This is a genomic window from Mesorhizobium sp. Root102 (genome assembly GCF_001425625.1).
In the GTDB taxonomy this organism is placed as follows: Bacteria; Pseudomonadota; Alphaproteobacteria; order Rhizobiales; family Rhizobiaceae; genus Mesorhizobium.
Genome location: NZ_LMCP01000019.1, coordinates 1 through 57,671 on the forward strand (window position 1 = coordinate 1; position 57,671 = coordinate 57,671).

At 60.1% G+C, this 57,671-nt stretch carries 52 protein-coding genes and 2 pseudogenes (1 of these 54 running past the window's edge); 36 read left to right on the plus strand and 18 right to left on the minus strand.

The window, feature by feature from the left end; all coding sequences use genetic code 11:
• The first annotated feature begins 296 nt into the window (after positions 1 to 296).
• Positions 297 to 2,069 carry an AMP-binding protein gene (locus ASD12_RS17095; protein ID WP_056588439.1) on the plus strand — a complete coding sequence of 591 codons (1,773 nt, stop codon included), beginning with the start codon at positions 297 to 299 and terminating at the stop codon, positions 2,067 to 2,069.
• A gap of 136 nt (positions 2,070 to 2,205) precedes the next feature.
• Complete coding sequence (locus tag ASD12_RS17100) at positions 2,206 to 3,309, plus strand: calcium:proton antiporter (RefSeq protein ID WP_056588442.1); 1,104 nt, start codon at positions 2,206 to 2,208, stop codon at positions 3,307 to 3,309.
• Positions 3,310 to 3,355: 46 nt separating this feature from the next.
• On the opposite strand, the gene ASD12_RS17105 is transcribed toward ASD12_RS17100, so the two are convergent.
• Entirely contained in the window at positions 3,356 to 4,264 is a 909-nt protein-coding gene (locus ASD12_RS17105) for a LysR substrate-binding domain-containing protein (RefSeq protein WP_056588445.1), read from the minus strand.
• 100 nt (positions 4,265 to 4,364) lie between these two features.
• On the opposite strand from ASD12_RS17105, the gene ASD12_RS17110 reads away from it, so the two are divergent.
• Positions 4,365 to 4,943 (plus strand): hypothetical protein, encoded by a 579-nt coding sequence (locus tag ASD12_RS17110; protein WP_056588448.1) that lies wholly within the window; start codon positions 4,365 to 4,367, stop codon positions 4,941 to 4,943.
• A 46-nt stretch (positions 4,944 to 4,989) separates the two neighbouring features.
• On the opposite strand, the gene ASD12_RS17115 is transcribed toward ASD12_RS17110, so the two are convergent.
• The 5 genes from ASD12_RS17115 to ASD12_RS17135 all read right to left on the minus strand — a co-directional run bounded on the left by ASD12_RS17115 (position 4,990) and on the right by ASD12_RS17135 (position 10,021).
• Positions 4,990 to 5,784 (minus strand): ATP-binding cassette domain-containing protein, encoded by a 795-nt coding sequence (locus ASD12_RS17115; protein WP_056588452.1) that lies wholly within the window; start codon positions 5,782 to 5,784, stop codon positions 4,990 to 4,992.
• Positions 5,784 to 6,881, minus strand: coding sequence for an ABC transporter permease (locus tag ASD12_RS17120; protein WP_056588455.1), 1,098 nt, complete (start codon positions 6,879 to 6,881; stop codon positions 5,784 to 5,786). The genes ASD12_RS17115 and ASD12_RS17120 overlap by 1 nt, the downstream gene beginning before the upstream one ends.
• A 55-nt stretch (positions 6,882 to 6,936) precedes the next feature.
• Entirely contained in the window at positions 6,937 to 7,833 is an 897-nt protein-coding gene (locus tag ASD12_RS17125; protein WP_244482872.1) for a sugar ABC transporter substrate-binding protein, read from the minus strand.
• 173 nt (positions 7,834 to 8,006) lie between these two features.
• Positions 8,007 to 8,906, minus strand: a complete 900-nt coding sequence (iolE, locus tag ASD12_RS17130) for a myo-inosose-2 dehydratase (protein WP_056588462.1) — start codon at positions 8,904 to 8,906, stop codon at positions 8,007 to 8,009.
• Positions 8,903 to 10,021 (minus strand): Gfo/Idh/MocA family oxidoreductase, encoded by a 1,119-nt coding sequence (locus ASD12_RS17135; protein WP_056588465.1) that lies wholly within the window; start codon positions 10,019 to 10,021, stop codon positions 8,903 to 8,905. The genes iolE and ASD12_RS17135 overlap by 4 nt, the downstream gene beginning before the upstream one ends.
• 98 nt (positions 10,022 to 10,119) lie before the next feature.
• Between ASD12_RS17135 and ASD12_RS17140 the strand changes: the two genes are divergently transcribed.
• Positions 10,120 to 11,589 (plus strand): PLP-dependent aminotransferase family protein, encoded by a 1,470-nt coding sequence (locus ASD12_RS17140; RefSeq protein ID WP_056588469.1) that lies wholly within the window; start codon positions 10,120 to 10,122, stop codon positions 11,587 to 11,589.
• 118 nt (positions 11,590 to 11,707) lie between these two features.
• On the opposite strand, the gene ASD12_RS17145 is transcribed toward ASD12_RS17140, so the two are convergent.
• Positions 11,708 to 12,385 (minus strand): MIP family channel protein, encoded by a 678-nt coding sequence (locus ASD12_RS17145; RefSeq protein WP_056588472.1) that lies wholly within the window; start codon positions 12,383 to 12,385, stop codon positions 11,708 to 11,710.
• A 317-nt stretch (positions 12,386 to 12,702) separates the two neighbouring features.
• On the opposite strand from ASD12_RS17145, the gene ASD12_RS17150 reads away from it, so the two are divergent.
• The 8 genes and pseudogenes from ASD12_RS17150 (at position 12,703) to ASD12_RS17185 (ending at position 21,734) form a co-directional block, all read left to right on the plus strand.
• Positions 12,703 to 13,992 (plus strand): RsmB/NOP family class I SAM-dependent RNA methyltransferase, encoded by a 1,290-nt coding sequence (locus ASD12_RS17150; RefSeq protein WP_056588475.1) that lies wholly within the window; start codon positions 12,703 to 12,705, stop codon positions 13,990 to 13,992.
• 76 nt (positions 13,993 to 14,068) lie between these two features.
• Positions 14,069 to 14,521 (plus strand): TspO/MBR family protein, encoded by a 453-nt coding sequence (locus tag ASD12_RS17155; RefSeq protein WP_056588591.1) that lies wholly within the window; start codon positions 14,069 to 14,071, stop codon positions 14,519 to 14,521.
• A 98-nt stretch (positions 14,522 to 14,619) separates the two neighbouring features.
• On the plus strand, positions 14,620 to 15,078 hold the full coding sequence (locus ASD12_RS17160) for a PaaI family thioesterase (RefSeq protein ID WP_056588478.1): 459 nt from the start codon (positions 14,620 to 14,622) through the stop codon (positions 15,076 to 15,078).
• A gap of 4 nt (positions 15,079 to 15,082) precedes the next feature.
• Positions 15,083 to 15,748, plus strand: a complete 666-nt coding sequence (locus ASD12_RS17165; protein WP_056588481.1) for a 5'-methylthioadenosine/S-adenosylhomocysteine nucleosidase — start codon at positions 15,083 to 15,085, stop codon at positions 15,746 to 15,748.
• A 55-nt stretch (positions 15,749 to 15,803) separates the two neighbouring features.
• The gene (gene guaA, locus ASD12_RS17170) at positions 15,804 to 17,366 is read left to right on the plus strand and encodes a glutamine-hydrolyzing GMP synthase (RefSeq protein WP_056588484.1); all 1,563 of its coding nucleotides are present in this window, start codon (positions 15,804 to 15,806) and stop codon (positions 17,364 to 17,366) included.
• Positions 17,367 to 17,429: 63 nt separating this feature from the next.
• Positions 17,430 to 17,819, plus strand: a pseudogene (locus ASD12_RS17175) (isocitrate/isopropylmalate family dehydrogenase); the annotation flags it as partial.
• Positions 17,806 to 18,906, plus strand: coding sequence for a tartrate dehydrogenase (locus ASD12_RS17180; protein WP_056588489.1), 1,101 nt, complete (start codon positions 17,806 to 17,808; stop codon positions 18,904 to 18,906). The pseudogene ASD12_RS17175 and the gene ASD12_RS17180, both read left to right, overlap by 14 nt.
• 806 nt (positions 18,907 to 19,712) lie before the next feature.
• Complete coding sequence (locus ASD12_RS17185) at positions 19,713 to 21,734, plus strand: mechanosensitive ion channel family protein (RefSeq protein WP_244482873.1); 2,022 nt, start codon at positions 19,713 to 19,715, stop codon at positions 21,732 to 21,734.
• Positions 21,735 to 22,056: 322 nt separating this feature from the next.
• On the opposite strand, the gene ASD12_RS17190 is transcribed toward ASD12_RS17185, so the two are convergent.
• Entirely contained in the window at positions 22,057 to 22,518 is a 462-nt protein-coding gene (locus ASD12_RS17190; RefSeq protein WP_056588492.1) for a hypothetical protein, read from the minus strand.
• Between the two features lie 277 nt (positions 22,519 to 22,795).
• A complete protein-coding gene (locus ASD12_RS17195; RefSeq protein WP_056588494.1) occupies positions 22,796 to 24,508 on the minus strand; it encodes a hypothetical protein in 1,713 nt (570 codons plus the stop codon).
• Positions 24,509 to 24,723: 215 nt separating this feature from the next.
• On the opposite strand from ASD12_RS17195, the gene ASD12_RS17200 reads away from it, so the two are divergent.
• From ASD12_RS17200 to ASD12_RS17260, 13 genes are all read left to right on the plus strand, one after another.
• A complete protein-coding gene (locus ASD12_RS17200) occupies positions 24,724 to 24,939 on the plus strand; it encodes a hypothetical protein (RefSeq protein ID WP_348271723.1) in 216 nt (71 codons plus the stop codon).
• A 58-nt stretch (positions 24,940 to 24,997) separates the two neighbouring features.
• Positions 24,998 to 25,525 (plus strand): hypothetical protein, encoded by a 528-nt coding sequence (locus ASD12_RS17205; RefSeq protein ID WP_056588498.1) that lies wholly within the window; start codon positions 24,998 to 25,000, stop codon positions 25,523 to 25,525.
• A gap of 180 nt (positions 25,526 to 25,705) precedes the next feature.
• Positions 25,706 to 26,506 (plus strand): hypothetical protein, encoded by an 801-nt coding sequence (locus ASD12_RS17210; RefSeq protein ID WP_056588505.1) that lies wholly within the window; start codon positions 25,706 to 25,708, stop codon positions 26,504 to 26,506.
• Between the two features lie 534 nt (positions 26,507 to 27,040).
• Positions 27,041 to 27,427 (plus strand): hypothetical protein, encoded by a 387-nt coding sequence (locus tag ASD12_RS17215; protein WP_210173861.1) that lies wholly within the window; start codon positions 27,041 to 27,043, stop codon positions 27,425 to 27,427.
• Positions 27,428 to 27,860: 433 nt separating this feature from the next.
• Positions 27,861 to 28,736: a peptidylprolyl isomerase gene (locus tag ASD12_RS17225; protein WP_056588513.1), complete on the plus strand. Its 876-nt coding sequence runs from the start codon at positions 27,861 to 27,863 to the stop codon at positions 28,734 to 28,736.
• 68 nt (positions 28,737 to 28,804) lie between these two features.
• On the plus strand, positions 28,805 to 29,779 hold the full coding sequence (locus ASD12_RS17230) for a HupE/UreJ family protein (protein WP_244482875.1): 975 nt from the start codon (positions 28,805 to 28,807) through the stop codon (positions 29,777 to 29,779).
• 13 nt (positions 29,780 to 29,792) lie between these two features.
• Positions 29,793 to 31,757: a DUF3604 domain-containing protein gene (locus ASD12_RS17235; RefSeq protein WP_056588519.1), complete on the plus strand. Its 1,965-nt coding sequence runs from the start codon at positions 29,793 to 29,795 to the stop codon at positions 31,755 to 31,757.
• 11 nt (positions 31,758 to 31,768) lie between these two features.
• On the plus strand, positions 31,769 to 31,906 hold the full coding sequence (locus tag ASD12_RS34180; RefSeq protein WP_156398607.1) for a hypothetical protein: 138 nt from the start codon (positions 31,769 to 31,771) through the stop codon (positions 31,904 to 31,906).
• Positions 31,903 to 32,379: a hypothetical protein gene (locus ASD12_RS17240; protein WP_082525493.1), complete on the plus strand. Its 477-nt coding sequence runs from the start codon at positions 31,903 to 31,905 to the stop codon at positions 32,377 to 32,379. Before ASD12_RS34180 ends, ASD12_RS17240 begins: the two co-directional genes overlap by 4 nt.
• A 121-nt stretch (positions 32,380 to 32,500) precedes the next feature.
• Positions 32,501 to 33,010, plus strand: coding sequence for a hypothetical protein (locus ASD12_RS17245; protein ID WP_056588525.1), 510 nt, complete (start codon positions 32,501 to 32,503; stop codon positions 33,008 to 33,010).
• Positions 33,011 to 33,380: 370 nt separating this feature from the next.
• A complete protein-coding gene (locus tag ASD12_RS17250; RefSeq protein WP_348271724.1) occupies positions 33,381 to 34,316 on the plus strand; it encodes a glycine betaine ABC transporter substrate-binding protein in 936 nt (311 codons plus the stop codon).
• Positions 34,317 to 34,423: 107 nt separating this feature from the next.
• Positions 34,424 to 35,044 (plus strand): L,D-transpeptidase, encoded by a 621-nt coding sequence (locus ASD12_RS17255; protein WP_244482876.1) that lies wholly within the window; start codon positions 34,424 to 34,426, stop codon positions 35,042 to 35,044.
• Positions 35,045 to 35,069: 25 nt separating this feature from the next.
• Positions 35,070 to 35,396, plus strand: a complete 327-nt coding sequence (locus tag ASD12_RS17260) for a hypothetical protein (RefSeq protein WP_056588533.1) — start codon at positions 35,070 to 35,072, stop codon at positions 35,394 to 35,396.
• Between the two features lie 148 nt (positions 35,397 to 35,544).
• On the opposite strand, the gene ASD12_RS17265 is transcribed toward ASD12_RS17260, so the two are convergent.
• Complete coding sequence (locus ASD12_RS17265; RefSeq protein WP_056588535.1) at positions 35,545 to 36,192, minus strand: MarC family protein; 648 nt, start codon at positions 36,190 to 36,192, stop codon at positions 35,545 to 35,547.
• Positions 36,193 to 36,628: 436 nt separating this feature from the next.
• On the opposite strand from ASD12_RS17265, the gene ASD12_RS17270 reads away from it, so the two are divergent.
• The 10 genes from ASD12_RS17270 to ASD12_RS17315 all read left to right on the plus strand — a co-directional run bounded on the left by ASD12_RS17270 (position 36,629) and on the right by ASD12_RS17315 (position 48,939).
• The gene (locus ASD12_RS17270) at positions 36,629 to 37,753 is read left to right on the plus strand and encodes an HlyD family secretion protein (RefSeq protein WP_156398608.1); all 1,125 of its coding nucleotides are present in this window, start codon (positions 36,629 to 36,631) and stop codon (positions 37,751 to 37,753) included.
• The gene (locus ASD12_RS17275; RefSeq protein ID WP_056588538.1) at positions 37,743 to 38,777 is read left to right on the plus strand and encodes a DUF2955 domain-containing protein; all 1,035 of its coding nucleotides are present in this window, start codon (positions 37,743 to 37,745) and stop codon (positions 38,775 to 38,777) included. Before ASD12_RS17270 ends, ASD12_RS17275 begins: the two co-directional genes overlap by 11 nt.
• Positions 38,778 to 39,186: 409 nt before the next feature.
• A complete protein-coding gene (locus ASD12_RS17280) occupies positions 39,187 to 40,545 on the plus strand; it encodes a DUF3300 domain-containing protein (RefSeq protein WP_056588542.1) in 1,359 nt (452 codons plus the stop codon).
• Between the two features lie 76 nt (positions 40,546 to 40,621).
• On the plus strand, positions 40,622 to 41,527 hold the full coding sequence (locus ASD12_RS17285; RefSeq protein WP_244482877.1) for a DUF2950 domain-containing protein: 906 nt from the start codon (positions 40,622 to 40,624) through the stop codon (positions 41,525 to 41,527).
• A 60-nt stretch (positions 41,528 to 41,587) separates the two neighbouring features.
• A complete protein-coding gene (locus ASD12_RS17290; protein ID WP_056588548.1) occupies positions 41,588 to 42,931 on the plus strand; it encodes an FAD-binding oxidoreductase in 1,344 nt (447 codons plus the stop codon).
• Positions 42,932 to 43,006: 75 nt separating this feature from the next.
• Complete coding sequence (locus ASD12_RS17295; RefSeq protein WP_056588550.1) at positions 43,007 to 43,270, plus strand: hypothetical protein; 264 nt, start codon at positions 43,007 to 43,009, stop codon at positions 43,268 to 43,270.
• 260 nt (positions 43,271 to 43,530) lie between these two features.
• Entirely contained in the window at positions 43,531 to 44,787 is a 1,257-nt protein-coding gene (locus ASD12_RS17300) for an alpha/beta hydrolase (protein ID WP_156398610.1), read from the plus strand.
• 152 nt (positions 44,788 to 44,939) lie between these two features.
• Entirely contained in the window at positions 44,940 to 45,950 is a 1,011-nt protein-coding gene (locus ASD12_RS17305; RefSeq protein WP_056588555.1) for a DUF4105 domain-containing protein, read from the plus strand.
• A 144-nt stretch (positions 45,951 to 46,094) separates the two neighbouring features.
• Entirely contained in the window at positions 46,095 to 47,345 is a 1,251-nt protein-coding gene (gltS, locus tag ASD12_RS17310; protein ID WP_056588557.1) for a sodium/glutamate symporter, read from the plus strand.
• Between the two features lie 277 nt (positions 47,346 to 47,622).
• On the plus strand, positions 47,623 to 48,939 hold the full coding sequence (locus ASD12_RS17315) for a hypothetical protein (RefSeq protein WP_056588558.1): 1,317 nt from the start codon (positions 47,623 to 47,625) through the stop codon (positions 48,937 to 48,939).
• 396 nt (positions 48,940 to 49,335) lie between these two features.
• Here the strand turns inward: ASD12_RS17315 and ASD12_RS17320 are convergent, their stop codons facing one another.
• The gene (locus ASD12_RS17320; protein WP_056588597.1) at positions 49,336 to 49,626 is read right to left on the minus strand and encodes a hypothetical protein; all 291 of its coding nucleotides are present in this window, start codon (positions 49,624 to 49,626) and stop codon (positions 49,336 to 49,338) included.
• 621 nt (positions 49,627 to 50,247) lie between these two features.
• Between ASD12_RS17320 and ASD12_RS33230 the strand changes: the two are divergent.
• Positions 50,248 to 50,382: pseudogene (locus ASD12_RS33230) on the plus strand (ATP-binding cassette domain-containing protein); the annotation flags it as partial.
• Positions 50,383 to 50,718: 336 nt separating this feature from the next.
• Here the strand turns inward: ASD12_RS33230 and ASD12_RS17330 are convergent.
• The 7 genes from ASD12_RS17330 to ASD12_RS17360 form a co-directional block, all read right to left on the minus strand.
• On the minus strand, positions 50,719 to 51,627 hold the full coding sequence (locus ASD12_RS17330) for an SMP-30/gluconolactonase/LRE family protein (protein WP_056588599.1): 909 nt from the start codon (positions 51,625 to 51,627) through the stop codon (positions 50,719 to 50,721).
• A 194-nt stretch (positions 51,628 to 51,821) separates the two neighbouring features.
• Positions 51,822 to 52,817, minus strand: a complete 996-nt coding sequence (locus tag ASD12_RS17335) for an ABC transporter permease (RefSeq protein ID WP_056588560.1) — start codon at positions 52,815 to 52,817, stop codon at positions 51,822 to 51,824.
• The gene (locus ASD12_RS17340) at positions 52,817 to 53,779 is read right to left on the minus strand and encodes an ABC transporter permease (protein ID WP_056588561.1); all 963 of its coding nucleotides are present in this window, start codon (positions 53,777 to 53,779) and stop codon (positions 52,817 to 52,819) included. Before ASD12_RS17340 ends, ASD12_RS17335 begins: the two co-directional genes overlap by 1 nt.
• Positions 53,776 to 55,299, minus strand: coding sequence for a sugar ABC transporter ATP-binding protein (locus ASD12_RS17345; protein WP_056588564.1), 1,524 nt, complete (start codon positions 55,297 to 55,299; stop codon positions 53,776 to 53,778). Before ASD12_RS17345 ends, ASD12_RS17340 begins: the two co-directional genes overlap by 4 nt.
• Positions 55,300 to 55,359: 60 nt before the next feature.
• Positions 55,360 to 56,475 carry a sugar ABC transporter substrate-binding protein gene (locus ASD12_RS17350; RefSeq protein ID WP_082525494.1) on the minus strand — a complete coding sequence of 372 codons (1,116 nt, stop codon included), beginning with the start codon at positions 56,473 to 56,475 and terminating at the stop codon, positions 55,360 to 55,362.
• A 131-nt stretch (positions 56,476 to 56,606) separates the two neighbouring features.
• A complete protein-coding gene (locus ASD12_RS17355; RefSeq protein WP_082525495.1) occupies positions 56,607 to 57,554 on the minus strand; it encodes an ABC transporter permease in 948 nt (315 codons plus the stop codon).
• Positions 57,551 to 57,671, minus strand: partial view of a sugar ABC transporter ATP-binding protein gene (locus ASD12_RS17360; protein WP_162252256.1) — the 3' end only. The gene runs 1,418 nt beyond the window's last position; only the last 121 of its 1,539 coding nucleotides appear in the window; its start codon lies beyond the right edge, outside the window; its stop codon occupies positions 57,551 to 57,553. Before ASD12_RS17360 ends, ASD12_RS17355 begins: the two co-directional genes overlap by 4 nt.

The following is a 57,671-nucleotide window of genomic DNA, read 5'->3' on the forward strand; positions in this document are numbered from 1 at the left end:
CTGCGCCAAAATCTCCATGCCTTGCGACATCGATGGCGTGAGCCACCTCGAAAGCGCAAATTTCAGTCCATGCCGAAGCTATCTTAGCGCATATGCCCTTGAGGGAGGGTGGACAGCCGCCGAAGGCGGATCGACGGGAGGGTCGTTGCGGCCGTGCTCGACGTGAGACGACCCCACCCGCCTCGCTTCGCTCGGCACCCTCCCCTCAAGAGGGAGGGGATCGTCCAGTACCATCGACGGGATTTCCTCCACCCCGGGAGGCTGATAGGCTCGGCCAGTCCCGGGAGGAGAGAGCGATGCCAGTCAATCTCGACGAGCTGAAGAACGCCACCAATTTGCGCGGCCGCGGAGCGCGCAATGGCGGCACCTTCGTCGCACCCGTCGACGGCAAGGCGCATGTCTCAGGCGAGCTCACGATGCCGTTGCTCGACAAGACAATTCCCGCACTGTTTTCCGACACAGCCAGCAAATACGCCACGCAAGACGCCGCCGTCTTCGTCGACCAGGACAAGCGCTTCACCTGGAGCGAACTGTCGGACACGGTGGACGCGCTGGCCGCCGGCTTCCTGGCGTTGGGCCTCGCAAAAGGCGATCGCGTCGGCATCTGGTCGCCCAACCGCTGGGAATGGCTGGTGACGCAATTCGCCACCGCCCGCATCGGCCTGATCCTGGTCAACATCAACCCGGCTTATCGGCTGACCGAACTCGAATACGCCTTGAACAAGGTCGGCTGCAAGGCGTTGGTCACGGCGGCCAAATTCAAGACCTCAGATTATCTCGGCATGATCGAGACGCTGGCGCCGGAGATCGCCAAGGCCACGCCCGGTAAGCTCAAGGCGCAAGTACTGCCGGCGCTGAAGATCGTCATCCGCATGGGTGATGAGAACTCGCCCGGCATGTTCAATTTCGGTGATGTGCTGGCCATGGCCGGGCGCGACGAGCATGACAGCCTCGACCGCATCTCGGAGGGGCTGAAGCCCGGCGACGCCATCAACATCCAGTTCACGTCAGGCACCACGGGCGCGCCCAAGGGCGCGACGCTGACCCACAGCAACATCGTCAACAACGGCAATTTCGTCACCTCGGCCATCAAGCTGACCGTCGATGATCGGCTCTGCATCCCGGTGCCGCTCTATCATTGCTTCGGCATGTCGATGGGGACGATGGGCTGCGTGTCGAAAGGGGCGACCATGGTTTTCCCGGGCGAGGGGTTCGACCCCGGCGCCACGTTGAAGGCGGTGGCTCAGGAACGCTGCACCGGGCTCTATGGCGTGCCGACCATGTTTGTAGCACTCCTCGATCATCCGGATTTTTCATCCTTCGATCTCTCCAGCCTGCGCACCGGCATCATGGCCGGTTCGCCATGCCCGATCGAGGTGATGAAGAAGGTGGTGTCGCTGATGCATATGGAAGAGGTGACCATCGCCTACGGCATGACCGAAACCAGCCCGGTCTCGTTCCAGAGCGGCGTCGACGACCCGCTGGAAAAGCGCGTCTCGACCGTCGGGCGCATCCACCCGCATGTCGAGGTCAAGGCTGTCGATGCCGATGGAGCCACCGTCGCCGTCGGCGCGCCGGGCGAGCTCTGTACGCGCGGCTATTCGGTGATGAAGGGCTACTGGGACGACGAAGAGAAGACCCGCGAGGCGATCGACACCGACGGCTGGATGCACACCGGCGACCTCGCCACCATCGACGCCGAGGGCTATTGCAACATTGTCGGCAGGGTCAAGGACATGGTCATCCGCGGCGGCGAGAACGTCTATCCCAGAGAGGTCGAGGAATTCCTCTACCGCCATCCCAAGGTCAGGGAAGTGCAGGTGTTCGGCATTCCCGACACCAAGTATGGCGAGGAGCTGTGCGCCTGGATCGTGCTCAAGCCCGGCCAGATCGCCACCGAACAGGAGATCAAAAACTTCTGCGCCGGCCAGATCGCCCACTACAAGATTCCGCGCCACATCCGCTTCCGCACCGAATTGCCGATGACGGTGACCGGCAAGCCGCAGAAATTCCTGATGCGCAATGCGATGGTCGAGGAATTGGGGCTGGTGACGCAGAAGACTGCGTGAGGGGCAGGGTGCCTCGATGGTGTCGTTTGCCGGAGTCGAACGCCGGGCGATGGGCTTGCCGGCTTTGCGATGACATTGGCTGAGGCGCTCCCCACAGGCTTTCCGCAAGGTTCGCAGAAACACATGGGGGGCTTGAATGACTGGTTTCGGACGATCGGCGATTTCCTACGCGATGCCCATCACTGCGCTGGCGATGGCTGTCGCGGTCAGAGCCAGCGGGCTGTCGGTGGACCAGGGTTCGCTGAACGCCAGAATCCTTGTCGGTGCGCTGTCGAGTGCGATCATGTTCGTCACCATTTTCGTGGTGCTCGACCACGCCGAGGCGGTAGCTCGGCGGGTAGGGGAGCCGTACGGCACGCTGGTGCTGACGTTTGCCGTCACGGCAATCGAAGTGTCGATCATTGTTTCCATGATGCTGCATGGAGAGAACAACCCGACGCTGGCACGGGAGTCCGTCTTCTCGACGGTTTTGATCACATCCACCGGCGTTGTCGGCATGTGTCTCGCGCTTGGTGGCTGGCGTCATCGCAAGCAGGCCATCCTGCGGCAAGGGACCAGTGCCTATCTGGCGGTTCTGATCGCGCTGACCGTCATGACGCTTATTCTGCCGACCTACACCCAGACCACGGATCCCGGCACGTTTTCGGCAGCCCAACTTGGTTTCGTCAGCGTCCTTTCAGTGCTGCTCTATGCAAGCTTCGTGTTCGCGCAGACTGTTCGGCACCGGGAGGACTTTATCCAGGGACAACCACACGACGTTTCGGTGCGCGCTGCCCCTCACGAGAACATCTCTGCCAGCGCTCTGTTGCTGATGGCCGGCCTGATCGGAATTGTCATGCTCGCCGAGCAGGTCGCGGCAAGCGTCGAAGATACGCTCGTTACCTACCAGGTGACGCAGGCTGACAGCATTGTGGGGGCAATGATCGCGGGGCTGGTGTTGATGCCGGAGGCCATTTCGGCGGTGCGCGCTTCACTCAAGAACGAGCTGCAGCGCGGCTTGAATGTCGCGATGGGTTCGGCTTGCGCCACGATCGGCCTGACCATACCGGGAGTCGCAGCCGCCAGCCTGTTGACGGGGAGAGGACTGACCCTGGGGCTGCCGGCTGCTGATGCGGTCCTTTTGGTCTTGGCGCTTTTCATATGCAATGTAAGCTTCAGCACTGAAAGAACGACGTTCTTGACCGGAATGGTCCATCTTGTAGTATTTTTTACTTATGCATTTCTGATATTTATACCATGAGAGCTTTGGTGTAAGCGAAGCGCCGGGGGCGGCATCCTTCGTTACCTCAGACCGCGGATTTGAGGTGATCGATGAAGGCGCGCAGCTTCGGCAGGACTTGGCGCTTGCCGGGATGATAGAGGAAGACGCCCGGCGTGGTGGCGGCGACGCCGTCCAGCACCGATCTGAGTTTTCCCTGAGCGATCGGACCTTCGGCGACGGGTCGAGGCGTCTGTGCCAGCCCAATGCCCTGCATCGCGGCCCCCAGCAGCGTCGGGTAGTCGTGCGCGATCAGTGGGCCCGAGACCATCGCTTCGACCTCCCCGTTACCGTCGACGAAGGACCAGGGCGCGATGGCGCCGTTCGAACGGCGCAAGCGCAAGCAGGCGTGGTGGCGCAGATCCTCGACATGCTCGGGGCTGCCGTGGCGCTCGAGATAGTCCGGGCTGCCGACGACCACGAACGGGAACGACGGCGTCAGCCGCACCGCGACCATGTCGGGCGCGATGAACTGGCCAAGGCGGATGCCGGCATCGAACCCGCCGGCCGCGAGATCGACCATCTCGTCACTCGCGGCGATCTCCAGTTCGATCTCGGGATAGGCCTGGCAGAATGACGCGATCATCGGCTCCAGGATCAACGGCACGACGGCGCGGGGTACGGACAGGCGTAGCAGGCCGGTCGGCCGTTGGCCGACATCACGCGCGGCCTCGCCTGCCGCGACGAGTTCCTCGAAGGCAGGGCCCGCACGATCGAGGAACCGCTGACCAGCCTCGGTCAAACCGACGCTTCGTGTCGTGCGCACGAACAGCGCCGCACCCATGCGGGCCTCCAGCGTGCGCACCGCCTGGCTCACGGCGGACGGCGTCACGCCGAGATCGGCGGCGGCACGGCGGAAGTTGCGGCGCCTGGCGACTGCCAGGAACACCTCGACGCCCTCCAGCGCACCGTGTCGGACTGTGTAGTTCTGCTTCATAGGTTGTTGTGATTACACCGCCTAGTCGAACTATGGAAGCTGGCTTAGAGGTAACCGATTGAAGCTGGACGGCCTGAGCCAGTTGCTGACAGGAGGTCAAATGTCCACGGAAATGGTGTTCCAAACCCATCTCGTTCTAGGCTACATCGCGTGGCTTCTCTGCTTCGGCGCATACGGTCTGCGGTGGCTGAGTTCGATGGACCGGGTCGCGGCGCAACGTGCCATCGCGACTCTGCACAGCTTCCGCTTCTTCGGGCTCGTCTTCATCCTGCCGGGCGTCGTAAGCCCCGATCTCCCAGCCCATTTCGCCGTGTCTGCCGCTTACGGTGACTTCGCTACAGGTCTGCTGGCCATGCTGGCGCTGCTCACGGTGAGGCTGCCTCGGCTCTTCTGGCTGTTCGTCGTCGCCTTCAATCTCGTCGGGACAGTCGAGCTCGTCATCGACTATTGCCACGCCATCCAGGTCGGCCTTCCTGCACACGCGGAGCAGCTGGGCGCCGCCTACGCGATCCCGATCATCTACGTACCGCTGTTGATGATCACGCACATTGCCGCATTCTATTTTCTGCTACGTCCTCACCAGAACGCGACCCAAGCCATCGTGGACAAAGGGCTGCTTCCTGACCATCCCGACGCCCGGCCGGCGGACGCCGTCGAGCTTTTCAACTGTGATGTTTGAGGGATCGAGTCTGCCAGGCAAGTTGGCACACGACCGGCGGGACGCCTCAGGTCGGCGTGCTTTTGGCCGCTTTGGTCAGTTCCTGCTCCAGATCGACCAGTTCCTTGCCACCCGCCATCAGATTGAGCAACTGATCACGATCAATTTCGGTTTTTGCGTAAGTGCCAGTGCTTTTGCCGCGCTTCAACAACGTGAAGCGATCGCCAACCACATAGGCGTGGTGAACGTTGTGGGAAATGAAGATGACTCCGATGCCGCGCGCCTTGGACTGCACGATGAGCTTCAGAACCACGGATGCCTGATGGACTCCCAGCGCCGACGTCGGCTCGTCCAGGATAAGAACCTTGGCGCCGAAGTAGACGGCGCGGGCGATAGCCAGGCACTGACGCTCGCCGCCTGAAAGCGTGCCGACGGGTTGCTCGGGATCGCGCAGCTGGATTCCCATCGCAGCCAGCTCGTCATACGCGGTGCGGTTTGCGAACTCGGTGTCAAACTGTCGGATCGGTCCGAATTTCCGCATCGGCTCGCGCCCCAGAAAAAAGTTTCGCGCCACGCTCATCAGCGGCACGAGGGCGAGGTCCTGGTAGACGGTGGCAATGCCGCTGTTGCGCGTATCGGCCGGCGAGGCAAACCTTGCAGGCTTGCCCTGTACGCGGATTTCCCCTTCGTCGGGGGTGTAGACGCCGGATAGCGTCTTGATCAGCGTCGACTTGCCGGCACCATTGTCGCCGAGCAGGCAATGCACCTCGCCGGGACGTACATCGAAAGACACGTCCTTCAGCGCAACGACCGACCCAAAATACTTGCTGACCGATTTCAGTTCGACATAGGGCTCGGCCATCACCGGCTCCTCATGGCGCGGTTACGCACATAGCTGTTGAACAGCACCGCGATGACCATCATGGCACCCATGAATAGCTTGAACCAGTCTGTGTCGATGCCGGTGTAGAAGATGCCCATTTGCACCACGCCGAAGATCAGCGCCCCGAACATGGCGCCTATGGCCGATCCGTAGCCACCGGTAAGAAGCGTGCCGCCGATGACGACGGCAATGATGGCCTCGAATTCCTTCTGGGTGCCGCGTAGCGTGTCGGCCGAGCCCGTGACCAGAACCTGGATCGCCGCAAAGAGTGCGGCCGCCATGGCCGTCATGACGAACAGGGTGATCTTGGTGCGTGCAACCGGCACGCCGAGGTTGCGCGCGGCATTGGCCTCACCCCCCGCGGCGAAGATCCAGTTGCCGAAGCGGCTGCGCGTCAGCAACCAGGTACAGGCCAAAGTCAATACGATCCACCAGATGATGGACACCGGGATGCCGGAGATCGACGGCAGGCCGTCCGCACGCTTGCCAATCAGGCCGATGTCCGAAAGCCAGGCGATGGGGCCGGAAAATACCTGTCCCGAGAACAGGCTGTTGAGGGGATCGTTCAAGGCTAGTTCGTGCACGCCTGAAACTTGCGTTCGCCCGGATATGCCGCGCGTGAGACCGAGTGTCAGGCCGCGCAGCATGAACAAACTTCCGAGCGTCACAATGAAGGAGGGCAATCCGGTTCTGACCACGGCGAGCCCGTTCAGCGCCCCGATGCCGCCGCAAACCGCAAAGCAGAACAGCAAGGAAAGCCAGATCGGCCAGCCCCAGAACACGGACGGGATGGCGATCAGGATTCCGGCAAACCCGATCATCGAGCCAACCGACAGGTCGAACTCACCCGCGATCATCAAAAGGGCAACGGGCGCGGCGAGAATGCCAAGTTGGGCCGAGACTTCGAGGAAATTGATGATGCCCTTGGCGCTGAAAAGCCCGGTATTCCCCGCGGTGATGGCGAAGAACACGAAGACCAGAACGGTTCCGGCCGCCGCGCCAAGCTCCGGCCTGCTGAGAAGACGGCTCAGACGGGAGACGGAGCGGACCCGCTCGTCGCGAAGCTCTGCAGTCATGGATGCGTTACCTTCGTCAGTGAAGGCGGCCGGGCTGATGCCCGGCCGCGAACTGTCAACGCTTGCCCAGTTTTGCCAGCTCGATGACCGAGGCGGCGGTATCCTTGGAGACGAAGCCGGGCCCCGTCGGATAGTCGGCGATCGGCATGATCTTGTACTTCTTCCAAAGGTCGAACATGGCGACCGGTATATAGCCCATGGCATATTGCTGGGCGTCGATACCCCATTCCATCTTGCCGGCAACCACGGCCTGCAGGATCGTGGGAGACAGGTCGAATGTGCCGGTTTTCACCTTGCCCGCAAGGCCCATTTCATCGAGCGCGGCCAGCGTCGGTTCGGCACCGCTGGCGCCGACTGCGAGAACGAACTGCGTATCCCCATGGGCAGTCATGTAGGCGATCACGCGGTTTTTCATTTCAGTCGGGTCAATGACGCCGTTCATCACCGGAACATCGACACCAAGACCTTTGGCGAAGCCGGCACAGCGGTCATCAAGGCTCGAATTGCCCACTTCGTGATTGGCGCAGACTGCCTTGGTGAGGCCGAGCGCCTTGATGCGCTCGCCCGCCATGACGCCCGCCTGGAACTCGTCCTGGCCCATGAACAGCAGGCCGCCAAGGTCATGCGTCAGTTTGGAGCCACCGGAATCGATGACGATGACCGGGATGCCGGCGGCAATGGCATTCTTGACCGGCGCTGACAGAGCCGCCGCGTCGGGGATCGAAACAACCATTCCGTCAGGCTTCGAGGCTGCAATGGCGTCTATCATCTGCGCCATCTTGGCCATGTCGAAGGTTTCGGGCGCCAGATATTCAGCCTTGACGCCCAGGGTCTTGGCCGCGTCGTCCATGCCGTTCTTCACGACCGACCAATACGGATCGCCGCTCTGGCCGTGGGTCACAAATACCACGCGCGTATCGTCGGCGGCCGCGAGGCTCGTGGCCGCTGTCATCAGTATGACGCCGGCCAAAAGGCCGAGCGCAGGCTTTATTAATTTCGCGAGCGAAAACATAGAACCTCCTGTTTGTTTTCCGCCGCCGCAGTTACGGTCGGCAGTCCAGTTGCCCCTTCAGTCCAGTTTCATTCATCAGCACTGGTTCCTTGGAGGCCGCATCGCGGCCTCGATCATTCCATGACGGTAAATCCGGCTTGCCTGGCCATGCGCGAGAGATTTTGGAATCCCATTGTCGCATAGGTCAGCGGGTTGGCCTTGTTGGGATCCTGCTCGGCCTCGACGACCATCCAGCCACTATAACCGTTGTCGGCAAGCACCCGCAAAATGGCCGGGTAATCGATGAACCCGTCGCCGGGGACCGTGAAGATACCTTCCATGACCGCGCCCATGAAACTCATGTCGCCTGCGCGGGCACGATCAAGGACGGCTCTGCGCGCGTCCTTGCAATGCACATGCACGACGCGTTTGACATGCGCCTTGATCAAAGCCAGCGGGTCGCCGCCTGAAAACATCGAATGGCCGGTGTCGTAGAGAAGGCCGACCGCCTCGCCGGTTTGCCGCATCAGCGAGCCCACCTCGGCATCGGTCTCGACGATGGTCCCCATATGGTGATGAAAGGCCATGCGCACGCCGAAATCCGCCATTCTCTCGGCCAGTGCGGTCAGTTTTCTGCCGTAGGCCGGCCACTCTTCAGGGCCAAGAGCCGGGCGCTGCGAGATCGGCCCCCAAATGGCATTGTGGCGCCCCCGCGAGGTGTCGGCATAGACGACATGGGTCGATCCCATATCCTTCAGAAGCTGGAGATGTGGCGTGATCGCATCCATTTCCGCGCTGACGTCCTTCTCGTCGCAACGGCCATCATACCAGCCGGAGATCACGGCAAGTCCATACTGCTCCATGATCGGCTTCAGTTCAGCCGACCGGCGCGGAAACTTGCCGCCAAGCTCGGTCCCGGAATAGCCGGCCTGTCTGGTTTCGCTAAGACAGACCTCGAGTGGCGTATCGCCGCCGAGTTCCGGCACATCATCGTTGGTCCAGGTGATCGGATTGATGCCGATGCGAACCTTCACGGGCGAACTCCTGATTGCTTGAGTTGGGCAAGGTGATGCCGGGCGAGGCCGACCAGAAGCACCATGTCGCGACGAGCGTGTTCGGCCGTGTTGCGCACCGGCGTGCCTTCGACGATCGCCGACCAAAAGCCTTTCAACTCTTCGACAAACGCCTCTTCGTAGCCGCTTCGAATCTCCCGGCTGGAGAGGGTGTGGCCGTCACTTGTGCGCAGGGTCAGGCGCGTCGGCTGGTGATTGAGATAAGGCGAGGGGAATTCCAGTTCCAGCGAGGCGTCGTCGAAGTAGAGAGTGATGCGCTCGCGGTAGTCGGCTAGTCCCGGTACGGCCAGGTGCACCATGTTCCAAAGCGCCTGGCCGTCGAGCAGCCGTACGGCACCCTGGCCGCCTCCGCCCTTGGCAAAAAGCGAGGCACCAACAATTTCGCCGTCCGAGACTCCGAGCGCGTCGAGCAACCCGTGGATGGCGTTCACGTCGTGCACGATCGACGAACAGTAAGCGCCAACGAAGCCGCGAAAGGCGTCGGCGTCGTCTATTCCGGGCAAGGCGCGCTCCACTTGCTCGCGCTGCTTGGCGGCGGTCGAGGCAATCAACATCGCCGCGACGTCTTCCCCCCGGCATGTGGAGTGGTGACGTACGAAGGGCCACGCGTCGGCATCATTGGCCTCGACCGAAACGTAGCGAAGCGCTTGCGCCGTGCCCGGCAGCATTTTCAGTGCCGCTTCGTAGCTCGGATCGAAACGCTTCATGTAGCCGACCTGAAGCACCGTTCCGGCGCGGCCCCTGGCGGCGATCAATTCGTCAATGTCCTCGGCGCTGTAGCAAAGCGGCTTTTCGCAGAAGACGTGTAGGCCCCTGGCGAGGGCAGCGAGACTCTGTTCCAGGTGCAACGCATCCGGCGAAGCTATGACTACGGCGTCAAGCGGCATGGCAAGAAGCTCATCGAGCTCGGCAAATGTCCTGAGGCCGAACTCCTCTTCGACAAAGGCGCGGACTCTCTGCGACGGATCATAGACCCCGAGGACCTCGAACTGCCGGTGCAACTTGAGCAGATTTGGAATGTGTTCGACCTGGGCAACGCCACCGGCACCGATCACACCCACCCTTATGCATTGCATCGGTCAGCCCCATCTGAACCTGATCGCATTTTTCTTGAGCCTAGGACTGCTTTGGTTCCATTGTTAGAACCAGATCGCTTTGATTTTTTGGAACCACAATGAAGACCAGTTTTCCAATCGACGGCATTTCACTGGATCGCGACAGCCCCGCTAATTTGCATCGGCAGCTGTATGTCCAGTTGCGTGATCTGATCGAGCACCGCGTGCTGCCGAGCGGTCACGCGTTGCCCTCGACACGGGTTATGGCGCGGGATCTGCACGTTGGCCGCAACACCGTGATTGCTGCTTGCGACCAACTGGCGCTGGAAGGCTACCTGGCCATGCGGCCGCGCAGGCCCTCGGTGGTGATGGATCTACCAACCCGTTCGGCCGTGCAGGAACATGTCTCGGCAGCGGACGAGAACCCGATATCCTTGCGTGGGCAGATCATGCTCGCCCAACCTTATCATCATGGCCGGCCCGGTATGCTGGCATTTCACCCCGGCATGCCGGACCCGGACAACTTTCCTTTCAACACCTGGTCCAAGCTGCTCAGTCGCCGTGCAAAATTCGCGCACATCGACCTTTTCGGAACCTATCACGTCAAAGGCTATCCCCCTCTTTGCGAAGCCATAGCTCGCTATCTCACGGCTTCGCGGGGCGTGAAGTGCAGCCCCGAACAGATCGTCGTGACCAATGGTGCCCAGTCGGCGTTCGATCTTCTGGCCCGGCTGCTGATCGATGAAGGCGACACGGTATGGATGGAGGAACCAGGATACTACGGCGCGGGTTCGGCTTTCGTCTCGGCGGGAGCGAAACTGGCCCCGCTGCGGGTGAGTAATGCAGGGTGGGACCTTGACCCACCGCCTGTCATTCCGCGCATGATTTTTGTGACGCCTTCCTGCCATCACCCTCTCGGCATAACCATGCCGATGGAACAGCGGCTCAATCTCCTGCACATGGCCGAGACTTGGCGGTCATGGATCATCGAGGATGACTATGACGGCGAATACCGCTTTCAAGGACAGCCGATTCCTGCGCTGCAGGGCATCGGCGCGTCAAATCGCGTGGTTTATGTCGGCACCTTCGCGAAGATACTGTTTCCAGCCATGCGCCTCGGCTTTCTGGTGGCGCCCAAGGCCATAGACCCTACTATCGTCTCGGCGCTGAGCGTGACCGGCCAGTTTGCCCCACTGCTTACCCAGGCTGCGCTGGCCGACTTCATGAACGAGGGGCACTTTACTCGCCATCTTCGACGCATGCGGCGTCTCTACTCGGAAAGGCGGCAATTCTTCCTGGAAAGCTCGCAGAGATATCTCGGAGAATGGCTGGATTTCCACGCCACCGAATCCGGCATCCAGGTTGTCGGCATTTTCCGCGAGAGATGTAACGACACGTCAATTGCCGAGGCGGCGCTCCAGCACGGGATCAATGTATCGGCCTTGTCGATTCAGTACCGTCATGGCACGAAACAGAACGGTCTTGTCATGGGCTTTGCGGCTGCCGATGCGCAGACAACCGAAAAGACTATGCAGAAATTTCGGACCCTGCTGAAAACCTGTTTCTCAAAAACACCTGATCTCGGGTAAAATGCCGAGACTAATCATTGTTTTGAGGCCGAGCCTTTGGCGAGAATTAGATGGGTCTATCGCCAACAAAAAAGGCGCGGGCCTGACCCGCGCCTTTCGATGCCCGAGCGTTCGGAGCTCAGTCCTTCTCGAAGATGCGCGCCTTGGCGACGACGCCGGCAATAGCGCCGCCGATCAGCGGTGCGACGATGAAGAGCCAGAGCTGGCCGATCGCGGCACTTCCCGAAAACAGCGCGGGACCGATCGAACGGGCCGGGTTGAGCGACGTACCCGTCACCGGGATGATGGCGAAGTGCAACCCCGCCAGCGTCAGGCCGATGACCAGCCCGGCGAACGCCGTCGAGTGCTTTTCAGCCGTGACGCCCAGGATCACGGTGACGAACGTGAAGGTGCCGATCACTTCCCATAGGAATGCCGAGCTGACACCCCATTTCGTCACGTCCCAGCCGTTGGGGCCGAAGCCGGTGGTGTGTCCGCCAACCTGGCCGGAGACGATGATCCACAATGCCAGCGAAGCAAGGACGCCGCCGATGATCTGTGCGATCCAGTAAGGGACGACGTCCTTGGCCGGCAGCCGGCCGGCAAGAAAGACGCCGAGCGTCACCGCCGGATTGAGATGCGCGCCCGAAATGGGGCCGATCGCATAGGCCGCCGCAATGAGGCCGATGCCGAACGCCAGACCGATGCCTTCCTGGCCGAGCGGCAGCGCACCGCCGAAGCCGCCCGTCACCACAGAAGCAGTACCGATGAACACCAATAGAAATGTGCCTAGAACTTCCGCCAGATAAGTCTTCATTGCCCTCTCCTCGTGTCGATCCGCCGGTCCGCGTTTTCCGCGCCGCGAATCATGTCGGCAAGAGTATTACCTGGCGAAAAACTTGGAAAGCAGTGCAGCTATGCCAGATTGCGTGCTTGTATTCGGTCGTTGCGAACATTAGAGACCCGTCATCTATTGGTCGATCTGCTGTTACGGGTCGAGGACATTTACTGGTCGGTCGGTTTTTGGCCGGTTAGGGGCCTCATCATCGCTGGACGGAAGCGGGGTTCAATCCAGACCTAAAAGGCTCTAAGAGCAGGCTCAGAGATCACGTGCTCGATTTGATGGAATGACGAATGCGACTGGGCGGACGGCTGGCAGCGGCCATCGAAGTATTGGAAGACATCGGCCGGCGCCACCGGCCGGTGGCGGACGCGCTGAAGGATTGGGGCCTGTCGCATCGCTTCGCCGGCGGCGGCGACCGTGCGGCGATCGGCAACATCGTCTATGACGCCCTGCGCCACAAGCGTTCCGCCGGCTGGCTGCTGGGCGAGGACACGCCGCGCGCCATCGGCTTCGGCGCGCTGCTGCTCGAATGGGGCCAGACGGCCCAGTCGCTCAACGACGCGCTCGATGGCGACAAGTTCGCACCGCCGCTGCTGACCGCCGCTGAGCTTCAGGCAATCGCCGGGCGCCGGCTTGCCGATGCGCCGGACGCGGTGCGGGCGGATGTTCCTGACTGGTGCGCGCCGCTTTTCGAGCGAGCCTTTGGCGCCGGCTGGGTCGACGAGGGTGCGGCGCTGGCGACACGCCCGCCGCTCGATCTCAGGGTCAACACCTTGCAGGCCAATCGCGACAAGGTGCTGGCCGAACTGACGGGAACCGGGGCGAAACCCGCTGCAATAGCCCCGCACGGCATCCGCATCCCGCCGATCGACGGCGACGGCAGGCACCCGAACGTCCAGGCGGAGCCGGCCTTCCAGAAAGGCTGGTTCGAGGTCCAGGACGAAGGCTCGCAGATCGCGGCAGCCCTTGCCGGGGCCGAAGCCGGCATGCAGGTGCTGGATTTCTGCGCCGGCGCCGGCGGCAAGACGTTGGCATTGTCGGCTGCGATGGACAACCGCGGCCAGATCTTTGCCCACGATGCCGAAAAGGCGCGGCTGGCGCCGATCTTCGACCGCATTCGCCGCTCTGAAAACCGCAATGTCCAGATCGTCACCAAGCCAGCCGAACTCGCCCAGCTGGGCAACCACATGGACATTGTGCTGGTCGACGCGCCCTGCACCGGCAGTGGCACCTGGCGGCGCCGTCCCGATGCCAAATGGCGGCTAACGCAAAGACAGCTCGATGCCCGCAAGGGCGAGCAGTTGGCGATCCTCGATGCGGCCAAGGCCTATGTCAAACCCGGTGGCCTGCTGGTCTACATCACCTGTTCGGTCTTCGACGAGGAGAATGGCGAGCAGGTGGCGGCCTTCCGGGACCGCAACAGCGGTTTTGTCCCGGTCGATCATCGCGCGCTTTGGGACAGCCGTTTTCCCGGCCATGAGGCAGCCGCACGCATCGGTGCCAAAGGCGACATCTCCCTGTCGCCGGCGCTTAGCGGAACCGACGGGTTTTTCTTCTGTGCGTTGCGTCGGGCAAACTGACGCTGCCGTTGACAGGCGACGACAGCGCTCCAGTTGCAGATGCGCGGCGTCGGGCCGCCCATCAATGGGGGAATCCTTGCAAAGATATCTGTCGCTTCTGCTCTTTCTCATCGTGGTGTTGGGAGGAGGCCTGCTGATCGGCTACACGACGCTGCCGGGCGAATGGTATGCGTCGTTGGCCAAGCCGCCCTTCAACCCGCCGAACTGGGTATTCGGACCGGCCTGGACACTGCTCTATGTGCTGATCGCCGTGGCCGGCTGGCGGACATGGCAGCGGGAGTCCACGGGGGCCGCGATGAAGGTCTGGGGCACCCAACTTGTCCTGAATTTCTTGTGGTCGCCAACGTTCTTCGGCGCCAGGATGATTGGGCCGGCTCTGCTTGTCATCGTGCTTCTTCTCGCCACCATCGTCCTGTTCATCGCCAGGGTCTGGAACCGCGACCGGCCGTCCGGCTGGCTGTTTGTGCCATACGCGGCATGGGTGGCGTTCGCCACTTTGCTCAACGCTTCGCTTCTCTGGTTGAACTAGGGCGGCCTTTGGATCGTTTTGTTGCAGTGCAGCAAAAGCATTTGCCTGCCGCCCATGCCTCTGCAATAAGCTTATCCGCGTAAAGGAAGGCAGCGGCCATGGCAGCAAAGATCGTACCCGCCCCGGACTATGAAGATCGCGTCAGGACCTCCTTCGCGCGGCAGAAGGCGATGGCCACGATCGGTGCCGAGCTGACGCTGGTGACGCCCGGCATCATCGAGATCGAGATGCCCTATTCGGCAGAACTCACCCAGCAGCACGGCTTCCTCCATGCCGGCGTCATTTCGACGGCGCTTGACTCGGCCTGCGGCTATGCCGCTTTCTCGCTGATGCCGGAAAATTCCGGCGTGCTGACCATCGAGTTCAAGGTGAATCTGCTGGCGCCCGGCCGCGGTGAGCGCTTCCTGTTTCGCGGCTCGGTGACCAAGCCCGGCCGCACCATCATCGTCGCCGATGGCCAGGCCTACGCCTTCGCCGCGGATGGCGAGGCCAAGCTGATCGCGACGATGACCGGAACGATGATGACGGTGGTTGGCCGCGACGGCATAGAAGGTTGATCTGATGGGTAACGTTGTGCGAATTGGCGGCAAGGACGTCCTCTTCGTCATGGCGGCGCAGGCAGAATATGGCCCGCACCTCAAACAGCTGTTCACGCCATTGATGACAGGCGTCGGTCCGGTCGAAGCAGGCGTCAGGCTGGGTGTCGAACTCTCCTCGCTGAAATCGGAGAAGGCGCTGCCGGATCTCGTCGTTTCGCTTGGCTCAGCCGGCAGCCGGACGCTGGAGCAGACGGAAATCTACCAGGCCGTTTCGGTCAGCTACCGCGACATCGACGCCTCGCCGCTTGGTTTCGAGAAAGGGGCGACCCCGTTTCTCGATCTGCCGGTGACGGTGCCGCTGCCGTTTAGGATTCCTGAAATCAGGCAGGCGACGCTGTCGACCGGCGGCGCAATCATCACCGGTGCGGCCTATGATGCGATCGCCGCGGAAATGGTCGACATGGAGACCTTCGCCTGCCTGCGCGCCTGCCAACTGTTCGACATCCCGCTGGTCGGGCTGCGCGGCATCTCCGACGGCGCGGCCGATCTCAGGCACGTGGGCGACTGGACCGAATATCTGCATGTCATCGACGAGAAGCTGGCGGACGCCGTCATAAGGCTCGAACAGGCTATTGGCTCGGGCGCGCTTCGGACGGAACCGTCTCGTGACGATGCAAGACGAGTCTGAAAGTCAGGCCTCGCAACCCATTGCGCCGACTCATTTCTTTCTCTAAACGCTCGCCATGAAAACAGCCAATCATCCCGACACCGTCCTGATTGTCGATTTCGGCAGCCAGTTTACCCAGCTCATCGCCCGCCGCATCCGCGAGGCGGGCGTGTTTTCCGAGATCGTGCCGTTCCAGTCGGCCGAAGCGGCGTTCAAGCGCATCAATCCGAAAGCCGTCATCCTGTCCGGTGGCCCGGCTTCGACCAGCGATATTGGCAGCCCGCGCGCGCCGCAGATCGTCTTCGACGCCGGCGTGCCGGTGCTTGGCATTTGCTATGGCCAGATGGCCATGTGCGTGCAGATGGGCGGCGTCGCCGAAAGCTCCGACCATCGCGAGTTCGGCCGCGCCTTCGTCGAGATCGAAAAGGACAGCCCGCTGTTCGAGGGCCTGTGGGCACCCGGCCAGCGTCATCAGGTATGGATGAGCCATGGCGACCGCGTCATCTCCTTGCCCAAGGGGTTCGAAGTGTTCGGCAAGTCGGAAGGCTCGCCCTTCGCCATTTTCGGCAACATCGAGCGCAAGATGTACGGCATCATGTTCCACCCAGAGGTGGTGCATACGCCCGATGGTGCCCGGTTGCTCAGGAACTTCGTCCACAACATCGCCGGCATCGAAGGCGACTGGACCATGCGCGCCTACCGCGAGCACGCGGTCGAGACGATCCGCAAGCAGGTCGGCAAGGGCAAGGTCATCTGCGCGCTGTCGGGTGGCGTCGATTCCTCCGTCGCAGCGCTGTTGATCCACGAGGCGGTCGGCGACCAGTTGACCTGCATCCTTGTCGACCACGGCCTGATGCGCAAGGACGAGGCCGCCGGCGTGGTGGCGATGTTCCGCCAGCATTACAATTTGCCGCTGATCCTGGTCGATGCCTCCGAAAAATTCATCTCGGCGCTGGAAGGCGAGGTTGACCCGGAGAAGAAGCGCAAGACCATCGGCCGGCTGTTCATCGAGGTGTTCGAGGAAGAGGCCAAGAAACTCGGCGGCGCCGATTTCCTGGCGCAGGGCACGCTCTATCCCGATGTCATCGAGAGCGTCTCGTTCACCGGCGGCCCGTCGGTGACGATCAAGTCGCACCACAATGTCGGCGGCCTGCCCGCGCGCATGAACATGCAGCTGGTCGAGCCGCTGCGCGAACTGTTCAAGGACGAGGTAAGGGCGCTTGGCAAAGAACTCGGCCTGCCCGAAAGCTTCATTGGCCGCCATCCGTTCCCGGGCCCCGGTCTTGCCATCCGCTGCCCGGGCGGCATCACCCGCGAAAAGCTGGAGATCCTGCGCGAGGCCGACGCCATCTATCTCGACGAAATCCGCAAGGCCGGCCTTTACGATGCCATCTGGCAGGCCTTCGCCGTGCTGTTGCCGGTGCAGACGGTCGGCGTGATGGGTGACGGTCGCACCTACGAGTTCGTCTGTGCGCTACGCGCCGTCACTTCGGTCGACGGCATGACGGCGGATTTCTACCACTACGACATGGCCTTCCTCGGCGCTGCAGCCACCCGCATCATCAACGAAGTCCGCGGCATCAACCGCGTCGTCTACGACGTCACCTCGAAGCCGCCGGGAACAATCGAGTGGGAATGATTCAGACCTACCCAAACGCCGCCGAAAATACGCCAATCTGCGACGTAACATACTGATGTCGTTGTCACCACCAACATGTTCGGCGACATATTGAGCGACGAGGCCGCCGGCCTTGTCGGCGGCCTCGGCATGGCGCCTGGCCTTTGCATCGGTGAAGGCAACATAGCCATGGCGCAGGCGGCGCATGGGTCTGCTCCCGATATCGCCGGCAAGGGCATCGTCAATCCCTATGCGATGATCGAATCCACCCGCATGCTGCTGGAATGGCTCGGCCATAACCGCGGCATCGCCGAGGCGCTCGCCGCGGCGTCCCTCATGGCGCAAGCGACCATTGCCGCGCTCTCGCGGCCCGAAACGCGGACCAGCGACATACGCGGAGCCACCGACACCGAAGGAATGACCAGCGCCATCGTCGCTGCCATCGAAAAGGAGCCTGAAAATGTCCTCGCATAAGATCGCGGTCATCGGCGGTGACGGCATTGGCCCGGAGGTTGTTGAGGCCGGTGTGAAGGTACTGGAAGCATTGGCCGCGGTCGAGCCGGGCCTTGCCTTCGATTTCAGGCGCTTCGACTGGGGCTCGGACTACTATCGCCGCAACGGCCGCATGATGCCGCAGGATGGCCTCACCCAGATCGAGGGCTTCGATGCCATCTATTTCGGTTCGGTCGGCGATCCGAACCTTCCCGACGATATCACCCTTTGGGGTCTGCGTCTGGCCATCTGCCAGGGCTTCGACCAATACGCCAATGTGCGGCCGACGCGTCTCTTGCCTGGGCTGACCGGCCCGCTGCGGCCCGAACTCGGCAAGCAGATAGACTGGGTGATCGTCCGCGAAAACAGCGAAGGCGAATATGCCGGCGTCGGCGGTCGCGCCCATCGCGGCCTTCCGATCGAAGTCGGCATGGATGTCGCCGTCTTCACTCGCACTGGCATCGAACGGATCGCCCGCTTTGCCTGCGACCTTGCCATGTCGCGCCCCCGCAAACTGCTGACAGTGGTGACAAAGTCAAACGCACAGCGCCATGGCATGGTGCTCTGGGACGAAGTCGTGCGCGAAGTGGTTCGTGATCATCCCGGTCTGACTGTCGACTGGATGCTGGTCGATGCAATGACCCAGCGCATGGTCAACAAGCCGGGCAGCATCGATACGGTTTTGGCGACCAACCTTCATGCTGATATCCTGTCCGATCTGGCTGCCGCGCTTGGCGGTTCGCTCGGGATCGGCTCGACGTCGAATATGGATCCGTCGCGCAATCGTCCGTCCATGTTCGAACCCATCCACGGTTCGGCCTTCGACATCACCGGCAAAGGCGTCGCCAATCCACTCGGTGCGTTCTGGACCGCAAGCCTAATGCTCGACCATTTGGGCGAGCCGGCTGCGGCGCGGCGCCTCATGGTGGCGATTGAAACCGTCACCGATCGAGGAGAGTATTTGAGTCCGGACCTGGGTGGAGTGGCGAACACCGCCGAAGTGACCGCTGCGGTGATCGCTGCACTTTCTGGTGCAAACAGTACAAGCTCCTCTGGCTTGCCCGGATAGAAGCGGTAATCGTAGCAAAGTTGGTGGACTTCTTTGATGGCCATCGCGCTGCGGCTGGAAAAACATCCAGACACCTTCGTTGGAACCCGGCCCAGCCGCCGAGGTCTCGTAGCGACATTGCAGCTGGCGCGACCACGAAGCAAAATTGCCCTTCTTGAAATGGTGACGGTACATTTCGAGACGGCTTTGGACGCGCCATCGGACGTCGCAAGGGGAGTGAGGGGTTAGCGTACTCCGGAGTGCCCCGGCGTAGTTTTTCGCAGAAAAAACGACGATTGGCGGTTTATCTCATTCACTATCGACGCTGCATCATCGACTGAAGTCTCCGACTGCCCAAGTCACTGATTTTTCTGGCCCCGTGCAAACCAGGGCCTCGTTGGGTGTGAAGGACAGCAGATCAATCTGACGGTACTTTTGACGGTACTTTTCGTACGCGACTTAACGTCCGAGAAAAGTACCGTCACCCGTTTTCTCGGCCTGACGGTACCTTTTTGTGGGTCAACACTTTGAAATATATCCAGAAAATGGCTTTCCGGTGACATTTCGGCGCGAACGGTACTTTAGCACGTTCCGGCATCGGCCAAGGCGATTTGCGTATGCGAGTGAAAGCTCGTGAACCGGTCGTCCGTGCCGGCGGACAGGTTTCTACAGGTGGCCGCGTCGGGGGACGCGGGACGGACTGTTTCCACTCGCGGCGGTCCGTAGACCGCGGCTTGGTCATCCGCCGGCCGGGTAGTATCAGCGTCTCCTGGAAGCTCCGATCTTCATCGGACCAGCCGCGTTTCCGATCGTGAAGTCGGATGCAAGTGAAAAAAGCTACCGGGCAAGTCGACCAGAAGAAACAAGTTCAGTGCGCTCGGACCCCGCGCGGGGCAATGGGCCGGGCAAAAAAGCTTGAATTGTTCGACGGTCGGGCGCTGGATAGCGAGACAGCGGCCGACGAGCGAACGCCGGAACTGGCTTCCGAGGCGCTGAAGGGGGGAATCGTGGATACGACGGCGGAAACGGACGTTACTTCGTTGATTTCGGGCTTCGAACAGCTCGCCGAGCGATTCGTCTCCGGACTGTTCGCGCGGTTTGCCGCTTTAAGCGGGGTCTCCGCCGAGCTTGAAAACCTGAGGGTCTCGCTCGCGGCCGAGGGAACGTCTCTCTTTACACTCCTGTTCGAGATTGTGTTGGTTGTTGCGCTCGTAGCGGGCGTGTTCATCCTGCTCGTCCGGCGGTTCAAGAAGGCGAGTGCCAAGAGCAGTGCATGGCGCAGATTCTTCGCGGGCGTGGCGGCTGCTGTGGTGGCGCTGGTTATCGGTTTCATTGCTGCGCGGCTGCTGGCCGGTTCGGGCCTGCCTTTGCAAACCCTTCACCTTTGGACGGTAGCGACCGTGCTCGGCCTCATCATCCTCGCCGCCGTCAGATCACTCTTGATGGCATCGCGGCGAAGCGAGTTTGCGGAGCGCTCCGTCCATATGGCGACGCTCGTGCGCGACCTCTCGCTTGCTATTGGCTTGGCGCTCGTCGGCGTTACGCTGCTCGGGACGTTGCGGCTCTGGAGCGTCGGACCGGCCTTGGGGGACCTGCTGCGAACAGGCTTGGGAATTCCGATCTACTTTTTGTTTGCGTGGGCGGTATGGCGGCACAGACGCACAATGGCAGCCGCCGTCGCCGGTCCGCGTCCCAGAGGCCGCTGGCGCACCCGTCTCGCCAAAATGTGGCCGGCAATCGTGATCGTCTTCGTGATAATCACCTTTCTCAGCACTCAGGCCGCGCTGACCCTGGGAGCATCGCTTCGTGGGTCGGCCGTTGTGCTGACCGCGTTGATGTTTCTCGCCGCGCCGCATCTCGACGCAATGATCGGGAACTGGGCGCAGCGTGGATTGGAGTCTTCTGACATCTCGATCTTGGCAGCGGCAGGGCGACAGACCGCTCGCTTCACCGTCGTGGCTATCATGATTGCCATGCTGGGAACGCTATGGGTGACACCGCTGGCTGCCGGGTTCGGCATAGATCTGCGAGAGGTCGCCAAGGGCGCATCCGGTGTGGCGCTGATCATGTTGGGGGCGGCGTTTCTGTGGAACGTGGTCGGCACAGGGACGGCTCGCGCCTTACGTGCGGAGTTACCCGCCGTAGCTGATGACGAGGAGGCGCTGGGTGCGCCGCGTTCACGGCTGGGCACGCTGGTGCCGCTGATCAGCGCGGTCGGCAAATCGAGCATTCTGGCCTTGGCGCTGCTCTCGATCCTGGTGTCGATCGGGGTTAATGTCTGGCCGCTGATCGCCGGCTTGAGTGTGTTCGGGCTGGCCATCGGCTTCGGCTCGCAGACGCTGGTGAAGGACCTGGTCTCCGGGCTGTTCTTCCTGATCGACGATGCGTTCCGCTTCGGCGAATATATCGAAACGTCGGGCGCCAAGGGGACCGTAGAAAAAATCTCGGTCCGGTCCGTTTCCCTGCGCCATCAGCGCGGTGCCTTGGCGACAATTCCCTATGGCGAGATCGGCAAGATCCAGAATTTCAGCCGCGACTGGATGATCGAGAAACTGACCTTTCGCGTTGCATTCAACACCGATGTCGACAAGGTCCGCAAGATTTTCAAGAAGATCGGCCAGGATATTTCGGCCAATCCGGAACTTGCTGGAGATTTGCTCGCCCCGTTCAAGAGCCAGGGAATTGCCGAGGTTGAGGACGGCACGCTGGTTATCCGGGCCAAATTCATGGCGAAAGCCGGCAAACACTTCATGATCCGCCGCGCCGTTTTGCTCGCCGTGCACCAGGCATTTCAGGAAAACGGCATTAAGGCCGTCCCAAAGCCCCTGACATCCAATCCCGGAGCCTGAGCATTCGGACAATCACGACTACGCCGTGCTGATGTATGCTGATCACGTTGGACGCGTCTGGACATTCAATTTAGGCGTCTGGAGCTGGCGCGATACCGACCTCAGCTAACCCGAGCCCGATGCAAATCGTTCCTCGCCATCTCCCATGTGTCGGAAGCGGTGGCAGCAGACGTTTGCATTCAGCGAGGCCCGCTGCTGAGGCGAGCGTGGGCCAGGCAGTGCTGACGTCGGGCCGGAACTGGACCAGCATGCCGCGCTCCGGATCGCGCCAAAGCTCCCGCTCGGAGAAACCGTGCCTCCTACGTGGTACTTGCGCAAGCCTTCAACGGATCCATCTGACGAACCGCACGATCACTTCCTCGGCGATGACCATGGTCATGACGACAATAATCAGCGGCACCACGCCGTGCAGCATGCCTTCGAAGCGGACCCTATCCCCGAACACGAAGGTAATCGCCTCCAGAATCACGAACTTGGACAGGAACAGCACCACCCATGCGCCGAAGAAACGCATGAACTTCATGAAGGCACCTTGCCTTGCCGAGAAGAACACGGCGACCTGATGCTCGATGGCAATCGTCCCCTTCAGAAGGGCCTGCAACAGGATGGCTGCAAGCAACGACACGCTGAAGGAAGCGACCGTGACGCTGTCCGAAAACTCATCGAACAGGTTTAGGACCACGAGGTCGATCAAGACTCCGAAGGTATAGCGGAGGATCAGCCGCTGGCGGTCAGTCGGCATTTCGGCCGTGGCCGGCAGAAAACCGTGGATTTTGTCAGCCATGACACCCCCTTCCAAACAAAACACCCTGCCGAGCGGTGCGAATCTCCGCATTACCTTCGCACCTTCCGTTTCGAGGCGCCACGTAACTAACGGTAAATACAGTGGGCCACCGGCTCCAGCGCCGAAAAGGTCGCCAGCTTACCGGGATAGCGAAGGATTGACCGCCCGCTATGATGCGACCGTGACTGTAGTCGGGTCGCGTTTCTAAGCAGAAGGGCCGCGGGGCGAAGTAACCCGCCGCCAAAGAGGGGCGGTTGCCAACCTCACAGAATTGCTCTCAGTCCGCCACGTCGAAGCCCGCTTTCTTCAGCGAACGGATGACGAATTCGACATCTTGGGATCGGGCCAAACGCATCGAGACTTGCTGGCGCACGGTCTTCACCAAATTCGGTGCATTCTGGACAAGCCAGTCACGCTCCCGTTCGGCCTCGATTTTGTTTCCCGCTTCACCGAAAACCGCAGCAGCAATCAAATGGTAGATCGGATTCGAGGGAACCGCGGATCTTTTCAGCCACATTGCTGCCCGCTGATAGTCGCCGCTGAAATAGGAGCAAAGGGCCAGGTCGGCCTCAAAGGTGCGCAGGGCGCCGGGATTCCTTTCACGCGCTTCATTGAGCAACGCGCATCCCTCATGCCAATTGCCGGAGACCGCCAGGCGCTCTCCATATTCGCCCATAAAATTGGTGTCGTTCGGATTGATGGCCAAGGCCTGTTTGCCAACGCTCAATGCAGCATCGACTTCCTTGCTGAAATAAAGCCCAAGCATTTCTGCCTGACGTCCGCGGACATTGAGGGGGTCAGCTTCCACAGCTTTCCTTGCCGCAGCCAAGCCGAACTCGAGGGCTGGCGCCGACGAGGCTGGATCGGCTGGTATCTCGTACCGGTACTCATCTATGTAAATCAACGAAAGAAGCCCCCAGGCCGTGGCGTAGTCTGGGAAGTGATCCACTGTGTTCTTGAGGCAGGTGCGCACCGATGATCGCGTTATTGGATCGAGGGTGGTTTTGTATTCGTAGAAGGAAAGCGTGCAGGAATACGCGGCCCAATCATCGGGGGGATTGCTGACGTGGAGCTTGGCATCTGCCTGGAAGATAACGCCGTAAGCCTGGGCCAGGCTGGTCGCCACCTTGCTCGCAATATCGGCCTGGGCCTTGACGAGGTCAGCCACCCTCAATCCACCACTGTAACTTTCAGACCAAAGAATCGAACCATCGGCCCGGTTGACCAGCCGCATCCGGAGCCAGAATGCGTCTGGGGCAAGGTTGACGCTCCCTGAAAGAACAAATCGCGGCAGCGATGCCTCCCCGCCGTTTGCGGGCGTTTCCATGACCGCGATGTCCTTGAACTTGGAAAGCTGGACGACAATTTCCTGCTTCAATCCGACGGCGGCCGCCGACCCACTCGGAGTGCCGGTCAGATCGTCAAACTTCTCCACAAGCACGCGGGGCATTACCGGCGCGCCCGGCCTGACGGATGTCCATGACCACACCAGCACCAACGCCGCGACCACGAGAAGCGCTGCAGCACCCAAGGCGGTCAGCAGCAGAGGCATCCGCCGTGCTGGAAATTCGGTTGGCTTTTGCGAAACAACCGACAATGGGGGCGCTTCTAGTGCAAATGGCGAACGGACCGAGAAGACAGGAACATACCCCCCCTTTGGAATCGTGATCAGGATCGGGTCAGTGTGTCCGGCCGTCAGATAGTAGCGCTCGAGCGCACGCCTGAGGTGGCCAGCCTCGATGCGAACGATCGGATCCGTTTGCGGGTCGAACGCCTCGCCGCGACCAAACACTTCGACTGCGATGGAATAGGCCTTGATGCGATCGCCTCGTCCCGACAATGCTTCCTCCACCACATGGCTGAGGAAACGCCGCTCGCGGCCTGTGGCATCGAAATCGATACTGTCGAGGATAAGGGCAAGTTGGGCGCGACAAGCCTCGATGGGGAGCTCATGCACCCCCGGTGCGGGCGTTTCCGCCTGGATCGCCATCTCCTCCCTCGATCCTTGCAACCGCGTTCTTGTTGTTGTGCGGTTACATGCTTATCCACGTAACTTACCTTCTGCTGCCGTCTCTTGGCAATATGATTGCGTCAGGTCGATGAACTGGCGTCATGAGCACAAAAGACGGATCGTCTCACAGACACCGAGCGGTCTCGGCGGCAGTACGCCGATACCCCCAGTTTGAATTGACGATCCATCGGCTGATGGATCGAAGCGAGAGTTTTCGCGACATCTGCGAGGAACTCGCCGATGCGGAGTTTGCGCTCTCGAAGGTCGACGAGGCCCCGCCGGCATTGCGCGAGGCCCGACGAGCCGAATGGCAGGAACTGGTGGATCGGCTGGTTGGAGAGGTAGGGGCGGCAGTGCTGAATACCGATGCCGCCCGCAAGCCAGGTGTCAACCCGTGGCCGCCACGGTGAACAGCCATGAGTGAGCACGGCAGTAGCAAAGAGCGACAGCAAAGGAAAGGCAAATACCATGCGAAACTTCATGACACTGATTGCGGCAATGTCAGTAGCACTTTCGTCTGCGACGGCAACCTACGCACAAACACAAAATCCGCTGCCCAAGGCCAGCGATGTGCTTGTCCGATACGGCGAGGACGTCGAGGGCTGGACGGTCTATACAAATCAAACCCGCGGAGATTGCTTGATCGTGCGCCAGGACGGGCCAAGTGCGGTGCAAATGGGCGTTACCGCAAATCAGGAAATCGGGTACCTTGGCGTGTTCACGAAGGTGGATATCGGCCTTAAGAACGGGAACACGTCTGACATCTTTGTCTCTTTGGACGGCCATCTCTACAAGGGTGTGGCCACAAGCACGAGCGGCGAACTCAAGGGCGGATATTCTGGCGGCTACATCTTGACCGACGACCCGAAGTTCAAGCGCGACGTGGCGAAAAAATACAAAATGACCGTGTTTCCGGAAACCAAGGGGACCTTTGTCGTCGACCTGAAGGGAACTTTCAAAGCAATGGCAGTGGGCCGCAAGTGCCTCAAGCACTGACCTTCCGGCGGGCCATCAAACACAGCGGCAATCCGGTCGACGTCAAGCCACCAAAGGCGATACGTTGAAGTTGTAGCGCAATTACATGCTTACCCCACGTAACTTACATTCCGGCGCCAGCTCTTTGGGGCCTACTATCCATGAATGAATGCAGGAAGTGCCCATAGAGCGAGCCCTGACATGAAGACTTTCCATCGGATACAAACCTTGGGTTGTGGTGTTCTTTCCGTCCTTTGGCTTGCCCAGCCCGCCGGGGCCGCGGATGTGGTCTCACCCTTGACGCCGGAGCTTAAGCCCGTAGCAAGCGAGCAAGGGTGGACGTTCTCCGTCGCTCCTTACTTCTGGGCGGCGGGATTGTCCGGAAGCGTCTCACAGTTCGGTCTCCCCCCCGTCGACGTCGACGCGAATTTCGGCGACATTCTGAAGAATCTCGACTTCGCGGCGATGGCGATCGGGGAGGCGCGCCACGACCGGTACAGCATCTTCGGCGACCTCATGTATGTAAAGGTGTCGACGGGGAGCGGTACTCCGCGGGGCATCTTCGCCACCAATGTCGATGTCAGTTCCGAAACGTTTTCAGGGTTGGTTGGAGCGGGCTATTCGATCTTCCAGAGCGACGCCGGACGTCTCGATCTCGTCGGCGCGATGAGGGTCTGGTCCGTAAACACAGACCTCGACTTCCACGGCGGTATCCTCGACGGCGTGTCGCGCAGCGACGGGGCAACCTGGGTCGACGGGCTGGTTGGCGTTCGCGCGAATTACTCGCTCACGCCCGAAATCTATCTGACGGGCTGGGGCATGGTTGGCGCAGGTGGCGCCAATGTCGACTGGGACGTCGCAGCCGCAGTGGGATACCGGTTCAACGAACGCTTTTCGGCGGTCGCCGGCTACCGCGCGCTCGGCGTCAACTACCGCAATGACGGCTTCGTCTTCGATGTCGTCCAGCAGGGACCGATCATGGGATTGGTCATCCGTTTCTAGATCCAGAACTTCATTCAATGAACAACAGCGGAGGAAGTGATGACAACGAAATTTACATTCCGCAACTGCGCCGTCCTGGCCTTGGCTTTGGCTACTTTCGTACAGATTGATCCGGTCTCCCTGGTGACTGGGGGATCGATATCATCTGAAGCGTTGGCCCGCGTTGGCCGTCCTCTTACGGCCACAAGCGCAGCGGGCGTCGCGAGACGCGCGACCCGGCGAACCATCCGCAGAACAAGCGTCTATGTAGCTAGGCTACCGGCCGGTTGCGCCAAGACTTCGGTCAATGGGACGGCCGTCTGGCATTGCGGCGGGAGATATTATCAGCACTCGGGTTCGAAGTACGTGGTGGTGCACGTCAACTGATCGGGGCGCGGATGGCGGCCAGCCAGACCTGACCGACAGCAGGTCGGCGGCGACACGATCGTCCAAGCAACCACCGGTCGAGGGTCGTGCGCTCGGATGCTGCCAGGACCAATCGGTGGGTCTTGCTGTGGACGAGGTCAACAGATGAACGCGACACGAAGGGTATTCTTGGTCGTAATTGCAGCGGTCGAGGCGGCAACAGGTCTCGGTCTTCTGTTGCTGCCTTCCGTTCCATTTGCTCTCCTGCTTGGGTTGGAAAGCGCCACCGTTGAAGCAATTTTTGTCGGCCGCATTGCGGGCGCTGCGCTGCTTGCCATAGGTGCCGCAAGCTGGATGGCGAGGAAAGACGAGTCAAATTCTTCACTATTCGGATTGCTAGTTGGCATTCTAATTTACAACACGGCCGTATCAATTCTCCTCGTCTACGCGGCCACAGTCCTGAAGACGACCGGCGTCATGCTTTGGCCCACGGTTGCATTTCACGCACTTCTTGCCGTCTGGGGTGGTCTGCTTCTACGGGGCATTCCGGGGGAAACCCCGCTGGGAAACCGGTGACAACCAAGGAGCTGATCCTTGGAAAGTAAGACAACGTCTCATTGGCTTGCGGCACATCGCATCTGACCAGCACGGGCAAGCTGCTCAACGATGGCGCGGCGCTACTCCAAAGGGCCAGCAAGGTTCAACTGCGAAGTCTGCACGCGCTGAAGGCAAAATGCAGCCCCACGCGCCGGTCCGTGATGCCGCGCCCGCCCGGGCACATTACGTGTTCGCGCCCGGCAACGACAGCGGCTCTGTGGCGCGATTACATGCTTACCCCACGTAACTTACATTCCAGCGCCAGCTCTTTGGGGCATATTATCCACGAAGGCATGCAGGAAGTGCTCATCGAGTATCACGCCCAAATGGCGTTGCACGGTAATTTGAGAGCATTCCGATTGTCGGCTGGCGGCGTGCGAGATGCTGCCTTCGCCGGAGCGGAGGAAGGCGTATGACGTTGCTCAGGGAGCCTCTGCTGCATTTTGCCGTCGTCGGCGCGATTCTGTTTGGCGGCTATTCCTGGCTGAATGACAGGCATCTGGACGCAACAGTCGCGGAGCCGGTCCGGATCGGCGAAGGCGATTTGCGTTGGCTCAAGCAGACCTGGTCGAGCCAGTGGCTGCGCGAGCCAACCGCCGATGAGCTCAAGGGTCTTGTCGACGATCTGCTGAATGAGAAAGTGATGGCGCGCGAAGCGCAGCAGATGGGCCTCGAGAAGGACGACACCATCATCCGCCGCCGCTTGGCGCAGAAGCTCAAATTCCTTGTCGAGGATACGGTCCAGCTTGCCGAGCCGACCGAAGCGGAACTGCGGCAGTTCTATGCCGCCAACCCTGCGCACTTCGAGACGCCAGGAAAACTGTCGTTTCGGCAGGTGTACTTTAATCCGGAGCATCGCAAGGATGCCGCGGCGGACGCGACCGCCGCACTGGGTGCGCTATCGGCGAATGTCGAGGACGACTCGATCGAGGGTGACCGGCTGCTGTTCGGCGACAGCTTCGCCGACACTGACGAACAGGCGTTGTCCGGAATGTTCGGCGCCGATTTTGCGCGCGAGGTGTTTGCGTTTGAACCGGGCGGATGGCGTGGTCCGGTGAAATCTGGCTATGGCTTTCATCTGGTGCTCGTCAAGCAGCGCACGGCGACCACGCCGAAGCCCTTCGACACCGTGAAGGATGCCGTCCTTGCTGAGTGGCGCTCTGCAAAGCAGACCGAGCTCAGTCGCGAGTATCTGGTCGAGCTGCGCAACAAGTACGGCGTCGAGCTCAACGACGATGCGAAAGCGGCGCTGGGGTCAGGGCCCGCAACGAATGTGGCCGCACAATGAGGCGGCTGGCCAAGTGGTCTGCGCTCGTGCGGTGTGCCCGCGCCGCGTTGGAGTGCGTTCGGCTGGTCGTGCTGACAGCGGCCATTGCTGCGCTGTTCTGCGAAGTTGCCTATTCCCACGAGGTGCGCCCGGCATATCTTAGCCTTAAGGAGGAGGCGCCGAACGAGTTCAGCGTTCTGTTCAAAACGCCGATGCAGGGCGATGCGCGATTGGTGCTGTCGGCACTCTTTTCCGGCAAGATCGAGACGGTGACGCCGATCATCTCGCATCCGACCGGGGATGCCATGGTGCAGACTTGGCGCATGCGCACCCTGGAGCCGCTCGCAGGCCAGAACGTTGTGATCGAGGGGTTGCAGAACACCATGACCGACGCGCTGGTTCACGTGTTGTTCGCGAATGGCAACAGCTGGACGGCCCGTCTCACACCCAGCGAACCGTCGGCAGTCATCCCGGCGTCGCAGAGCGCCTGGGCGGTGTTCGCCACGTACGTCCGCCACGGAATCGAGCACATCGCCTTCGGCTTCGACCACCTGCTGTTCGTTTGCGGGCTGATGCTGATCGTGCGCGACTGGCGCAAGCTGGTGAAAGCGATCACCGCCTTCACGGCTGCCCACTCGATCACCTTGAGCTGCGCCACGCTGGGATGGGTGACGCTGCCATCGCGGCCGGTGGAGTCGATGATCGCCATCAGCATCGTCATGGTCGCTGCCGAGGTCGTGCGCATGGAGCGCGGACAGCTCAGCCTGGCCATTGTGAGGCCGTGGATCGTGGCCTTCGCCTTCGGCCTGCTGCATGGCTTCGGCTTTGCCGGCGCGCTGGTCGAACTTGGCCTGCCGCAGGGCGACATTCCGCTGGCGCTGCTGGCCTTCAATGTCGGCGTCGAGCTCGGGCAACTGGCCTTCATCGCCGTCTTGCTGACCGCGGTTTATTCGGTGATGCGGTTCGTCATGATCCCGCGCCAGGCGATTGTCGCATCGGCCTATGCCATCGGGATCGTTGCGGCATTCTGGAGCGTCCAGCGGCTGGACGCGATGTTTTCATAGGAGGAAGAAGTTCATGAGCATCTATCATCTGAGAGAAGCTCTTCTTCGGAGCGCCACGGTCGCGGGCTTGTTATTGGCGACTTGCCCGGCCTGGACGCAGGAGGTCGTGAACACCGATGTCGGCGACATCGACCAGGCAACCATCGCAAAGGTCTTTCCGACAAAACGGCCCTACTCACCTTATGCCGGACGCAATTTCCCGACGCGGCCGCTATTTGGCGACACGCATTTGCACACGGCCCTGTCCTTCGACGCCGGGGCGGCCGGCGCTAGGCTGGGACCGCGCGAGGCCTACAAATTTGCGAAGGGCGAGGAGGTCATTTCCTCGACCGGACAGCCGGCCAAGCTGTCGCGTCCGCTCGACTTCCTGGTCGTCGCGGATCACTCCGACAATATGGGATGGTTCACCGACTTTATGGCCGGAAAGCCGGAGATCCTGCAGAACGCGCAGGCCCGTGAATGGTATGACATGATACAGTCGGGGCACGCCGGGGAAGCGGCGTGGTCCATCGTGATGACCTTTTCGCAAGGCAAATTTCCGCCCGATATCATCTACCAACCGGGCAATCCCGCCTATCGGTCGGTGTGGCAGAGCATTATCTCGGCAGCCGAAGAAGCCAACGATCCGGGGCACTTCACCGCTTTCATCGGCTACGAATGGACGTCGCTGTCCAAGGGCAACAATCTCCACCGCAATGTCATCTTCCGCGATGGTGCCGAAAAGGCCGGTCTCATCGAGCCATACACGACGCAACCGCCCGTCGGAAGCAACAACCCGCGTGACCTGTGGAAATGGTTGAAGAACTATCAGGACAAGACCGGCGGCGACGTGCTTGCCATCGCCCACAATGGCAATCTGAGCAATGGCGAGATGTTCCCGATCATCGAGCCTGTCACCGGCAAGGAGATCGATCGCGAATACGCCGAGCAGCGCGCGCGCTGGGAGGTGCTTTACGAGACCACCCAGATGAAGGGCGACGGTGAGAGCCACCCCTTTCTTTCTCCCAATGACGAATTCGCCAATTTCGAGAAATGGGACAAGGGCAATCTTGACCTCAGCGTGAAGAAGACGCCGGACATGCTGGAGTTCGAGTATACGCGCTCGGCGCTCAAGAACGGGCTGAAGCTGGAAGCCAAGCTGGGGGTCAATCCCTACAAATTCGGCCTGGTCGGCAGCACCGATTCGCACACGGGCCTCGCTACGGCCGACGACGACAACTTTTTCGGCAAGATCTCGACCGCCGAGCCGAGCCCAGAGCGCTGGTCGCACCCATTCATGACGAACCCCAAGCTCGGGCTCAAGATCATGGGTTGGGAGACGACCGCGTCGGGCTACGCCGCCGTCTGGGCGCAGGAGAACACACGCGCCTCGATTTTCGACGCTATGAAGCGGCGCGAGACCTATGCCACGACCGGGCCGCGCATGGCGGTCCGCTTCTTCGGCGGCTTCGATTTCGTGGAAGCCGACGCCAACTCCCGCAGCCCGGCGATCGCCGGCTACACCAAGGGCGTGCCGATGGGCGGCGATCTCACTCAGGCGCCAGCCGGCAAGGTGCCGACCTTCCTCGTCGCTGCGCTAAAGGATCCGATCGGTGCCAATCTCGACCGCTATCAGATCGTCAAGGGTTGGCTCGACGCTGCCGGTGAGGTGCATGAACAGGTCTACGATGTCGCATGGTCAGGCGACCGCAAGCCGGGCACCGACGGCAAGCTCCCGCCCGTCGGCAATACCGTTGACGTGCCCAACGCCACCTGGACCAACACGATCGGAGCACCAGAACTTGTCGCCGTGTGGAAGGACCCGGATTTCGACCCGTCCCAGCGGGCCTTCTACTATGGCCGCGTCATTGAGATCCCGACGCCGCGCTGGCCCGCCTATGATGCGAAGTACTTTGGCATCAAGATGTCGCCGGATGTGACCATGACGACACAGGAGCGAGCCTACACATCACCGATCTGGTATACTCCCGCCGGCTAAGGAAACGCTGATTGGCAGGCGGATCGCGCGCCGCCTGCCAACGACGCTGGTTCAGAGCCTTTGTCGGCGGCGCCAACGAACTCGGCGTGGCGAGCTTGGCTATGATCGTGTCTGGCTGCTGCAACTGCTCGAAGGGCGCCACGCAGTGAAGAACAATAACGTCTGCTACATTATGTTGATGGTCGTTGAGACTGCTGCGGCAACGTTCTTATATCTGACGATTTTCCCGATCTTCCGGCAAGTGATCACCCAATTGGGAGAACCACAGGACATCAGCCCCTATCAGCAGGCCGCGGTGGCTTGTGGTCCGCTCGTTCTGCAAGCTTGCTACTGGGTCAGGTTTCGCTGGGTTGCGGTCCCCGCACCGTTTCGCAATGCCTTTGTGAGGCACCTGTTCCTGTTTGCCAGCCGGGTCAGCTTTTTCTTTGGCGGCGCTTTGTTTTCGGTTTTCTTTTTCCGCCACGTGCCGGAACTCGATCAATTTCCTTCTGTCATTCAAGGAGCAGTCAAGCTGTTGGAAGTCCTGCTGGTTCTGTTCAGCCTGTTTTGCTATTCGCTCGAAATAGAACGGTTGGGCAGAGCAAGGGAAGACCATTCCGCCGTATCAGGTCGCGGCAGATAATTCAGGCCAACCAAATCCAGTCCTTGGCAAGTTGCCGTCGGCGGCGTTGTCTGCACGTCAAAGTTTCGGCTTGAGACAATTTCCAGGTGTCTGGAACAATTTTGGATCGGCAACGTTCCATTTGGTTAATGACGACGTTCGCATACGGGTAGATATTGCCAGCGGCGAGGACGCGATCGTGAGATTCCTGTCAGGCATAGCGACCTCCGTTGTCGCAACATTTGGACTTATGAGTGCTGTTCCAGTTGATGCCGCACCGGTCTTCGTGCCCAGGGCGCAAAACGCGCAGTCTGATGTCATCCAAATTCGGGATGGCTGGTATAGGGGCTATCGCGGCCACCGCCACCACCGGCACAGCGACTTCTGGGCCCCCGGCGGCGCTTTTGTTGCCGGAGCGTTGCTTGGTAGCGTGATCGCCAACAACAACGGCTACTATGGTGGGTATTACCGAGGCGGTGACTACTACGGAGATCCGTATTATGGCGATCCCTACTACGGCGATCGGTATTATGCCGATCCGTATTACCACGACCGGTATTATGCAGACCGCTATTACGGCAATGGGTATCACTCAGACAGGTCCTATCGCCCATGCTCGCCCAGGGAAGCGGATACCGGTAACTGTTACTAGCGATCGTGGTCATGGGTAGGGCGCCGCCCTTTGACCGATTTTCTATGTGATCGACACAGCTCGATATTAAGCCGCGGATGCGTGTCCGGCCTTTAGTGGCTTTCCGTGGGGAGATTCGACCGTGCTTCGAACGACCTCGCAGTCAGAAAATTACCCTGCCCTCCACGTAACTTACGTTCCGCTACCGGCTCGGTCCGGTAGTCTCGGGACAACGCGAACCAATAAACGGGATAGAACGCCGGCTGGCAGACAAAAGCGGTCTCGGCGGTGGTGTGCCGGTTCGTGACAGATCGGGAGTCTTCTGGTCGCCGCCGCGTTCATCGCAGGGAGGGAGAAAATGGACAGTCGATTCCGGCGATATCGGCTGAGAGTGTCGCTGGCGGCACTGACGATGCTGGCGTTACATGGCCGGTGCCTTGCGGCGGACCTCCTCATTGCAATGCCGAACTGGCCCTCTGGCCAGGCGGCGGCCAACATCATCAAGTACGGCATCAAGGAAAAACTCGATCTGGACGCCGACGTGCGCGAGATGGGATCCATGACCGCATTCGCCGGAATGGATGCCGGGGAGGTCGACGTCTATCCGGAAGTCTGGCTTCCCAATCTCGTTTCACTTGTCAAAAAATACGTCGACGGGCGCAAGACCGTGGACCTCAGCCCCAAGGGTGTGTCGGCGACGCAGGGCATCTGTGTGACGCGCGAGACGGCTGACAAATATGGCGTCAAGGACATTTCAGATCTGGCCGATCCGAAAAAAGCGGCCGTGTTCGATACCGACGGCGATGGCAAGGGCGAAATGTGGATTGGCGCGCTGGGCTGGTCGTCGACGAGCATCGAGAAGATCCGGGCCAAGAGCTACGGCTATGAAAAGACGATGACGCTCCTTCAAATGCCGGAGGACATGGCAATGGCAGCAGTCGATGCGGCCGCGGCGACGGGACAACCGATGGCATTCTACTGCTATAGCCCGCACCATATGTTCAAGCTCCATGACATCGTCCAATTGACCGAGCCGAAATATGATCCCGCCAAGTGGCATATCGTGATGCCGAGCGACGACCCTGACTGGCTTACGAAATCCGAGGCGCCGGTGGCATGGGACGCATCGCATTTCTACATCGGCTTCGCATCCTCGACGGCCAAGCGCCTGCCGAAAGTGGCGGCCTTCATCTCCCATGTCGACTTCACACCGGAGGAGGTCACCGAGATGAGCTACGCATTGCAGGTCGATCGGCAGGATCCCGCCAAGTTCGCGCAGGCCTGGGTTGCAAAGCATCAAGACCGGCTCACCGCCTGGTCTAAGTAGAGACAGGGACGACCATGACCTCTTCGCTCGCAAACCGGTCCGTCACTTCGAAAAGCAATGATCCCAGAATGGCTGCCCGCTGCCTCGTTCTTGGCGCAGCGCTTGTCATGACCGCGATCGGCGCGACGTTGGCGTATGCCGCTCAGACGCAGGTATTCGATCCGCAGACGCATAAGTGGGTCGATTACGACAAGACGAAAGCACGAAAATACTACGCCGCCCATAAAGAGGTGCCCGAGGCATTTCGCCCGCAGACGGTCAAGTTCCGCACCGCGGAGGCGCCCGGTACGATCATCATCGATGGCAACAAGCATTTTCTCTACCTTGTGCAGTCAGGTCAGCAGGCCATGCGCTACGGCATCGGCGTCGGTCGGGAAGGGTTTGGATGGGCCGGTATCGTGCGCGTCGGCCGCATGGCGGAATGGCCGACCTGGACGCCCCCGGCCGAAATGGTCGCTCGTGATCCGAACGCGGCCAAATATGCGGCAGGCATGCCGGGAGGTCCCGACAATCCGCTCGGCGCCAGGGCGCTCTATCTCTACGAGGGCGATCAAGACACGATCTACCGGATACACGGCACGCCGGAGCCCTGGACGATCGGACTCGACGTGTCATCAGGGTGCATCCGGATGCGGAACGACGACATCACCGACTTCGCTTCCCGCGTCGAAGTCGGCGCCAAGGTCATCGTTCTCATGCAGGGGGCGGCCCTTTACAAGGGCGTTTGAAGCGGCATTCGGAGAGGGACAAGCAATGTCGGCAAAACATGCAGTGAAAAGTTCGATCCTGGTTGCAGCTCTTGGATTCATGGCGCAGAGTTTGAGCGCCTGCGTCAGCACGCCGCCGCCTGCTCCGGAGCAGATGTCGAGGACGCAGGTAGAGACGGCCCCGGCGGATTTGCAGCTTCTTTGCGCCAACGCGGTCGCCAAGTCGAGCGGCGTCGACAGCTCCAAGATACTTCCGATCTCGTCGAGCAAGATCGATTCCAAAACTTACCAAGTCGAGCTCGATGCCGGCGGCAAGAAGACAAGCTGCCTCGTGGACACAGACGGCGCCGTCAAATCCGTTGAGCCCATCTGATCCGCCGGGCGTCACCTCATCTGGGCTCGGCTCTCAGCGGCGCATGAAACTCTTTATGCAGCGCGTCAGCGGCCGAGGTGTTAGCGACCTTGAGTAAGTCGCTGCGTATTGAGTATTTGCGTCAAGATCCAATGGCACGATCACGAAATCAATGTGCAGCGCTCGCGGTGATGATCCCCAGATTGACCAATCCGCTAACGACCAATTGGACGGCCACCGCGGTCAGCAGGATGCCGAAGACAACCTCCGAGACGATAAGACTCGCCGGCTTCATTCGCTTCGCCAGCGCATCGATATTGGTGAACACAAGATAGTCAAATGCGGCGACGAGCAAGATGAGCCCCGCAACGAGTGCTGCACTTGCAACCGAGACAACTTCGCCCGAGGCAATGATAATGACCGTGATACCGATGGGGTTGAGCAAGTAGGGAATAGCAAGGGGAAAAATTGCCATCTTTTCCGGATCCTCCGGCAATGCCAAATCCTCCCCGTGCTTTTCGGTAGGTCCAGATGCCATCTTGATTGCGAGAAGCGCCAGGATAATGCCGCCAGCGATAGCAACCGCACCGCCGGTGATATGCAGCAATCGCATCAGCAGGGCGCCAGTGGCAAAAAGGATCATAGCCGTGACAAGAGCCGCCAAAACCATCTGGCGGCCAATCTTGACCTTGGTTTCGGCGTCGAACTTCTGGGTCTTTTCCAGAAATGGCACCAGCGCGATCTTCGGTCCCATGCCAATCAGCAGAAGCAGGAGAAGTTTTGTCACCAGAGCGAAATCAATGACTGCGAAATCCATCGGAAATCCCCCTCAGCCTGCCTTGAACAACTGTCGACTATCGGAGACGGGTTGTCTAGCAAATCGGGGAAAACCTGCCGCCAGCACAAGCCGGAGCATCCAAAAACGCGCTGGAATGGCACCTGTCTAAACGGCTCCATATTCCACGATGCTAGCGCTCGTTCGGCTCTGATTTGAGGGAATTGCCGGTCGCGAAAAAATTGGCCGTTGTTACCACGTAAATAACACCCCAGTTGGCTGGAACGGTCAAAAGACTGTGTATAATGTGGAGGCGCTGAGGGCGCTTACGCAATGAAAACCGAGCCACCGGTAGGTCATGAATACTCGCGCCTGCGCGCCGGGTTCCGCATAGCGGCTTGCCTGGGCTGAAGACTCTAGGGAAGCAAGCATCCGTCGGCGGCGCGATGCCCGCTTGGTCTGACAGGGAGAAGATGCCATGGCGTCCGAGGCAACCGGGATCTCTCAAGATAACACCGCTGAGGGCCCGGATAAGCAAGCCAGGAAGGGAAACCCGCTGCGCAGAGTCGCGCTGGCCGTGCTGCTGCTGGCTTGCCTGCTGTTCGTGCTGGCGGTCTTCATGGAAAGGCGCACGCCTTCTTCATCGCAGGCGACGGTCAGCGCCTATGTCGTCGGCATTGCGCCGGAGGTCACCGGCCGGGTCATCGAAGTGGGCGTGGCTGACAACAGCGGCGTGAAGCCTGGGCAGATGCTGTTTCGTATCGATCCGCAGCAATACCAACTGGCCGTCGCGGAGGCCGAAGCACGGCTTGCCCGGGTGGGTCAGACAATCGGCGCTTCGACAGCCTCCGTCGAGGCCGTCCAGGCACGCCTCGTGGAAGCAAGGGCAATTCGCGACAACGTCCAGGACCAAGCCAGCCGGGCCATGGAACTCGTCAAGCGCGGCGTCTATGCCAAGGCGAAGTACGATGAGGCGAAGGCGGCGGTGGACCAGGCAAATGCCGCGGTCGTCGCTGCAGAAGCGGATCTCAAGCAGGCGCAGGAAGAACTTGGCCCATCAGGCGCCGACAATCCGCAACTGAAAGAGTCGCTCGCCGCGCTTGAACGAGCGCAGCTTGATCTCTTGCGCACGACGGTTCTGGCGCCGGCGGAGGGCGTCGTCACCAACCTGCAGCTTTCCGTCGGAGGCGTTGTCAGCGCCGGCCAGAGCGCCATGACCTTCATCGACGTCGGCACGGTATGGATCACCGCGGCGTTCAAGGAAAACAGCCTCGAGAACGTCGCCGCCGGCAACCGCGCGGACGTGTTGTTCGACCTCTTGCCCGGCCAGGTTTTTGGCGCGACGGTCGAGAGCGTCGGGATGGGCGTGGCCCAGGGAAGTGTCGACCCCAAGACCGGGTTGCCGAAGATCTCCACCGAAAGCGGATGGGTGAGAACGCCACAGAGCTTTCCGGTCCGCCTGATCCTCGACGAAGGCAGGCCAAAGGGTGTGCGCTACGGGTCGCAGGTGAACGTGGTGATCTATACCGGTGACAATCCGGTGACCAACGCGGTCGGCCGCATCTGGATGCGCGTCTTGTCGATCCTGACCTATGTCAGCTGACGGCGACCTTGCGCTCGCCAATGCCAGGCGCAAGGGTCTGCGCATCGCGCTGGCCGTAGCCGTCGGCTTCACGTGGTCGGTTCTGTCAGGGGTGGTCATCCCCTTTCTGGGACCATTGTTCGCGGCGCAGTTTCTGATCTCCAGTTCCCGCCCGCTGCAGCTGAAACAGGCAATGGGAATGGTGATCCTCATTGTTGTCGCCGGCGCACTTCTGCAGGCCGTAACGGTGCTGACAGGCGATCGGCCACCAGTCCTGTTGCTGCTGCTCGGGCTCGTCTATTTCGTCTGTTTCTACCTGCAGGCGAACGGCAAGGGCGGCGGGGCGATCTTTCTTGTCCTGGTGGTCGCCGTGATGGTGCCGTTGCTGACCGTGCTCAACCGCGATCTCGGCGATTCCATCTTGTCGATCCTCGCACAGGGCGTGGTCAGTGGAGCGATCCTGATGTGGATTGCCCATGCGGTCATACCCGACCGGGGCAGCGCCGAGACTCAAGCTCCGGCTCCTCCTGCAAACCCTCGCGCTGCGCGCTATGCCGCCGCCAATGCCGCCATTCTGCTGATCGCCGTGCTCGCTTGCCTGACGCGGGACGGCCTTGCCACGGCGATCGTCATCCCGATCACCGTCGCATCGCTGCTGTCGCAGCTCGATGTCATCGCAAGTGCAAGGGCGGCGTTCGGCCTCGTCATGGTCAATCTCCTTGGAGGCGTGGTTGCATCCTTTGCGTTCGCATTGCTACAGGTCCATCCCACGACTCCCACGCTGTTTGTCCTGGTGCTACTCGCCGGCCTGGTGTTTGGCGGCCGCGCGGCGCTGAGCAATCCTGCCGCCAGACTCTATGCAGGTGCGCTGACGATCTTCCTCATCCTGTTTGGAACCGGCGTCTCGCCGTTGCCGGCATCGGCGGCGGAATCCTTCGCCACGCGGGTCAACTACATACTGCTGGCCATCGCCTATACGATCTTCATGACGGCGTTACTTTGGCCGGGACCGAGGCGCAGCGCTGAAGACAGGGTGACGTCATGAAGCGCTTGTAACCGCTCGGGCGTTGCGTCCTTTCCATTTCATCCAGGCCTCGTCTTAGCGGTATTCCGTTTCACCGAAGCAACTGAGCAAAGGCCTAGCCGATCGCCATCGAAATCTCCGGCGGGATGCTTGCTTCGACGCCCAATAATTTCTCATGGTTCGGATCCGGCGGCCATCTGCGCCGCGCCCTCGAACACTGTTATTTGACGGAGACATTCGATCCGAAAGATGGCCCCGACGTCGACTGATCTGCTGGCAGGGTCTCTCAGTTCTGCACGTAGCATACAGTTACTTACCTTCCGCATCGGCAGGCAATGCGTCAACGTAACGCCAAGGCAAGAAACATTCGCCCGGACTCGGCGACAGAACATCGCTGACCACCAGGTTCACATGCCTTGGAGGGACGACAATGGAGATCAGGTTTCCGCACTGGCCCGTTGGCACAGTGGCCATAATGGCGTTCTTGATGTGCTCCGGTCCTACCTCTTTCGCGATTGCGCAGGATCAAGCTGCTGCTACTGCTAGCCCAGCGGCCACCCAAGCTCCCGAACCGCTCGACGAGGATGAACTCGAAGTTCTGGTAGCGCGGATCGCGCTCTACCCCGATGAACTTGTCGCGGTCATTTCCGAAGCGTCGCTTTATCCATTGCAGATCGTGGAAGCGAGCCGGTTTTTGGATCAGGTCGCGAAGAAGCCAGGCCTGAAAGCGAAGGAAAGCTGGGACGGCAGCGTCATCTCACTGCTCAACTATCCCGACATCGTCAAAATGATGAGCGACGATCTGGAGTGGACCCAGTCGCTTGGCGACGCACTGACGTATCAGCAAAAAGATGTTCTGGTCGCCATACAGCAGTTGCGCGACACGGCTGTCGCCAAAGGCGTGATCAAGTCCGATGACAAGATCAAGGTTGTCGAGGAGAACGACAATGTCGTCATCAGGTCCGCTAGCTCGGACAAGGTCTATGTTCCACGGTATGAGCCTGAGATGCTCTATGCCACCGACTATCCGGTTGCTCCGATCTCCTATTATCCAGACCCCTACCCAAGTTATTATTATCCCACTGCGCCCTATTTCGCGGCCTTCGTGACTGGCGCCGTCTGGGCAGCGGCGGTGGACTGGAATGGTGGGGGTGTGTGGGGAGGGCGCTGGAACGGCAACGATATCGATATCGACTGCAACAACTGCTTCAACAACATAAACGGCAAGGTCAATTTCAACGACGTCGACTGGAAAAACGTCGACCGTTCGAAATTAAATTTCGACAAAAACCAATTCGCCAACATCGACAAAACGGGCATCGGCAATCGCGTTAAAACGAACGATCGCAATAATATGCGCGACAAGGCATCCGAATTGAGGAGAGGCCAGATCAGCGCGCTGCCGGGGAATTCGGCGAAGGTGAAAGACATCCGCCAACGCCAAATCAGAGAGGGTTTGAAAGCCCGGCCCCCGGCGTCACGGCCGGATTTCAAAAGGCCAACCAACACCAAGCCAATTGCGTCGGCGCGAAACAATGACCGTTCTGCGGTCAGGGCGCCTGGGAAAATCAATCGTCCGGTCGGCAAGCCGAGGCCCGCAGCGAGAGTGGACAACAGACCGAGGAATCCGTCGGGTCTTGGCAACGTCAGTTCCGGAAAACGTCAGCAGATAGCTTCCAACCGCGGTGCGAGGAGCATGGGAGGCGGAATTCGCAGCGGTGGCGGCGGCGGCCACAAGATGATCAGACAGGGTGGTGGCAGGCAGGGCAGTGGCGGGCGCAGGCGTTGATAAGTTTGGCGAGAGGAAAACCGACATGAAAACGTCCGTGCGGAGTCTTGTTCTACGTTCGCTGCTCGGTGCCGGAATGATCTTGAGCATTGGGGCGGGCTCCGCAAATCTTGCCGGCGCGCAGGAGGTGCACAGCCTCTCGGACTACGTGGCCAAGAAAGATCCGCCGCTTTTCGATGATCCCTCGGCGGCGGTGGAGGCGTTCAAATCGGTCCTGGCGAAGGACGATTTCGATGGACTGGCGGCACTGCTTGGACTGGATGCCGCGAAGCTGCGGACAAGCGAAGGCGTGATGGATACCTACGCGCAGATCCGGCAAGGCGCTGCGAAGACGGTGATCGTGCGCGATCTTGGCGACCGCAAGGAACTCAATATTGGCGACAAGCTATGGACGCTGCCATTCCCGATCACCAAGGGTAAGGAGGGCAAATGGGCCTTCGATACCCAGGCTGGCATCGAAGAGATCATCAACCGGCGCGTCGGCGAAAATGAGATCGCGGCAATCGAAACGGTTCGCGCCTACGTGGACGCCCAACGTGACTACGCGGCAGAAGACCGCGATGGCGATGGCGTGCTGGAATACGCCCAGAAGCTGATCAGCAGCGAAGGCCAGGCCGACGGACTGTATTGGCCGTCCGATGAAGACTATGGCGTCAGTCCCTCAGGCGACTTCATCAACCAGGCTGCTCTCGACAAGGCGAAGAAAGGCAATGGCTATTTTGGCTATCGCTTCCGCATCCTGACCGGCCAAGGCAAGAACATCGCCGGGGGCGCTTACGACTATGTCATCAACGGCAACATGATCGCCGGTTTCGCGCTTTTGGCCTGGCCTGTGAAGTATGCGGAAACGGGTGTCAAAACCTTCGCGGTCAATCAGCAAGGCATTGTCTATGAGGCCGACCTGGGTCCAAAAACGGAGGCTGTGGCTGGCGCGATAAAGCGATTCAATCCCGGAGACAAATGGCAGCTGACAGGTGACTAGCTTCAATTCGAAACCTTACGTCCTGTCGCCAGTCCCAACCTCGCGGCCAGAGGCCATGTCATGATCAACCAGAACTGGTGGTTCACGACCTTACTGACCAAGCAGTTCAAATATTGCCCGCCCTTGAATCGGTCGATCAAGTGCGACGTGCTGATCGTTGGCGGAGGAATGAGCGGCATGAGTGCGGCGGTGGAATTCCTGCAAAAGGGGTTCAGCGTCGTCCTGATCGAAAAGAATATCGTTGGCGGGAGTTCTTCGGGCCGCAGTGCCGGCTTCTTGACCCCGGACAGCGAACTGGAATTGCACCAACTGGTTCGCAGATACGGAACCGATGCCGCGCGGGAAATATGGGAGATGCCCTGTCGAGGAATTGATCGCGTCGTGCAAGCCATCAAGAAGAACGACGTTGAATGCGGGTTGCTCGAACAGGATTCGCTCTTTCTAGGCCTTGGCAAGGGTGGCAAGGAGGCAGTCGTATCGGAAAGGGAATGCAGAGAGAGCGTAGGGTTTACGGACCAGAGAACCTACGATGAGAGCGAGCTAAAGGGCATTCTCGGTGCCGAGGGATTTACCGCAGGCATTCGGTACACCGGAACTTACGGGATCAACCCGCTGCTGTGCTTGCAGGGTTTCAAGGACATCCTTATCGATCATGGCATGCAGGTCTTTGAGAGCACCGAGATGGTGCGGATTGAGGACCACACGGCTTACACGCATGGCGGCAGCGTCACGGCGGACCGCATCATAATCGCGGTCGATAAGCTGGACAGATCCGTCAGTCCCCTGGCCGGGGAAATCTTTCATGCCCAGACGTTCATGAGCGTCACCGAACCCTTGACGGACAGGGAACTCGGCCTGCTGTTCCCGGGCGGAAAACAGATGCAGTGCTGGGATTCCAAGCTCGTCTATTCCTACTTCAGATTGACAGGAGACAACCGGCTTTTGTTGGGAGGCGGAAGCGCCCTAACCACTTTTCTTCCAGGCGCCTACAATGGCCATTCAGTCATCCGTAAAGTGATCAAGGAATTCAAAGAGCATTTCCCATTCCTGAGGGATTTGAACTTTAATCAATTCTGGCCCGGCCTCATCGATACGTCCCGGGATTTGCTTCCCATCATCGTGAAGCCACCGGCACAGCCACACCTGCAGTTCATTCTTGGCATTGTTGGGCTGCCTTGGGCTGCTTTCTCCGGCAGTTTTGCCGCCAGAAACATTCTGGGCGAAGCCGCGGAAGATTACGAAAAGTACTATCCATATTTTTCAAACCGCCGGCACTTTGCCCTTCCCAGCGGATTGGGAAAGATAATCGGCAAGCCAGCGCTTTTTTCTCTCACGAACAGCTGGGCGAAATTCTGGCAGGTTGACGCAAAGCGAAAACCGGTCTCGATGAAGGATGAGTTCTAGCGGCATTTTCTCACTAAGCTGATAATGCGAAATGCAAAAAAAGAGAGGCGGTGTAGGAACGCACCGACATTGCAAATGTGGAAGAGCTTCGTCGTCGCCATCGCTGTTCTTGCCTTGGAGCGTTCGGCCTCGGCCGCCAGCGTGGTTAACAAGGATACCAAGATCCGCACGATGATCGTGACGGAAGGCGGCGGTAAGACGAAGCTGGCACTGCACGCCGGCGAAGCCGTGGAATTCTGCCCGAACGGTTGTTTCGTCACCTGGCCTAGTGGTGACCTTGAGGCCTTGACCGGGTCGGAAACGATCGAGATTTCGGGCGGCATCGCCCGCATCAAGTAAAATCGGCGGCATGAGGCATTTTAACTTAACATTGGACAATTAGCCAACGGTCAAAGCCTGACGAACGTGCCAGCAGTTGCGCAAAACAGAGGATTCCGATACTTCATTTGGCAGTGTGGAGCGGCACGCCCATCAGTCCTCGGGTGCCATTATCGTGGCAATCAGTATCGGCCGATTTTGTCGAGGTTTCACACTTGGGGGGCGTTTTGACAACCGGCGTTATAAGTAAATTAGAAGTCGGGCGTACCACCAACGCATTGCTGGTATTTGCATTGGTCGGCCTGCTTTTCGGCTGCGCGTCCCGCCCGACGAATGTCTTGTTGCCGGTGGCCGATACGTCCGCGTCATCGAGCAAGGTGGAGATGCTGGTGACGACGACCCGCGCTCGCTCTGACAATCCGGCCGAGATGTATACGGGCGAGCGCGGAAGCGCTCCGTCGTTTGCGGACGTTACGGTGTCGATCCCGCCGGCGTCGGTGCGCAAGGTCGGCGAGGTCGCCTGGCCCAAGAAGCTGCCCTCAAACCCTGCAACTGATTTCGCGGTGGTGAAAGCCGAAGAACTAACACGGGATGGCGCGAAGGAATGGCTGCACGCTACTGTCAGGAAGAGCCCGGACCACAGCGCGCTGGTCTTCATCCATGGCTTCAACAACCGCTTCGAAGACTCTCTTTATCGCTTTGCGCAGATCGCTCACGATACGGGCACCGACAGCGCACCGATCCTGGTCACATGGCCTTCCCGAGGCAGCACGCTGGCCTATGGCTACGATCGCGAAAGCACCAACTACACGCGAGATGCGCTCGAGACGCTGTTCCAGTATCTCGCTCACGATCCCGAAGTAAAAGAGGTTTCGATCCTCGCCCATTCGATGGGTAATTGGCTTGCCTTGGAATCCTTGCGCCAGATGGCCATCCGCAATGGCGGACTGCCGGCGAAGTTCAAGAACGTTATGCTGGCCGCACCCGATGTCGATGTCGACGTGTTTCGCACGCAGATTGCCGACATGGGCAAACAGCACCCCCAGTTCACCCTCTTTGTCTCGCAGGACGATCGTGCGCTTGCCTTTTCGCGACGGGTTTGGGGCAACATCCCGCGGCTTGGATCCATCGACCCGGAACAGGCTCCCTACAAGGAAGAACTCGCGAGCAACAACGTAACCGTCATCGACCTGACGAAGGTCAAATCCGGCGACAGTCTGAACCACGGCAAGTTCGCCTCGTCACCGCAGATCGTGCAATTGATTGGGGCGCGGATGGCTGCCGGCCAGACCCTGACCGATAGCAGGGTGGGCCTTGGCGACACCATCGTGCAAGCGACGACCGGTGCAGCATCGGCGGCTGGCAGCGCGGCAGGCTTGGTGATTGCGGCTCCGGTTGCAATGGTCGATCAGAACACCAGGGAAAACTACGGCAATGAGGTCGAGAACCTGACCGGCTCGCAAAGCAGTAAGAAAACGAATGCGGGCAGCAAGAATTGCAACCTGCCCGCGGCATCCACAAAAGGGTGCAGGAAATAGCGGTTCAACGAAGTCAAGGCGGCAGCGAAGCTTATTGATGCCTCATCTCGAAGTTGCTTGAACGTTCCGTGAGAATGGCATTCAGAGGGCAGAGAGCGAGCCACACCTGAAGCGACGCGTCTGCTGTTCCCATCTGGCTGGAAGGGAAATGAATGCATCGCATCGCTCGGATATCGCGCGCCACCTTCCTGTCACTAGCCGTTGCAATTTTGACCGCCTGGGCCGGACTTGCCATGTGGCACCGCCTGCCTGCGGCAGAGGCTGGGCGGGCTGTGGCCTGCGCCCTTTTCATCCTATTTGGCATCGGCACCGTCATTGCCCTCTTCGGCCGTTTTCGCTTCAGGGCGTTCGTCCTGTTTCTGTCTGCGTTCGCTGCGGTTCTGGTTTGGTGGAGCACCATCAAGCCTTTGGGCGACGCCGACTGGGCGCCAGATGTCGCCCGTCAGGTAACCGGCACCCGCGACGGAAACCTGTTGACGCTGAAAGACGTGCGCGACTTCGAATGGCGCAGCGACACCGATTTCACCGAACGTTGGACAAGCCGGACCTACGACCTTTCCACCGTTCAGAGCGTCGACCTCTTCATGTCCTATTGGGCTGGACCGAAAATGGCCCATGTCATCATGAGCTTCGGCTTCTCCGACGGTGAATATCTTGCCTGGTCCATTGAGGTGCGGCGTCGTGTCGGCGGCGAGTTTTCGCCTATAGCGGACCTGTTCAAGAGCAATCCCCTGGTCGTTATCGCGGCCGACGAGCGGGACGTCGTCGGCGTCAGGTCAAATGTTCGGGGAGAGGATGTCCAGATCTATCGCCTGAGAGCGTCGCCGGACGCGGCCCGCGCGCTTCTGCTGGAATACGTCTCGGATGCAAATGCGCTTGCCGCGGCACCTGCGTTCTACAACTCCATCACGACTAATTGCACGACGACGATCGTCAAGATGATGCGAGCGGTCGGTGATCCAATTCCTTTCGACTGGCGCCTCATCGTCAACGGCTATCTGCCCGAATATGCGTACGACCGGGGTGCACTCGACACCCGCTTGCCAGTGTCGACCTTGAGGGAGCTAGCTCACATAGACGACCGTGCGCGGAATTCCGGCCTGTCGCCGGATTTTTCGAGATTGATCCGGGTTGGTGTGCCGTCTCCTCACCTAGGCTATTGATCTCCAAAGGCGTTGCTGGTGGGCGAAGCGCCAAGGAAGGTTGTCTCGCCGATCTCGCATTGGGGGTAAGCTGGTCAAGCAGCGCAGTTGTTTTTTGCATGCCGAGACGTTCAGCCAGAGCGTCGGGACGGGGGAATCGAGCCGATGGCCGCGGACCATGTTGAATTCTCGGAACTTGCAACGCTGATCATTGGTCTGATCGCGTTGGTCGCGGGGACGCGCATCCGTCAAATGGTTCCAGTGCTGAAACGCATCGACATGCCCAACGCCGTGATCGGAGCCATGATAGTGGCTCTGCTGGTTCTTCTGGCTCAGGTCATCTTTGGAGCCGAGGTCGCCTTCGGCACAAAACTCCGCGATCTCCTGTTGCTTGTCTTCTTCACGACGATCGGCCTGTCCGCGAAGTTGAAAGCGCTGCGAGCCGGTGGTCGTCCACTGGTCATCCTCTGCGCGGTGACAGTGCTTCTGCTGGTCTGCCAGAATCTGGTTGGCATCGGTGTCGCTACGGCTTGGGGTGCACCCCCCTTCTACGGGCTCCTTGCCGGGAGCCTTTCCTTCGTTGGTGGGCCAGGAACGGCACTTGCCTGGGCGAAGGAGGCGGAGGCCGTCGGGCTTCAGAACGCGCAAGCGGTCGGAGCCGGCGCGGCGACTTTTGCAGTCATCACCGGCGCACTGGTGTCGGGACCGATTACCGGCTGGCTGATCGGGCGTCACAAACTCTCCCCGGTTGCGGCACCGCAGGCCGAGGTCTCCTTCGCCGAGCCGCAAAAGGAGGCGCCGGCAGCAGTTCAGGAGGATCGCGGGAACCTTGAGAGTATTGTGGCGACCATCCTGATTGTTGCGGTATCGGTCTTTCTTGGCGACAAGCTCAATAGCTGGGCCAAGGACGCAGGATTGTTGCTGCCTGGCTTCCTGTCGGCGATGCTCGCGGGAGTTTTCCTGACGAACCTGGTTGACTGGACTCGCATCCGGCTGGACTTCGAGCCAATTCAAAAGGGCGGCGAGGTCGCTCTGAACCTGTTTCTGGTGCTCAGCCTCATGAGCACAAAGCTGATTGCCGTCGCCGCTATCCTCGGACCACTTTTCGTCAACGTGCTGCTGCAGATCATCGTTATCGTGGCGATTGCCTATTTCATTCTGTTCCGGCTGCTCGGCCGTGACTATGAGGCAGCAGTCACGGTCGGCGGGTTCCTCGGCTTCGGGATATCTTCAATGCCCGTTGCGATGGCCACCATGGACGAGGTGGCGCGCCGTTACGGACCCGCCCCGAAGGCGTTCTTGCTGATCACCTTGGCAGGATCGTTCTTCGTTGATCTTGCCAATGCACTCGTTGCCAAGACATTCCTGACTTTGCCACTTTTCGACATGAAGGCACTGGGCATCGCAGGGCATTGATTTCCGACAAAGGCGGTAGAATGAGCGGCAAGCTGTCGACTGGGCGTAGCGACGCCGCTAGCCGCCCCAAAGCGGACTCGCTATGCTATTGCAAGTTCTGTCGGCCCCATAGGCAGCGGTGATCTTCGCGCGGTTCAAAAGCAACAGGTGAATGCGCATTGGGCGCAACTGGTTTGCTGCTCGTTCAGAGCGAACAACTCGCCCTGCGGAGCAATTTGCACCTGGCGTTGGGCGGCAGTATTGAGGCGCAACCGCAGTCCACCGCAGAGACCCCGCCATGAATGATACTGCCACTACCGATGCGACTGGTCGATCGGACAACGCCGCTGCTGACACGCATCGGAAGGCGCTTGAGGTCAATCTCGACGCAACGAGTTTCGGTTCGTTCGCCGAGATCGGCGCGGGTCAGGAAGTGGCGCGATGGTATCTGCGCGTTGGCGCCGCGTCTGGCACGGTGGCCAAGACCGTCTCAGCCTACGACAAGGAAGTGAGCGACGACCTATACGGCTCCGGAACACGCTACGTGTCCAGGCCGCGGCTCGAGACGATGCTCGATCATGAATGGAAATCGCTTGTGCAACAGATCGGTGACACGCGTGGCAAAGATACGCGCTTGTTTGCTTTCGCCGATACCATCGCCGCCCGCAACTTTGCGGGCACCAACGATTGCCACGGCTGGATCGGCGTCCGCTTTCAGGATCACCCGCGGGCTGAGGCGAGCGACATTCTGCTGCACGTAAACCTTCGCGATAATGCAAACCTGCTTCAGCAGGAGGCGGTGGGCATTCTCGGTGTGAACCTGCTGCATGCGCTGCTGATTGAGCGCGCAGCCCCCGGCGATTTGCCCGCGAGGATGTTCGACAGCCTTGCAAATGATCGCCTCGAAATTGATCAGATCGTGATGCGAGGCCGCGCGTTCGCGGGTTGCGACATGCGCGAACTGCACAAGGCCTTGGCACGCGACGGCAGGGCTGAGGCGGTGACGCTCGACAGTGATGGCGTGGCCGTCGCTGCGAACGAGTTTCTCTATAAGAAGTCTGTGGCCATCGTACCGCTGGCGAGCGACCCGCGCGACGACCTTTCGCCAGAAGCGATTGCGGCGTGCCTGGCAACGCTCCGCCGCGAGGTCGCTGGGAATCCTGAGGTGAAGGATGTCATCGATGTACGCCTGATGGTCGTCGATTCTGATTCCCCGCTGCCTGCAATGGGCAAGGGCGCGGCGATGATGATGCGGCACCGCCAGTTGTACCGCGCCACCGCATTCGTGCGTCGATACACACAGGCGCCTTTGCGTTTTGCCGTGCCGCTGCCTGCGTTGATACGGGTTCTAGACGATGTGAGATACCAGCACCTGGAAGGCCGCCTGCTCGAGGGTATCGCGCGGCTTTTTGGCTCCAACGTACGAGTACTGGCCTATCCATGCCCTCGAGAGGAGTTGCTTCCCCTGCTGGAAACTGAGCTGGGACGCGGATGGGAGGTTGACGATGGCCGGCAATGGATAACTGCCGATCAGTTGCGCCCCGCACCCCCTCTACTGCATCTTTATGAATATCTGCTGGCCAGCGGCTTCCTAGTTGCCATACCTCCCAGCTAGCGATGGTATGTCGTGCAAACTTCTCAACACTCGCCGCTCCGCAACCACATAACACTACCGTCGAATGGGCCATTGTTGTTTAGCAGCGTACTGCTTACCGTGAGGCGTTCGAACAGAGAGCTGCATGAGATGTTGGTGTTCCGGAAATCGAGCAGAAGAAAGCCACAAGAAACGCCTGACAGGCGGCGTAAATCAATTGTTCTTACGAGCATAGCCGAACCATCATTGGTGGTCGTCGTGGAGTCGTCGGCAGAGCACGGGAGCCATGAAGTGTTCGACCGCCTGATCGCCAACGGATTTCACATGACCTTGCACGACGATTGATGCTGCAAATCGACAATTGGGTCCGAATAGCTGCGAAATAAACGCGCCATGCACGAGGGCGTGAAATGATCCTCAAGGAGATCGATTGAAGCTCGGTTCCTCACACCGATAGACGCGGCATTGACCATCGCGCGTCGGGACCGAGGCGGCGGTCGGTACGTCCGGCCAGTCGCATTCGTTGCCAAACTGGCGGACGTATCGATCGTAGGTGTTGCGGCCGGTGGTCAGAACCACCGAGCGATGGCTTTTGATCTGGGCCTGCGTCTGTTCGCAGGTCATCACGCGTGTGTCCGGTCGCGCATCGGCGACGCTCGTGACACAAACTGCTACCCCGGCAAGAAAGGCGATCGACAGACTTTTCACGGCCAACACAACGGAACTCCCGATCGATGAATATGGACCGGTCCTGGAAAACGGCAAGGATATTTCGACCGACGAAATCGCGGGCTGGGAAAGACTCGCGCCAAATATGCGAAGAATAAGCCGATGACCGACAAGCCGGTAACGACTTACGTGGTGAGCGTGTTCGAGAAGCCGCCTGGGGCGACAGCTGGCGTGACGATACGGGAAGATCCTTAATTTTGGTCCACGAAGAATCCAATGAAATCAGTGTTTCTGGTACATCCTCCGGGCCTGCCATGACCATTGATTTCGCAACGAAAAAATGCATCTATTTGAAGCAGTGACGGTACTTTTCGAGGCGGGCTAAGGCGCCGTCGAACGCCGCAAATTGCAAAAATCGCCCGATTGGTCACGATAGTTGGTGAAACCTGAAATATTTTTGCGGCGATTTTCCGTTTAAAATCAAAAGCGCAACTTTTTGACGGTCCATGGGTCGGCGTTGCACGTCTCAAATAAGAAAAAACCCAACTAGATCAATGACCTACCTGGGTTAGAAATAATCGAGTGGGACGCGGGCGAAGCTCGTGACGCGTCCGTCCGTGCCGACGGACACAGTCTACAAGGTGGCGGCATCAAACGCCGGCCCACAAGGCGAAAGAGTATCCAGACCGTCTGTCCGGCGGCCAGCAGCAGCGCGTGGCCATCGTCCGGGCGCTGGCGATGAGCCCGATGATCATGCTGCTTGACGAGATCACCTCGGCGCTTGATCCCGAGCTAAACTAGACCACGAGTTTTCCAGCCGCATGATCAGGCTTGTCGAAGCCTTGATGCTGTTTTTGACGTTTTAGGTTTCCTGCCGCGTATGAAGCAACCAGGAATTCGTCAATGGGAAATCTGGCTTGACGATTGCTGACCGAGGCAAAGTCGCAGAAAGGGCAGTAGGGAACTCTGCGACGGGTTGTTATCGACCTGGCAACACCGTCCTGGCTGGCCTTTCTTATCGCAATCGGTATGTCGCTCAGCGTGTAATCGAGCATCTGGAGCAGAATTCGACTATCCAACACAAATTGTTTCCCGTGCTGTTGGCAGCCGCGCGGATGGAATCTTCCTTGCTCAGCAGAACTGTAATCCTGTTGTGTTGAGATAGACGGCATAGAGCGAGCTGCTGGCGGCGATGAACAGGAGATTTCGTTGGGGTCCGCCAAAGCACACATTGGCGACAGTCTCCGGGACAAGAATCTTGCCAAGAAGCGTGCCGTCCGGCGCAAAGCAGTGCACGCCGTCGCCAGCTGACACCCATAGGTTGCCGTCGACATCGATCCGAAAACCATCAGGGATGCCGGGATCGATCTCGGCAAAGATGTGACCATTCGAAAGGCGACCGTCTTCGCCCACATCAAAGCAACGGATATGGTGCGGTTTATCCCGGCCGTGGGAACGGCCGCTGTCGGCGATGTACAGATGTGCCTCGTCAGGGGAGAAGGCAAGGCCGTTCGGCTTGTCGAAGTCGCCGGCGGCTACCGCTAGCGTACCTGACTTGGGATCAAGGCGGTAGACGTTGCAGGCACCGATCTCACTGGGAGCTTTGTAGCCCTCATAGTTGCTCAGGATGCCGTAGGGCGGATCGGTGAACCAGACAGTATCGTCGGATTTGACCACCACATCGTTGGGAGAATTGAGACGTTTGCCCTCGAGGCGATCGGCCAGGATCGTGATGCTGCCGTCATACTCGGTGCGCGTGACGCGCCGCTGCCCATGTTCGCAGCTGATGAGGCGTCCCTGCCGGTCGCGCGTATTGCCGTTGGAGAAATTCGAAGGATAGCGGAAAACGGAAACATTCTCCGTCACTTCGTCCCACTTCAGCATCCTGTTGTTGGGAATGTCGCTGAAGAGCAGAAAGCGGCCATCGGCGAAGTACACTGGCCCTTCGGCCCAGCGCATTCCAGTATGGAGTTTCTCGAGCTTGCACAGAGGGATAATGAAATCTTGAAAGCGGTGATCAAGAACCTCGTAGTATGTCATTTTGACATGCCTTGCTTGCTGGTTGCCTTGCCGACCGACCGGCCCCAGTTTGGGCTTGCACTCGGCCTGATGGAACATTTCAATGTCGCGAAATGCCTGCGCAATTCGCGCTCGGCGCCCTCGGTCTCATGGCCTTGATGGCCTCACGGACGTGGACATGGCATCTTCACTGCATCTCTGACCGCCATTGGTTTTCAGATGCCTTCCTTCTTGTTAGTGAGACCGTGGACCAGCAGCATGACCAGGATGATCGCGCCGAAGATCATCTCGCGCGCGGCAGGGGGCATTTGCATGACCGATAGGATCGACGACAGAAGCGTGATGAAGATGGCACCGGCGAACGTGCCGATATAGTTCCCTCGGCCGCCCTGAATCGAGGTTCCCCCAATCACCACGGCCGAGATCACCGGCATGAGATAAGGGTCCCCCATGCCCTGATAGGCCTGATTGGTATAGCCTAGCAGGAGGATGGCGCCGAAACTGGAAAACACCCCGGCAAGGACGAAAGTCGCCACCATCACCAGACGAACCTTCGCCCCGGCGAGAAACACGGCACGTCGCGAATTGCCCAGCGCGTAGAGATAGTTTCCATAAACGGTGCGTTTGAGAACCCAGATCGTGATCGCCGCGACCACCAGCCAAACGAGAAAAGCATTGGGGATGCCGAAGGTACGGCCGGTCGCCGCCTGCGTCGCCAGCCAGGGGACCTCACCGTTGGGACGGCTGTTGCCGGTGTAGAAAACCGCAGCGCCAAGCAGCATGGCGTTGACGGCCAGCGTCCAGACCATCGCAGGCACGCGAAAGACGGCAACACCGATGGCGTTCAAGAGCCCGACTGCAACGCCAAGGCACAGGCCCAGTGGGATTGCCAGGCTGGCGACCAAGGGATTGGAGCTGCCAGAGGCCGAGATGACGACAATCGCCGTGCCAGTAATGGTCCATGGCACCGAAAGGTCGATCTCGCCGAGCAGGATCACCAGCATGGCACCGGTGGCGATGATGCCAAGAAAGGCGGCAATCTGAAGCTGTTGTAGAATGTAGCCGGGCTTCAGGAAGCCGGGATACAGCAGGGAACCACCCAGCAGCAGAGCGACGCAGCCCAGCGCGATCAGCAGGACCGATACACGGTCTCGGTTGAGCCAGCGGGAGGATTTGCGGGATCTAACGGTTCGCTCAGTTGCATCAGTCATCAGCGGTACAACTCAAGCCGGCTGCGCACTCGGAAAACGCCGAGCGCGCCGAGTGCAATTGCAGTTGCGAGGATCAATCCCTCGAAGAACGGTTGCGCCAATGGCGGCAGGCCGGAGAAGAACATCAGCGACGAGATGGTCTTTAGGATCAAAGCGCCGATCACTGCGCCGATGGGGCTGCCAACACCACCGCTCAGCGCAACACCGCCCAACACGACGGCGGCGATCGAGTTCAGCGTGTAGGACGGCGCAATATTAGGATCGCCAGTAAGCGTAACCATACTGACATAGGTGCCGGCCAGAGCTGCGACAAAGCCGCTGCTGCCGTAGGCGACGAGCTTGAGCCGGTTCACGCGAAGGCCGGTCATATAAGCCGACTGTTCCGACGACCCGATGGCATAGAGGCCGAGGCCGACGGCCGTGCGGCGCAGAAGGACCAGCAATACGACGAGAACGATGACAAGAATGACCGCCGAAACCGGGATGCCCGCCACTGCATAGGTGAGCGCGTCCGACATTGTCTCATCAATGCTGCCTCCAGGCGTTGGCCTCAGAAGCAGGGCGATGCCGCCGAATATGCCACCCGTCGCCAGGGTCGTGACGATCGGCTGCACCCCGCCGTAGACGACCGCGATCCCGTTCACCAGCCCGCAGGCCACCCCGACGGCGAGCACCACCACCATACCAAGGGCAATCGAGGTGGGAGATCCGTTGAGGAGGAAGGATCCCATGACGTTGGTCAGCGCAATAATTGACCCTACCGATAGGTCTATGCCCTTGACCAAAACGACAAAGAACTGGGCGATCGCGGCGAGCCCAAGCAGCGTCCCTTGGTTCGACCAGATGGTAACCACATAGGTCGAAAAGCCGCGTGGATGAATGGCGATATAGCCAGCGAAAAGTATCACCAGCGCGAGCGCGGCAATGGTTTCCCTGGCATTTTGGCGAAGCCAGGTCATCATGCCTGGGCCTCGGCGTGAAGGTGCACGTTCATCGAGGCGGCGATGAGTGCATCGGCGGACAGGTGATCCCCCGTTAGTTCCTTGGCCACACTGCCATGGTAGAAGACGTACACCCGATCGCACAGGTGGATAAGTTCTTCATAGTCGGTCGATTGCAAGATCACGGCCATTCCGTCGGCCGCCAGATCCGTGAGCAGCCTGTAGATCTGGGCCTTGGTCGGCAGGTCAATGCCGCGGGTAGGGTCCATCAGCAGCAGACATTTGGGCGACAGCACAAGCCATTTGGCCAGTACCACCTTCTGCTGGTTGCCGCCCGACAGCGTCGCGACGGGATCGTCCAGCGAACCGTAGGTCAGGGCCAGGCGTTCGATCAGTTCTTGCAGCCGGGCCTCGCTACCGCCGTTCAGGTCAAGCAGGCCGAGGGGGGCCCGCCCAAGAACCGCCAAGCGCATGTTTTGCGCGACCGACATGCTGGGGATCAGCCCCTCGGTCTTGCGATCCTCAGGCACGAGCGCCAGACCGATATCGGATTGTTTCACCCTCGGCGGCTGAAGACCATTCAACCGCTTGCCATTGAGCGTGATGCGGCCTGTCACTCCGCGCAGCACACCGAAGACAGCATGCATGATCTGCTGCTGGCCCTGTGCGTCCAAACCGCCGAGCCCGACAATCTCGCCCGCCCGCGCTGCCAGGGATACATCGACAAGCTGGCTTCCCCAACTGACGTTTGACACATCCAGAACGACCGGCGCCGTGTCTGGCACGGGCGCGCGGCGCGGTGGAAAGAGCTCTTCCAGCGAGCGGCCGATCATGAGGCCGACGATCTCATCGGTCGTGCGCGCGCCAACGTCGAAGGTCTCGATATGTCTGCCATTGCGGAAGACGGATATGCGGTCGGCGATGGCGTCGACCTCGTGCATGCGATGCGAAATGAAAAGGATCGCGACACCTTGCTCCTTCAGCATTTTCAGGACACCGAACACCGTTTCGACGAGCTCGCTGGTCAACGCTGACGTCGCCTCGTCAAGGATAAGAAGCTTGGGTTTGCGGAACACGGCCTTGGCGATTTCCACAAGCTGTCGTTCCGACAGGGACAGGCCCGAAACGCGAGCGCCAAGCGGGATCGACTTGGCCCCGACAAGATCCAGGGCCTCGCGCGCTTCACGATAAACGCTGCGCTCTATCATCCCCATCCGGGTGCGCGGCGCCGCAAGCACTATATTGTCGCCAACCGAAAGATGCGGCATCAACGACAGCTCCTGGAACATGCAGACAGTGCCCTGTTCGGCCGCCTCCCGCGGGGAGGAGAAGCGCACCGTCTTCCCGCCGATGGAGATCGTTCCGGCGTCCGGCTGGATGACACCAGCCAACAATTTCATAAGAGTCGATTTGCCTGCGCCATTCTCGCCGAGAATGGCGTGCACGCGTCCCGGCTCGCAGCGGAAATCCACTGTGGTCAGCGCTGGAACGCCGCCATAGGATTTTGACACCGATTTCAGTTCAACATAGCGATCTGCCATGCGCGCTCCGTTGCTGCCGACCTGGCCGGCCTAAACGCCGGCCAGGTTCGTGTCATAAGCTCAATTGGCGTTCTCGGCCGTCTGGCCTTTCAGCTCATCGGGCGTGAACACGGGGAAACACTGCGGAAAGCCGGTGGCCGTGTAGAAGGTCTTTGGCAGATCGGGGAAAAAGTCCTTGCCTTCTGCCAGATCCGCATTGTTCTTCTGGGGGATTGGCAGGAACACCTTCTGCGGCAGCGCATTGCCCTCCAACAACACGACCGAGGCCTCCAGCGCCATAGCGGCCAGCGCCGGCGCCTGGGCAGCCGTGATGCCGGGATACTTGCCCTTGTTGACCAGCATCCGCGTGCCGTTGCCGGCATCGAACCCGACCGGGACGACCGGGTGCTTCGCCGCGGCCATCGCCTCGAGTGCGCCAACCGAGCCCTCTTGAACAACAATTCCATCAAAATTGCCGTTGGTCGCAATGGCGTCGGATGTCACCTTCGAGGCCGTGCCCACATCCCAGTCGCCCTCGACCTTGACCACCTTCAGCTCGGGATACTTGGAGAAGACCTCGCTGAATCCCGCTTGGTTGTCACGGTCGACGCTGTTGCCTGGGACGCCGTCGATTTCGAGAACCTGACCTGAAACATTGCCCTTCTTGGCCTTGATGCCATCAACCACGGCCTGCGCCTTGATCCGGCCAAGTTCGACCTGATCTTCGTTGATCTGCACGACCTGGTTTGAGTCGAGCACGTTGTCATAGGTCACCAGCACCACGCCTGCTTGCTTGGCGCGCCTCACCACCGCGTCGAAGGCGGTGGGATTGACGGCATTGATGACCACGGCGTCGTAGCCGGCGGCGATGAAGTTGTCGATCGCGGCGATCTGCGCCGTGGAATCGTTGCCAACCGAAATGATCTTCAGCTCGGACAGCTTGGATTTGATTTCGGGACGGGCGCCCCAGGCTTTGGCGGTCTGAATGGAATTGGCACGCCAATCGTTGCCGACATATCCGTTGACCAAGGCAATTTTGTAGGGCCCGGACTTCTTCGGATAGGAGATCACCGAGGCGTTGTTTGGAGCCGGAGCATAGCAGTCGGGCTTGTAGGTGTCTTGCGCCCAGGCACTGGTGAACATTGCGGTAGATGCAGCCAAAGCACCCAACATCAGAAGCGTCATACGTCTAGTCATTTCACTTTCCTCCCTGTTTCTCCAGCGACGCTGGTTTTCAAACTGAAACTGAACTTTCCTCCGCCACGGCTACCGCTGTGGAGGCCGAATTCTGGAATGCGTGCATATGGTCGGATCATCGAGTCTGCTCCTCAACGCCGGTTCAACGAGACGGCAATGATGATGATGGCTCCCTTGATGACCTCCTGGATGCTGGTCGAAAGACCGAGCACGAGAAGACCGAACCCGAGAATGCCAATGAAGATTGCGCCGACGACGGAACCGACGATTGATCCATAGCCGCCAAAGAGACTTGTCCCGCCTATGATCACGGCCGCGATCACATCCAGTTCGAGACCCGCTCCCAGGCTGGGATTGCCGGCCGTGGAGCGGGCCGCGAGCATCAGCCCGGCAAGGGATGCGGTCATGCCGCACAACACAAAAGCGAAGATTTTCACGCCGTCCGTGCGCACACCGGAAAAGCGCGCGGCAACAGCATTTCCACCGGTCGCATAAACACGCCGGCCGTAGGGCATCTGATGCAGCAGGTAGTAGCCGGCGGCCGTAAGGACGATCGTCCACCAGATCGGTGCCTGAACGCCCAGAAAACCGCTGTTCCAGAACAGATTAGAAAAATCATCATCAACGATCGACACTGGCCTGGTGCCGGTGATGGTCAGCGCCAGTCCCGAAAAGATAGACAACATGCCAAGCGTTACGAGAAACGATGGAATGCGCAGTTTTGTAACGAGCAAGCCCGACACTGCTCCGATCGCGGCCCCGGCGCCCAAGACCAGCAGCGCGGCGACATAGGTCGGGACACTTTGATCGAGCAGCAACGCTCCGATCATCCCTGAAAAGCTGGCAACCGACCCGACCGACAGGTCGATTTCACCGCAGATGATGACGAACGTCATGCCGATCGCCATCACGGAGACGATGGCCGTGATGCGCAGAACCGCGCTTGCGGTTGAGACCGACGCAAAGTGGGGGGCGAACAAGACGAAATAGAGGGTGATCGCCAAGAAGATCACATAGGTGATGTGATCGCGGAAAAAATTCATCGCACTTGCGCTCATCGGCATCGAGGACGGTTTCATGCTGCAACTCCCTGGGCGCGTGCGCTGGTTTGTCTGGCGGCCTCGGCCTGCAGCAAGGCGCGCAGCCCAGTCTCGTCGTGCGCGCAGGCGATGCGGCGGGTTATCCGCCCCTGCGCC

Excerpts from the sequence above, each read along its gene's own strand:
- ASD12_RS17120 (WP_056588455.1), bottom strand. The coding sequence starts at position 6,881 with ATGACTGCAGAGCTTCGCGACGAGCGGGTCCGCTCCGTCTCCCGTCTG.
- ASD12_RS17100 (WP_056588442.1), top strand. The coding sequence starts at position 2,206 with ATGACTGGTTTCGGACGATCGGCGATTTCCTACGCGATGCCCATCACT.
- ASD12_RS17235 (WP_056588519.1), top strand. The coding sequence starts at position 29,793 with ATGAGCATCTATCATCTGAGAGAAGCTCTTCTTCGGAGCGCCACGGTC.
- ASD12_RS17165 (WP_056588481.1), top strand. The coding sequence starts at position 15,083 with ATGGGTAACGTTGTGCGAATTGGCGGCAAGGACGTCCTCTTCGTCATG.
- ASD12_RS17295 (WP_056588550.1), top strand. The coding sequence starts at position 43,007 with ATGTGGAAGAGCTTCGTCGTCGCCATCGCTGTTCTTGCCTTGGAGCGT.
- ASD12_RS17255 (WP_244482876.1), top strand. The coding sequence starts at position 34,424 with ATGACCGCGATCGGCGCGACGTTGGCGTATGCCGCTCAGACGCAGGTA.
- ASD12_RS17270 (WP_156398608.1), top strand. The coding sequence starts at position 36,629 with ATGGCGTCCGAGGCAACCGGGATCTCTCAAGATAACACCGCTGAGGGC.
- ASD12_RS17135 (WP_056588465.1), bottom strand. The coding sequence starts at position 10,021 with ATGCAATGCATAAGGGTGGGTGTGATCGGTGCCGGTGGCGTTGCCCAG.
- ASD12_RS17115 (WP_056588452.1), bottom strand. The coding sequence starts at position 5,784 with ATGGCCGAGCCCTATGTCGAACTGAAATCGGTCAGCAAGTATTTTGGG.
- ASD12_RS17355 (WP_082525495.1), bottom strand. The coding sequence starts at position 57,554 with ATGAAACCGTCCTCGATGCCGATGAGCGCAAGTGCGATGAATTTTTTC.
- ASD12_RS17275 (WP_056588538.1), top strand. The coding sequence starts at position 37,743 with ATGTCAGCTGACGGCGACCTTGCGCTCGCCAATGCCAGGCGCAAGGGT.
- ASD12_RS17350 (WP_082525494.1), bottom strand. The coding sequence starts at position 56,475 with ATGACTAGACGTATGACGCTTCTGATGTTGGGTGCTTTGGCTGCATCT.
- gltS (WP_056588557.1), top strand. The coding sequence starts at position 46,095 with ATGGCCGCGGACCATGTTGAATTCTCGGAACTTGCAACGCTGATCATT.
- ASD12_RS17180 (WP_056588489.1), top strand. The coding sequence starts at position 17,806 with ATGTCCTCGCATAAGATCGCGGTCATCGGCGGTGACGGCATTGGCCCG.
- ASD12_RS17330 (WP_056588599.1), bottom strand. The coding sequence starts at position 51,627 with ATGACATACTACGAGGTTCTTGATCACCGCTTTCAAGATTTCATTATC.
- ASD12_RS17305 (WP_056588555.1), top strand. The coding sequence starts at position 44,940 with ATGCATCGCATCGCTCGGATATCGCGCGCCACCTTCCTGTCACTAGCC.
- ASD12_RS17210 (WP_056588505.1), top strand. The coding sequence starts at position 25,706 with ATGAAGACTTTCCATCGGATACAAACCTTGGGTTGTGGTGTTCTTTCC.
- ASD12_RS17195 (WP_056588494.1), bottom strand. The coding sequence starts at position 24,508 with ATGGCGATCCAGGCGGAAACGCCCGCACCGGGGGTGCATGAGCTCCCC.
- ASD12_RS17315 (WP_056588558.1), top strand. The coding sequence starts at position 47,623 with ATGAATGATACTGCCACTACCGATGCGACTGGTCGATCGGACAACGCC.
- ASD12_RS17095 (WP_056588439.1), top strand. The coding sequence starts at position 297 with ATGCCAGTCAATCTCGACGAGCTGAAGAACGCCACCAATTTGCGCGGC.
- ASD12_RS17280 (WP_056588542.1), top strand. The coding sequence starts at position 39,187 with ATGGAGATCAGGTTTCCGCACTGGCCCGTTGGCACAGTGGCCATAATG.
- guaA (WP_056588484.1), top strand. The coding sequence starts at position 15,804 with ATGAAAACAGCCAATCATCCCGACACCGTCCTGATTGTCGATTTCGGC.
- ASD12_RS17340 (WP_056588561.1), bottom strand. The coding sequence starts at position 53,779 with ATGATGACCTGGCTTCGCCAAAATGCCAGGGAAACCATTGCCGCGCTC.
- ASD12_RS17125 (WP_244482872.1), bottom strand. The coding sequence starts at position 7,833 with ATGACAGCGGCCACGAGCCTCGCGGCCGCCGACGATACGCGCGTGGTA.
- ASD12_RS17345 (WP_056588564.1), bottom strand. The coding sequence starts at position 55,299 with ATGGCAGATCGCTATGTTGAACTGAAATCGGTGTCAAAATCCTATGGC.
- ASD12_RS17225 (WP_056588513.1), top strand. The coding sequence starts at position 27,861 with ATGACGTTGCTCAGGGAGCCTCTGCTGCATTTTGCCGTCGTCGGCGCG.
- ASD12_RS17160 (WP_056588478.1), top strand. The coding sequence starts at position 14,620 with ATGGCAGCAAAGATCGTACCCGCCCCGGACTATGAAGATCGCGTCAGG.
- ASD12_RS17265 (WP_056588535.1), bottom strand. The coding sequence starts at position 36,192 with ATGGATTTCGCAGTCATTGATTTCGCTCTGGTGACAAAACTTCTCCTG.
- ASD12_RS17335 (WP_056588560.1), bottom strand. The coding sequence starts at position 52,817 with ATGACTGATGCAACTGAGCGAACCGTTAGATCCCGCAAATCCTCCCGC.
- ASD12_RS17140 (WP_056588469.1), top strand. The coding sequence starts at position 10,120 with ATGAAGACCAGTTTTCCAATCGACGGCATTTCACTGGATCGCGACAGC.
- ASD12_RS17190 (WP_056588492.1), bottom strand. The coding sequence starts at position 22,518 with ATGGCTGACAAAATCCACGGTTTTCTGCCGGCCACGGCCGAAATGCCG.
- ASD12_RS17105 (WP_056588445.1), bottom strand. The coding sequence starts at position 4,264 with ATGAAGCAGAACTACACAGTCCGACACGGTGCGCTGGAGGGCGTCGAG.
- ASD12_RS17205 (WP_056588498.1), top strand. The coding sequence starts at position 24,998 with ATGCGAAACTTCATGACACTGATTGCGGCAATGTCAGTAGCACTTTCG.
- ASD12_RS17285 (WP_244482877.1), top strand. The coding sequence starts at position 40,622 with ATGATCTTGAGCATTGGGGCGGGCTCCGCAAATCTTGCCGGCGCGCAG.
- ASD12_RS17110 (WP_056588448.1), top strand. The coding sequence starts at position 4,365 with ATGTCCACGGAAATGGTGTTCCAAACCCATCTCGTTCTAGGCTACATC.
- ASD12_RS17145 (WP_056588472.1), bottom strand. The coding sequence starts at position 12,385 with ATGAAGACTTATCTGGCGGAAGTTCTAGGCACATTTCTATTGGTGTTC.
- ASD12_RS17260 (WP_056588533.1), top strand. The coding sequence starts at position 35,070 with ATGTCGGCAAAACATGCAGTGAAAAGTTCGATCCTGGTTGCAGCTCTT.
- ASD12_RS17290 (WP_056588548.1), top strand. The coding sequence starts at position 41,588 with ATGATCAACCAGAACTGGTGGTTCACGACCTTACTGACCAAGCAGTTC.
- ASD12_RS17200 (WP_348271723.1), top strand. The coding sequence starts at position 24,724 with ATGGATCGAAGCGAGAGTTTTCGCGACATCTGCGAGGAACTCGCCGAT.
- ASD12_RS17150 (WP_056588475.1), top strand. The coding sequence starts at position 12,703 with ATGCGACTGGGCGGACGGCTGGCAGCGGCCATCGAAGTATTGGAAGAC.